Here is a 57,053-nt window from a genome sequence, read left to right on the forward strand (position 1 = left end):
TCCTCGATCCGCGCACGGCTCTCCGCGACGGCGACGATCACTCCGCCGTCGCGGGGCTCCTTGCGGCCGGACGCCAGGAAGACCCCTTGCTCGTACAGGCCGTCGAGCCAGGCCACGTGGTCCGCCAGTACGGCGTCCACGGCGTCGAGCGGGGCGGTGTAGGACAGTTCCAGTACGAACACGATCACGAGCCTACCCGCGAGGTCCCGTAGGCTGGCGGCCACCATGACGACCGTGACCGCGCAGACCCCCGCCGACTGGCCCGCGACCGAGGAACGGGCCTTGGCGGTCCAGGACGGACTCCGGGCGCGGGTGGTGCTCGACGAGCCGGGCCCGCCGCCCGGCACCGGCCGCGTGACGGGCGTGGACGTCGCCTACGACGACGAGCGGGACGTCGTCGCCGCGGCGGCCGTCGTCCTCGACGCGGCGACCCTCTCCGTGGTCGCCGAGGCCACCGCCGTCGGCCGGATCTCGTTCCCCTACGTGCCCGGTCTGCTCGCCTTCCGCGAGCTCCCCGCCGTCCTCGCCGCCCTGGAGGCGCTGCCCTGCCCGCCCGGCCTGGTCGTGTGCGACGGCTACGGCCTGGCCCACCCGCGCCGTTTCGGCCTCGCCGCCCACCTCGGCGTGCTCACCGGGCTGCCCACGATCGGCGTCGCCAAGAACCCGTTCACCTTCACCCACGCCGACCCGGCCGCGCCGCGCGGCAGCACGTCCCCGCTGCTCGACGGCGAGGAGGTGGTGGGACGCGCACTGCGCACGCGGGACGCGGTCAAGCCGGTCTTCGTCTCCGTCGGCCACCGCGTGAGCCTGGACAACGCCTGCGCCCACGCCCTGGCCCTGACACCGGCCTACCGCCTGCCGGAGACGACCCGCAGAGCGGACGGGCTGTGCCGCCGCGCCCTGCGGGACGCGACCTACCCCTCCTGACCCTCGACGCTCCAGCGGCCCACCTCCCGGTACTCCGAGTCGCAGACCACCGACGTGTCGCCGGGCCGGAGCGGGTAGTGCCGCAGGTTGCCGCCCCAGTACCGCAGAATCCGCTGGAGCTCACCGACGGGATCCGCCGCGACGGGGCCGTCGTCCATGGTGACTTCGAGAACGAACTTCGTCATGGCCTCAATGGTTTCATTGAACCGCCCTTTGAGGCTTGGCTGACAAGTCCGCCTCGTCTTCCTGGAGTTCGGGAGGCGTGCAGGCATGAAAGGTCTCAAAGGGCGGTCACGGCCGGGCGGACGGTCCGAGCAGCCGTGCGACGGTCTGTACGACGGTCTGAGTAGGCGTACGACGGTCTGAGTAGTCGTACGGATGGGTGAATGTCAGTGGGTGGCGGCAGGCTGAGCGCATGACGACCTACCGCGCATCCGAGTCCTCCGCCCGCCCCGGCCGGCCCGTCGGGCGGACGGTGATCGCCGGGCTGGCCCTCGCCGTGACGGCGGGGGTGGCCTGGGTCGGCGGGATGATCTACACCATCGCCGGCTGGACGGGATAGCCGAGGGCTCCCGCCCGGACGGCCCGGTGCCCTCCTCTCACCGCCTCGCGGCCACCCGGAAGGTGATCCCCGCCGAGCGCAGCCGCTCGGTCAGCGCGTCGCCCATCGCCACCGCCGTCGTGACCTGGCCCGCCGTCGGCGGGAGGTCGTCGAGGGCGAGGGACAGCGCCGCCTCGGCGAACATCTTCGCCGTCTCGTCGTAGCCCGGGTCGCCGCCCGAGACCTCGGTGAACACCCGGCGCCCGCCGCCCTCGCCCACGAAGCGGACCCTGAACCAGCTCCGGGCGCGCTTCTGCGGGCTCGGTCCCTCACCCGGCTTGATCAGGGCCGACAGCCCGCGCCGCACCGGCGGTACCTGGGCCGCGGCGACCAGCGCGCCCATCACCGCCGTCCCGCCGACCGCGACGGGCAGACGACGGACGGCCGCGTAGTGCCGGTAGCGGAAGTCGGGGCCGTAACGGTCCAGCGCCTCGGCGGAACGCCGCACGACCTGCGGGTCGAGGGTCGGCAGGGGCAGCGCCCAGGCGCCCACCTCCCCGGCGTACCGCGGGGCGCCCGCCGGGGCGACCGCCCGGCGGCCGACCGGCCGGGGCTCGTGCCGGCGCCGGTCCCGCGCCGCGGCGCGCATCTGCCGCCCGCGCGCGAACTGGCCCAGTGCGGAGGCGAACGTGCCGCCCGAGAAGGAGGCGCCGGCGGACACGAAACCGTCCACGGACAGCGGTACCCCCTCCGGCAGTTGCCGCACCGTGAAGTACACGCCCAGGTCGTGCGGCACGGAGTCGAAGCCGCAGGCGTGCACCAGCCGCGCGCCGGTCTCCCGGGCGCGTGCGTCGTACCGGACGTACATCAGGTCCACGAACTCGGGCTCGCCGGTCAGGTCGAGGTAGTCCGTGCCGGTGTCCGCGCAGGCGGCGACGAGTCCCTCGCCGTGGCGGACGTACGGCCCCACCGTCGAGGCCACCACCCGCGCCCGCTCGGCGAGCGTCCGCAGCGAGGCCGGGTCGGACACGTCCGCCCGCAGCACGCCCACGTCCCGCGCGCCCGGCAGGCGCCCGGCCAGCCGCCGCAGCTTCACCTCGTCGCGGCCCGCGAGCGCCCAGCGCAGGCCCCGCGGCGCGTGCGCCGCGAGGTACCGCGCGGTGAGCTCGCCGACGAAACCCGTCGCCCCGAAGAGCACGACGTCGTACGGCCGGTCAGTCCTGCTCGGCCTGCTCATGGCACCCCTTCCAGCCCGTTCGGGGGCCCCGGCGGCACCCCTCGGCGGCCTCGCGTCAGCCCCTGGGTCCGCAGCACGCGCCGTCGCCGGGGGCTGAGGCTAGCGTGAGGGGAGCCGGGCCGGGCGGCGACCTGGCCCATAATTGGCTAAGCGCTTGCTCGCCGGGCCTTGTGCCCCGTGGGACACGTTCCTAGCATCACTGGTGTTACATCAGTAGTGTCACAAAGCTGGGGGCTCGATGACGGAAGGCTCGATGACGCGGACGAGGACGTCGGGTGCCGGACCGCTCGCCGGGGTGCGCGTGGTCGAACTGGCCGGCATCGGCCCCGGGCCCTTCGCCGCCATGCTCCTCGCCGACCTGGGAGCCGACGTCGTCCGCGTCGACCGCCCCGGCGGCCCCGGCCTCGCGATCGACCCGGCGTACGACGTCACCAACCGCAACAAGCGCTCGGTCATCGTCGACCTGAAGGCGCCCGGCGGACCGGCGCGCGTTCTCGATCTCGCCGAACGCGCCGACGTCCTCGTCGAGGGCTACCGCCCCGGCGTCGCCGAGCGCCTCGGCGTCGGACCCGAGGCCTGTCACGCCCGCAACCCCCGTCTGGTCTACGGCCGCATGACCGGCTGGGGCCAGGACGGCCCCCTCGCCCAGCGCGCCGGCCACGACATCGGGTACATCGCGCTCACCGGCACCCTCGGCATGATCGGCGCCCACGACGGACCCCCGGCCGTGCCGGCCAACCTGCTCGGCGACTACGCGGGCGGCTCCCTCTACCTCGTCGTCGGCATCCTCGCCGCCCTGCACCACGCCCGCGCGACCGGCACCGGCCAGGTCGTCGACGCCGCCATCGTGGACGGCGCCGCCCACCTCTCCACGATGATCCACGGCATGCTCGCCGCCGGCTCCTGGCAGGACCGGCGCGGCTCCAACCTCCTCGACGGCGGCTGCCCGTTCTACGGCACCTACGAGACGGCCGACGGCGGACACATGGCGGTCGGCGCCCTGGAGCCGCGGTTCTACGCCGAGTTCACGGACCTGCTCGGCATCCCCGCCACGGCCCCGGCCCGCGACGACCCCGCCCGCTGGCCGGAACTGCGCGAGGCGATCGCCGCCCGCTTCAGGACCCGTACCCGCGACGAGTGGACGGCCGTCTTCGCGGACTCCGACGCCTGCGTCGCACCCGTCCTCTCGCTCCGCGAGGCTCCGCACCACCCGCACCTCGCCGCCCGCGCCACCTTCACCGGCCACGGCGGCATCACCCAGCCCGCACCCGCGCCCCGCTTCTCCGCGACCCCCACCGCCGTCCGCACCGGCCCCGCCCGGCCCGGCGCCGACGCGGACTCCGTCGCCCGCGACTGGGACCTGCCGGAGCCGCCCACGGACAGGCCGGGGCCGCCGGCGGTCGTACAGGAGACGCCCGCGGACGCCCCCGCGCCCACGACCCCCGCCCGAGAAAACCCTCAGTGAAAGGCCTGCCAGTGACCACCGAAGCGTACGTGTACGACGCGATCCGCACCCCGCGCGGACGCGGCAAGGCGAACGGCGCCCTGCACGGCACGAAGCCCGTCGACCTGGTCGTCGGCCTCATCCACGAGATCCGCGCCCGGTTCCCCGGCCTCGACCCGGCCGCCGTCGACGACATCGTGCTCGGCGTCGTCGGCCCGGTCGGCGACCAGGGCTCCGACATCGCCCGTATCGCCGCCATCGCCGCCGGACTCCCCGACACCGTGGCCGGCGTGCAGGAGAACCGCTTCTGCGCCTCGGGTCTGGAAGCCGTCAACCTGGCCGCCGCCAAGGTCCGTTCCGGCTGGGAGGACCTGGTCCTCGCGGGCGGCGTCGAGTCGATGTCCCGCGTGCCGATGGCCTCGGACGGCGGCGCCTGGTTCAACGACCCGATGACCAACCTCGCCGTCAACTTCGTGCCGCAGGGCATCGGCGCCGACCTGATCGCCACCATCGAGGGCTTCTCCCGCCGCGACGTCGACGAGTACGCGGCCCTCTCCCAGGAGCGGGCGGCCACCGCGTGGAAGGAGGGCCGCTTCGAGCGGTCCGTCGTGCCCGTGAAGGACCGCGCCGGCCTCACCGTCCTCGACCACGACGAGCACATGCGCCCCGGCACCACCGCCGACTCCCTCGCCGGGCTCAAGCCGTCCTTCGCCGACATCGGCGAACTCGGCGGCTTCGACGCCGTGGCCCTCCAGACGTACCACTGGGTCGAGAAGATCGACCACGTCCACCACGCGGGCAACTCCTCCGGCATCGTCGACGGCGCCTCCCTCGTCGCCATCGGCTCCAAGGAGGTCGGCGACCGCTACGGGCTCACCCCGCGCGCCCGCATCGTCTCCGCCGCCGTGTCCGGCTCCGAGCCGACCATCATGCTCACCGGGCCCGCCCCCGCCACCCGCAAGGCACTCGCCAAGGCCGGGCTGACCATCGAGGACATCGACCTCGTGGAGATCAACGAGGCGTTCGCGGCCGTCGTCCTGCGCTTCGTCAAGGACATGGGCCTGTCCCTGGACAAGGTCAACGTCAACGGCGGCGCCATCGCGCTCGGCCACCCCCTCGGCGCCACCGGCGCGATGATCCTCGGCACGCTCGTGGACGAACTGGAACGCCAGGACAAGCGCTACGGCCTCGCCACCCTGTGCGTGGGCGGCGGCATGGGCATCGCCACCGTCGTCGAGCGCATCTGACCCCCTCCCGACGGACCACCAGGAGCACCCCCTCATGACCACCGAGTCCACCACCATCCGCTGGGAGCAGGACGACACCGGCGTCGTCACCCTGGTCATCGACGACCCCGGCCAGTCCGCGAACACCATGAACCAGGCGTTCCGCGCGTCGCTGGCCGCGGTGACCGACCGCCTGGAGGCCGAGAAGGACGCGATCCGCGGCGTCATCGTCACCTCCGCCAAGAAGACCTTCTTCGCCGGCGGAGACCTGCGGGACCTCATCCGCGTCACCCCGGACACCGCCCAGGAGCTCTTCGACGGCGGCATGGCGATCAAGCGCGACCTGCGCCGCATCGAGACCCTCGGCAAGCCCGTCGTCGCCGCGATGAACGGCGCGGCCCTCGGCGGCGGCTACGAGATCGCCCTCGCCTGCCACCACCGCGTCGCCCTCGACGCGCCCGGCTCCAAGATCGGCTGCCCCGAGGTCACCCTCGGCCTGCTCCCCGGAGGGGGCGGCGTCGTCCGCACCGTGCGGATGCTCGGCATCACCGACGCGCTGCTGAAGGTCCTCCTCCAGGGCACCCAGTACAACCCGCGCCGCGCCCTGGAGAACGGCCTGGTCGACGAGGTCGCCGACAGCCGCGAGGACATGATCGCCAAGGCCCGCGCCTTCATCGACGCCCACCCCGAGTCCGCGCAGCCCTGGGACAGGCCGGGCTACCGCATCCCCGGCGGCACGCCCAGCAACCCGAAGTTCGCGGCCAACCTGCCCGCCTTCCCGGCCAACCTGCGCAAGCAGACGAACGGCGCCCCCTACCCGGCGCCGCGCAACATCATGGCCGCCGCGGTCGAGGGCGCCCAGGTCGACTTCGAGACCGCCCAGGTGATCGAGGCCCGCTACTTCGTGGAGCTGGCCGCCGGCCAGACCGCGAAGAACATGATCCAGGCGTTCTTCTTCGATCTGCAGGCCGTCAACTCCGGCGCCAACCGCCCCCAGGGCATCGAGCGGCGCCCGGTCCGCAAGGTCGCCGTCCTCGGCGCCGGCATGATGGGCGCCGGCATCGCCTACTCCTGCGCCCGCGCCGGCATCGACGTCGTCCTCAAGGACGTCTCCCTGGAGGCGGCGCTCAAGGGCAAGGGCTACTCCGAGAAGCTGTGCGCCAAGGCCGTCACCCGCGGCCGCACCACCCAGGAGAAGGCCGACGCCCTGCTCGCCCGGATCACGCCGACCGCCGAGGCGGCCGACCTCGCCGGGTGCGACGCGGTGATCGAGGCGGTCTTCGAGGACACCTCGCTCAAGCACAAGGTCTTCCAGGAGATCCAGGACGTCGTCGCCCCCGACGCCCTGCTGTGCTCCAACACCTCCACGCTGCCCATCACCGCCCTCGCCGAGGGCGTCGAGCGCCAGGCCGACTTCATCGGGCTGCACTTCTTCTCGCCCGTCGACAAGATGCCGCTCGTCGAGATCATCAAGGGCGAGCGGACGGGCGACGAGGCGCTGGCCCGCGCCTTCGACCTGGTCCGGCAGATCAAGAAGACCCCGATCGTCGTGAACGACTCGCGCGGCTTCTTCACCTCCCGCGTCATCGGCCACTTCATGAACGAGGGTGTCGCCATGGTCGGCGAGGGCGTCGAGCCCGCGTCGGTCGAGCAGGCGGCGGCACAGGCGGGCTACCCGGCCAAGGTGCTCTCCCTCATGGACGAGCTGACGCTGACCCTGCCGCGCAAGATCCGCAACGAGGCGAAGCGGGCCGTGGAGGAGGCGGGCGGCACCTGGCAGGCGCACCCCGCCGAGGCCGTCATCGACCGCATGGTGGACGAGTTCCGGCGCCCCGGCCGCAGCGGTGGCGCCGGGTTCTACGAGTACGGCGAGGACGGCGGGCGCGTCCGGCTGTGGCCGGGGCTGCGGGAGCACTTCACCCAGCCGGGCCACGAGATCCCGTTCCGCGACATGCAGGAGCGGATGCTGTTCTCCGAGGCCCTGGACACCGTCCGCCTCCTGGAGGAAGGCGTGCTGACCTCCGTCGCCGACGCCAACATCGGCTCGATCCTCGGCATCGGCTTCCCCGGCTGGACCGGCGGCGTCCTCCAGTACATCAACGGCTACGAGGGCGGTCTGCCCGGATTCGTCGCCCGCGCGCGCGAACTCGCCGAGCGCTACGGCGACCGGTTCACTCCGCCCGCCCTGCTGGTGGACAAGGCGGAGAAGGGGGAGGTCTTCACCGACGGCCGCTGACGGCGCCCGTACGACGGCGGGCGCCGGGGGAGGGGTCCCTCAGCGCTCGCCGTCCGCGTCGAGCCACTCCCGCAGCTCGTCCCGCAGCGACCGCTGGAACGTGGTCAGCAGCGCCTGCACGACGATCGGGTGCATATGCGCGGAGAGCGACCGCACGTCCCGCGCGTCACGTTCGGCGACCGCGTCGCGCAGCAGCCGCGACAGATCGCGTGCGGCGGCGCGGGAGTGCTCCAGGAGAGCCGTACGGGCCGCGAGGACCGTCTCCCGCGACAGGGGCACGTCCAGCAGCTCGACCCCGAGCCTGAGCAGCCCGGCGTCGACCCGGTAGACGTCACCGTCGGAGGCGTCCGCCTCCCGGACGACGATGTCCATCTCCGCCAGCCGCTCCACCTCCTCGTCGGTCAGCGGCCGGCCCGCCCGCCGGCCCAGCTCCTCGCGGGTGACCCGCTCCACCGTCTCCGGCGCCCAGGAGGCCACCACCGCGCGGTGCAGCGCGAGGTCGTGCGCGGTGAGACCGGGTGGCAGCCGCTTCAGGTACCGCTCGATGGCGGCCAGCGTCATGCCCTGGTGCCGCAGCTCCTCGATCAGCGCGAGGCGGGCCAGGTGCTCCCTGCCGTAGCGGCCCACCCGCCGCGGACCGATCACCGGTGGCGGCAGCAGCCCCTTGGTGCCGTAGAAGCGGACCGTGCGCACCGTGACGCCGCTCCGAGCGGCCAGCTCGTCGATCGTGAGGGTCGGCTCCTCGGCGTCGCTCGTCGTCATGTGGAGCAGTATCGCTGTCCCACCATTGCTGTGACACCTCATGGGCACCACGTGAACGCACCCGACGGGTCGTGTGAGAAGTCACGCTCTGTGACTTCAGCCACCGTGTGGGGGTGCGGGGTCGTGGGAAGGTGCTGCTCCGGTCTGTGCCGCGAAGGGTGGTGCGGGCCACGTCACTGCACGGACGACCCGGGCGCGACCCGCCCGGGGCACCAGAGAGTGGAACCACCCGTGAGCAAGGAAGCCGTCGACACGGCACAGGTCGCCGACCGCACGAAGGCGACCGGGGCGCCCGCGGACGCGGGCGACGCCGGCTACAGCAAGGACCTCAAGGCCCGCCACGTCAACATGATCGCCATCGGCGGCGCGATCGGCACCGGCCTCTTCCTCGGCGCCGGCGGACGCCTGCGCGACGCGGGCCCGGCGCTCGCCCTGGCCTACCTGGTCTGCGGCGTCTTCGCCTTCTTCGTCGTGCGGGCGCTCGGCGAGCTGGTCCTGTACCGGCCCTCCTCCGGATCCTTCGTGTCGTACGCGCGCGAGTTCCTGGGCGAGAAGGGTGCCTACGTCGCCGGCTGGATGTACTTCCTGAACTGGTCGACCACCGGCATCGCCGACATCACCGCGATCGCGCTCTACACGCACTACTGGAGTCTGTTCACGAGCATCCCGCAATGGGTGCTCGCCCTGGCGGCGCTCGCCGTGGTGCTGGCCGTGAACCTCATCTCGGTGAAGATCTTCGGCGAGATGGAGTTCTGGTTCGCGATCATCAAGGTCGCCACCCTCGTCGGCTTCATGCTGATCGGCATCTTCCTGCTGGCCACCCAGCACGACGTCGGCGGCTACACACCCGGCGTGAGCATGATCACCGACCACGGCGGAATCCTCCCGCACGGCGTGATGCCCGTGGTCCTCGTGATGCAGGGCGTGATCTTCGCGTACGCGGCCCTGGAGCTGGTCGGCGTCGCCGCCGGCGAGACCGCCGAGCCGGAGAAGGTCGTCCCGCGCGCGGTGAACTCCATCATGTGGCGCGTCGCCCTGTTCTACGTCGGCTCCGTCGTCCTGCTGGCCCTGCTGCTGCCCGGCTCGCTCTACTCCGGCGACGAGAGCCCCTTCGTCACCGTCCTGTCCAAGGTGGGCGTCCCCGCGGCCGGCGACGTGATGAACCTCGTCGTCCTCACCGCCGCGATGTCCTCCCTGAACTCCGGCCTGTACTCCACCGGCCGCATCCTGCGCTCCATGGCGATGGCGGGCTCCGCGCCCAAGTTCACCCGCGTGATGAGCCGCAGCCAGGTCCCCTACGGCGGCATCCTGCTGACCTGCGGCATCTGCGTGCTGGGCGTGGGCCTGAACTACCTGATGCCGAGCAAGGCCTTCGAGATCGTGCTGAACGTCGCCTCCCTCGGCATCATCAGCACCTGGGTGATCATCATGCTCTGCCACCTGATCTTCGTGCGCCGCGCCCGTGCCGGCCTGGTCACCCGCCCGCACTTCCGCCTGCCCGGCAGCCCGGTCACGGAGATCGTCACGATCGCCTTCCTGGTGGCCGTGCTGTGCCTGATGGGCAACGACCCGGACATCGGCCGCTGGACCGTGCTGCTGATCCCGGTGATCGCGCTCATGCTGGTCGCCGGCTGGTTCGGTGTCCGCCGCCGGGTGGCGCAGAACGCCGACCGCGAGCTCGGCGATCTGAACGGCTAGCGGGCGGGGGCCGCTGTCAGTGGCGGCCCCTACGGTGGCGTCATGCCGGAGATCGCATACGTCCGCGGTGACGCCACCGCCCCGTCCGTCAAGGGCGTCAAGGTCGTCGCCCATGTCTGCAACGACCTCGGCGGCTGGGGCAAGGGCTTCGTCCTGGCCGTCTCCCGCCGCTGGCCCGAGCCGGAGGCCGCCTACCGCGCCTGGCACCGCGACCGCGCGTCGAACGACTTCGGCCTGGGCGCCGTCCAGCTCGTGCGGGTCGAGCCGTACGTGTGGGTGGCCAACATGATCGGCCAGCGGGGCATCAGGACCGGCAGCAAGGGCGCCCCGGTGCGCTACGAGGCGATCGACACCGCCCTCGGCCGCCTCGCCGTCCGCGCCGCCGAACTGAACGCCTCCGTGCACATGCCCCGCATCGGCTGCGGCCTGGCCGGCGGCACCTGGTCCCGCGTCGGACCGCTCGTCGAACGCCGGCTCGCCCGGCAGGGCATACCCGTGACGGTGTACGACCACGGGGACGGCGCCTGAGACACCCGCCGTCCCCGTGCCCCTCAGTGCCGGTGCGCGTCGTTCGTCGCGGCGATCTTCTTCCACGACCTGGGCTGCGCGGGCGCCTGTGACGCCGGGGCCAGGGACGCGGCGCGGGCCGCCGGAGCGTCCGGCTTCGACGGCTGGAACAGCCAGGTGTCGAACAGCGCGGCGAGCGGCTTGCCGGACACCTCCTCGGCGTACCGCCGGAAGTCCGCGACCGACGCGTTGCCGTGCGCGTACCGCTGCGGCCAGCCCTCGAGGATCTCGAAGAACGCCTCGTCACCGATCTCGTTGCGCAGGGCCTGCACGGCCAGCGCGCCCCGGTCGTAGACCGCGATGTCGAACTGGTTCTCCGGCCCGGGGTCACCGGGCCGCACCGTCCAGAACGGGTCGTCGGCCGGGTGCGACGCGTACGTGTAGTCGGCGAGCTCCTGCGCCGTGCCCTCGCCCTCGTGCTCGGACCACAGCCACTGCGCGTACCGGGCGAAGCCCTCGTTGATCCAGATGTCCTTCCAGCCCCGCACGGACACCAGGTCGCCGTACCACTGGTGGGCCAGCTCGTGCACGACGACGGACACGTTCGACCCGTTCGCGAACTGCCGCGGGCTGTAGAACGGCCGGGTCTGCGTCTCCAGCGCGTACCCGGTCCTCGTGTTCGGCACGTATCCGCCGAGCGCGTTGTACGGGTACGGCCCGAAGTAGCCGCTCAGCCAGTCGGCGACCTCCCCGGTCCGCTCCACGCTGGCCCGCGCCGCGCCGTCGTTGGCGCCGAGGTCCTTGCTGTAGGCGTTGACGACGGGGATGCCGCTCTCGGTGGTGCCGGTGGTGATGTCGAACTTCCCGACGGCCAGCGTGGCGAGGTAGGTGGCCTGCGGCTTGTCGGACCGCCAGGCGAACCGGGTCCAGCCGAGCCGGGAGCTCGTCGACTGGAGGGTGCCGTTGGAGATGGCCTGGGTGCCGTCCGGGACCTGCACCGACACGTCGTAGGTGGCCTTGTCGAGCGGGTGGTCGTTGCTCGGGAACCACCACCAGGCCGCCTCGGGCTCGTTCGCGGCGACGCCGCCGTCCGGGGTGCGGTGCCAGCTCGTGAAGCCGTACGCCTGCTTCGAGGACGGCACCCCGCTGTAGCGGACCACGACGGTGACGGGCGTGCCCTTGCGCAGCGGGGTCTTCGGGGTGATCTCCAGCTCGTGCTCGCCCGAGGCCGTGAACGCTGCCTCGGCGCCGTTCACCCGCACCTCGCCGACGTCCAGCAGGAAGTCCAGGTTGAAGCGGGAGAGGTCCTGCGTGGTGCGGGCGACGATCGTCGCCGTCCCCTCCAGCCGGTCCGTGGCCGGCTGGTACTTCAGCCGCAGGTCGTAGTGGGAGACGTCGTATCCGCCGTTGCCGTAGGCCGGGTAGTAGGGGTCGCCGATGCCCGGGGCGCCGGGGGAGTGGGCCGCCGCCGACGCCGGGATCGCCAGCATGAGGGAGGCGGCGCCCAGTGCGCCCGGCACGAGGATTCTGCGGTGCACGAATGCTCCAAGTCGTAGGAGTACGAGGACGGTTCGGAGCCTATTCAGCCGCCGCGCGGCCGGCCATGTCCACGCCCACGGCGGACACATGATCGTCATTCGGCCGACATGGAGCGGCCGGATCCGACTCCCTCCGCCGAAGAGGTGAGTTCTGCGCCGCACGTGGTAAGGGCGTACCAGAGGATTGTTTTCGGCCTCGCCGACGCGAAAGGGGCCACCTGTGACGCAGGACCGACCAAGCGACGAGCAACACCATGAAAGAGGCACTCTCCCGGGTTCGGAAGCCGACCTCCCCGGGCAGGAGAAGCACCCCCGCACCGACCGGGTCGTCTTCGGCGTCACCGCCGTCCTGACCCTCGCCTTCGTCATCTGGGGCGCGGCCTTCACCGACTCGCTCGAGGACGTCTCCAGCAGCGCCCTCGGCGGCCTGATCCACAACGGCGGCTGGGCGTTCATGCTGGCCGCCTCCGCGTTCGTCGTCTTCGCCCTCTGGCTCGCGGCCAGCCGCTACGGCCGGATCCACCTCGGAGCCGAGGGCGAGGCACCGGAGTTCCGCACGGTCTCCTGGGTCGCGATGATGTTCAGCGCGGGCATGGGCATCGGCCTGATGTTCTACGGCGTCAGCGAGCCCTTGGCGCACTACACGACGCCCCCGCCGGGTACGTCCCCGGCCGACTCCGGCGAACGCATGGAGACGGCCATGGCCACCACGCTCTTCCACTGGACGCTCCACCCCTGGGCCATCTACGCGGTGGTCGGACTCGCCATCGCCTACAGCACCTTCCGCAGGCGCCGCCGGCAGACCATCAGCGCCGTGTTCACCCCGCTCATCGGCGAGAAGAACGCCAACGGGGTCGGCGGCCGGGTCATCGACATGCTCGCCATCATCGCGACCGTGTTCGGCTCCGCGGCCTCGCTCGGCCTCGGCGCCCTCCAGATCGGCTCCGGCGTGGAGAAGCTGGACTGGATGGACAAGGTCAGCACGGGACTTCTGGTGTCCATCATCGCGGTGCTGACCGTCGCGTTCGTGGCCTCCGCGGTCTCCGGTGTGGAGAAGGGCATCCAGTGGCTGTCCAACACCAACATGGTGCTGGCGCTGGTGCTCGCCGTGTTCGTGTTCGTCGCCGGTCCCACCATCGTCGTCCTCGACCTGGTGCCCACCTCGGTCTTCTCCTACCTCGGCGACCTGCCCCAGCTGGCCGGCCGCACCGAGGCCAGCGGCGGCGAGGGCGTCGCGTCCTGGCTGGGGAGCTGGACCGTCTTCTACTGGGCCTGGTGGATCTCCTGGACGCCCTTCGTCGGCATGTTCATCGCCCGCATCAGCCGGGGCCGGACGATCCGCCAGTTCATCGGCGGCGTCATCCTCGTGCCCAGCAGCGTCAGCCTGATCTGGTTCGCCGTCTTCGGCGGCTCGGCGATGAAGCTCCAGGAACAGGACCGGCTCGGCGGCGAGACGACTCCCGAGGGTCAGTTGTTCGCGGTCCTCCAGCAGTTCCCCGTCGCCACCGTGACCAGCCTGCTGGTGATGATCCTCGTCGGCATCTTCTTCGTCTCCGGTGCCGACGCCGCCTCGATCGTCATGGGCACCCTCTCGCAGAAGGGCGCGCTCGAACCCACCCGCTGGGTCGTCGTGTTCTGGGGCGTGGTCACCGGCGCCGTCGCCGCCATCATGCTGCTGGTCGGCAGCGGCCAGGGCGACGCCCTGACCGGACTTCAGAACCTCACGATCCTCGCGGCGGCGCCCTTCGTCGTCGTGATGGTCTTCATGTGCGTGGCCCTCATGCGCGACCTGCGCCGGGACCCGCTCATCGTGCGGGGCGAGATGGGCTCCGAGGCCGTCGAGATGGCCGTCATCGCGGGCCACGAGAAGTACGACGGCGAATTCGAGATCCGCATCGGCCCGGGCGCCGGCACGGAGGTCGAGGGCGACCCGATCGGCAAGCACGGGGACTGAGGGGCCCGTCCGGGGGCGGACACGGGCGCCGGCGAGACCGGCGGCGGCGTCCTCGCCCCGGCGCGCGGCCGGGGGGCCGACTCCGGCGGCGGAGGCGCGATCGGCGGGCCCCCGGCCGCCGGGCCTGCGCCGCCCGGGCCCCCGGGTTGCCGGGCCTCCGGGCTCCCGGGCCGCCCGCCGGGTTGCCGGGTCCCCGGGTCGCTGGGCCGCCGGGCCGGCAACCCGGTCGGGCCAGGCCGTTCCGTACCCGCCCGCCCGGCAACCGCACGGCCCGCACCCGGGCTGGGCATGTGCCCGACCGGCTGTTCCTCCTTCGGGGGCGGCCGACCGGCCGCGGCCCGGGCCTCCGCTCGGCCACTGTGCGGGGCGTGCGGGGCCGTTCGGTGTACCCGTCCGACCGGCGACCGCTCCGTGCGCGTCCGGGCCGGGCACGGGACCGGGCCGACCGGCCACGGCGTGCCGCGTACCGGCGCGATCGCCGCGTCGCGCAGCCGCCCGTGGCGCGCGTCCGGGCCCGGGGCCCGGCACGGGCCCGACCGGTCACCGGGCCCGGTACGGGGCCTGGCCGACCGGCCGGTGTGCGGCGCGTGCCGGTGCCGGGCACGGGCCCGGCTGACGGCGCGATCGCCGTGCCGCGCAGGCGCCGGGCGTCGCGCGAAGGCGCCGGGGCCGTGGCAACCGCCCGCAACGCCCGGCCGGGCGCCGTGGGGTCAGAGCGCGGCCAGGCGGGCCGCCTCGTGGGCGCAGCCCCAGGCGACCGTCACCCCCGCGCCGCCGTGGCCGTAGTTGTGCACGAGCAGCCGCCCGTCCGCGAGCCGCTCCCGCTCCAGCCGCACGGCGTCCCGCACCGGACGCAGCCCCACCCGGTGCTCCAGCACCCGCGCCCCGGCGATCTCGGGCCGCAGCGCCGCGCACCGCCGTACGATCGCCTCCGCGACGGCCGGGTCCGGCTCCGCCGACCACGCGTTCTCCTCGGCCGTGCCGCCCAGGACGAGCCGGCCGGCGTGCGGGAAGAAGTAGGCCATCTCCCCGGAGACCGGGTCGGTGGAGACCACCCAGGTGCGGATCCCCGGGTTCTCCACCACGACCAGCTGCCCCCGCACCGGACGCACGGACGCGTCCGGCACCAGCTCCCGGGCGCCCAGCCCCGTGCAGTTGACGACGACCGGGGAGTCGACCTCGGACAGGTCCGAGACCGCCCGGGACTCCACCGCGCCGCCCGCCGCCGTCAACCGCTCCCGCAGCCAGGGCAGATGCACCGACATGTCGATCAACGGCAGCGCGGCCCACAGCCCCGACCCGCCGTACTCCTCGGCCCGCACCGCGCGCAGCCCGGGCAGCCGCGCGGTCGCCCACCCGTCGACCTCGTCCAACTCCGTCTCGCCCAGTACCCCTTCGGCCACGCGGACGCCCGTCGCCGCGGACCGCGCCGCCAGCTCCTCGTACACGTCCAGCGAGCGCAGCGCCCACTCCCGCGCCAGCGCCATCGGCTCGATCCGGTACGGCCACCACAGCGCGCCCGCGACGGCCGAGGTGGTGCGCTCGACGGGCTCCCGTGTCCACACCCGCACCCGCCTGCCGCGTTCGGCGAGCACGACGGCCGTCGTCAGCCCGATCACGCCGCCGCCGACCACCACGACCTCGTCATCCAGTTCGGTTTCCACACCCGGGACGATAGGCCGTGCCCGCCCGGTACGTCAGCGTGCGCTCACATCGGCGGCGTCGGGGGAGGCGCGGGCCGGCGCGCACCGCATCCCCCTGCACGCCGAGTCGGTCGCAGAGCTGCCCGGTGGCGCGGACGCCGGGAAGCGTGCCGGTGGCGCCGTGATGCCGGAGAAGCCCGGCTGAGCGGCCCTCCGCACCGCGGCTAGGATCGACGGTCTGATGACTGCCACCCTCGTCGCCAAGAACCTCGCCGCCGGCCACGGCGACCGCTCCCTGTTCACCGGGCTCGACCTCGTCGTCGCCCCCGGCGACGTGATCGGACTCGTCGGGGCCAACGGCGCGGGCAAGTCCACCCTGCTGCGGATGCTCGCCGGCCTGACCGCCCCGGAACAGGGCGAGCTGCGGCTCTCCCCGCCGCACGCGACCGTCGGCCACCTCCCGCAGGAACCGGAACGCCGGCCCGGCGAGACCGTCCGCGCGTTCCTCGCCCGCCGCACCGGCGTCACCGAGGCCCAGCGGACGATGGACGAGGCCACCCAGGCCCTGGTCGACGGCGTCCCCGGCGCCGACGACGCCTACGCGACGAGCCTGGAGCGCTGGCTGGCCCTCGGCGGCGCCGACCTCGACGACCGCGCGGAGGAGACCGCCGCCGTCCTGGGCCTGACGGTCGACCTGGAGCAGCCGATGACGGCTCTGTCCGGCGGCCAGGCCGCGCGGGCCGGCCTCGCCTCCCTCCTCCTGTCCCGCTACGACGTCTTCCTGCTCGACGAGCCGACCAACGACCTCGACCTGGACGGTCTGGAACGCCTCGAACGCTTCGTGACCGGCCTGCGCGCCGGCACCGTCGTCGTCAGCCACGACCGGGAGTTCCTCACCCGCACGGTCACCAAGGTCCTCGAACTCGACCTCGCCCAGCGGCGGATCAACCTCTACGGCGGCGGCTACGAGGCCTACCTGGAGGAGCGCGAGGTCGCCCGCAGGCACGCCCGCGACGAGTACGAGGAGTACGCCGACAAGCGCGCCGCCCTCCAGGACCGGGCGCAGATGCAGCGCACCTGGATGGACAAGGGTGTCAAGAACGCCCGGCTCAAGGCGGGCAACGACAACGACAAGATCGGCCGCAAGTTCCGCAGCGAGGCCAGCGAGAAGCAGGCCGCCAAGGCCCGCCAGACCCAGCGCATGATCGAACGCCTGGAGGTCGTCGAGGAGCCGCGCAAGGAGTGGGACCTGCGCATGGAGATCGCGTCGGCGCCGCGTTCCGGCGCGGTCGTCGCCACCCTGCGCGACGCGGAGGTCCGGCGCGGCGGCTTCACGCTCGGCCCGGTCTCCCTCCAGATCGACTGGGCGGACCGCGTGGCGGTGACCGGGGCCAACGGCGCGGGCAAGTCCACGCTGCTCGGCGCCCTGCTGGGCCGCATCCCGCTCGACGCCGGGCACGCGGCGCTGGGCTCGGGCGTCCTGCTCGGCGAGGTGGACCAGGCCCGCGCCCTGTTCCACGGGCCCGAGTCGCTGCTCGACGCCTTCCGCACGGCCACACCGGACACCGAGCCGGCCGAGATCCGCACGCTGCTGGCCAAGTTCGGCCTCAAGGCGGACCACGTGACGCGCCCGGCCGCGACCCTCTCCCCGGGCGAACGCACCAGGGCCGCGCTCGCCCTGCTCCAGGGCAGAGGCGTCAACCTCCTGGTCCTGGACGAGCCGACCAACCACCTCGACCTGCCGGCGATCGAGCAACTGGAGTCCGCCCTCGACGCCTACGAGGGCACCCTCCTCCTGATCACCCACGACCGCCGCATGCTCGACGCGGTCCACCTCACCCGCCGCCTGGAAGTGACGGACGGCAAGGTGACGGAGCGCCCGTAGGCAGCGGCAGCCCCGGGCAGTCGTAGGCGCCGGGCGGCGCGGCCCACCCCCGCGCCCGCACCCGCGTCGGGCGACCGGCGAAGGCGGGGGGCACGCACCCCCGCCGACCCGGTCCCCGGCATCCGCGACCGGCGCCGCGCGCCTACGCCAGCCCGGCCCGCCGCAGCGCGTCGGCCATCGCCCCGTTGGCCGGAGCGGGCGCGGCCGACCGGCCCTTCCCCCCGGAGCCCTGCCGCTGCTGCTGCCGCTGCCGAGGCGGCCTGCCCCCGCGCTCCCGCTTCTGCTCACCCTGCGCGGCGGCCTCGTCGTCCAGCCGCAACGTCAACGAGATCCGCTTGCGCGGCACATCGACGTCCAGCACCTTCACCTTCACGATGTCCCCGGGCTTCACGACGTCGCGCGGGTCCTTCACGAACGTCTTCGACATCGCGGACACGTGCACCAGCCCGTCCTGGTGCACACCGACGTCCACGAACGCCCCGAACGCGGCCACGTTCGTGACGACGCCCTCCAGCACCATCCCGGACGCCAGGTCGGAGATCTTCTCCACGCCCTCCTTGAAGGTGGCCGTCTTGAAGGCCGGCCGCGGGTCCCGCCCCGGCTTCTCCAGCTCCTTGAGGATGTCGCTCACCGTCGGCAGACCGAACTTCTCGTCCACGAACTCCGCCGGCCTCAGCGACCGCAGCACCGCCGTGTTGCCGATCAGCCCGGCGACCTCCTGCCCGGTGTTCTTCACCATCCGGCGCACCACCGGATAGGCCTCGGGGTGCACGCTGGACGCGTCCAGCGGATCGTCCCCGCCCCGGATCCGCAGGAAGCCCGCGCACTGCTCGTACGCCTTCGGTCCGAGCCGCGGGACCTTCTTCAGCTCCGTCCGCGACCGGAACGGCCCGTTCGCGTCCCGGTGCGCCACGATGTTCTCCGCGAGCCCGGAGGTGATGCCGGAGACGCGGGCCAGCAGCGGCGCGGAGGCCGTGTTGACGTCCACGCCCACGCCGTTCACACAGTCCTCGACCACCGCGTCCAGGGAGCGCGACAGCTTCACCTCGGACAGGTCGTGCTGGTACTGGCCGACACCGATCGACTTCGGGTCGATCTTCACCAGTTCGGCCAGCGGATCCTGGAGCCGCCGGGCGATCGACACCGCGCCGCGCAGCGACACGTCCATGTCCGGCAGTTCCTGCGAGGCGAAGGCGGAGGCCGAGTACACCGAGGCGCCGGCCTCGGACACCATCACCTTGGTGAGCTTCAACTCCGGGTGCTTGGCGATGAGTTCACCCGCGAGCTTGTCGGTCTCCCGGGACGCCGTGCCGTTGCCGATCGCGACCAGCTCGACGGCGTGCTCCTTCGCCAGCCGGGCCAGCCTGGCGATCGCCTCGTCCCACCGGTTGGCCGGGACGTGCGGGTGGATCACGTCCGTGGCCACGACCTTGCCGGTCGCGTCGACCACGGCGACCTTCACGCCCGTACGGAAGCCCGGGTCCAGGCCGAGCGTCGCGCGCGTACCGGCCGGAGCGGCCAGCAGCAGGTCGCGCAGGTTCGCCGCGAAGACGTCGACCGCCTCGTCCTCGGCGGCCGTGCGCAGCCGCAGCCGCAGGTCGATGCCGAGGTGGACCAGCACGCGGGTGCGCCAGGCCCAGCGGACCGTGTCCGTGAGCCACTTGTCGCCGGGCCGGCCGCGGTCCGCGATCCCGAACCGGCTCGCCACGATCGCCTCGTACGACGAGGGTCCGTCGGTGGGCTCCTCGGGCTCCAGGACGAGGTCGAGGACGTCCTCCTTCTCGCCGCGCAGCATCGCCAGGATCCGGTGCGAGGGCAGCTCGGTGAACGGCTCGGTGAAGTCGAAGTAGTCGGCGAACTTGGCGCCGGCCTCCTCCTTGCCCTCCTTGACCTTGGCGGCGAGCCGCCCGCGCGCCCACATGCGCTCGCGCAGCTCGCCGATCAGGTCGGCGTCCTCCGAGAACTTCTCGGTGAGGATCGCCCGGGCGCCGTCCAGCGCCGCCTGCGCGTCGGCCACGCCCTTGTCCGCGTCGACGAACGCGGCGGCCGCGGCGAGGGGGTCCACGGACGGGTCGCCGAGCAGCCCCTCGGCCAGCGGCTCCAGACCGGCCTCCCGGGCGATCTGCGCCTTGGTGCGTCGCTTGGGCTTGAACGGCAGGTAGATGTCCTCCAGGCGGGCCTTGGTCTCGGCCGCGCGGATCCGGGCCTCCAGCTCGTCCGTGAGCTTGCCCTGCTCGCGCACCGAGTCGAGGATCGCCGTCCGCCGGTCCTCCAGTTCCCGCAGATAACGCAGCCGCTCCTCGAGCGCGCGGAGCTGCGCGTCGTCGAGCATCTCGGTCGCTTCCTTGCGGTAGCGGGCGATGAAGGGCACCGTCGAGCCGCCGTCGAGCAGCTCCACGGCGGCCTTCACCTGCCGCTCCCGTACGCCGAGCTCCTCGGCGATCCTGCTCTCGATGGACCTCGCGTCGATGGACGCGCTGGACCCGGGTGTCGTCACGATCCCGTACCGCCTTCTCACAGAGGTTGCGCGGCAATTGTGGCAGGTGGAGCCGACGATCGGGGATCAGGGCGCGACCCGGGCCCGTCGCGGCCGGACGACCTCCGGGCGGGCATCAGGCCCCGCGGCCGTGGGCGGAGGACGAGGCCCCGCCGAAGAGCCGGGCCAGAGCCCGGAAGGGAAGCGTGACGACGGTGGCGATGGCGCCGCCGATCTGGCGCAGGACGTCTGCGATGGCACGGAACACGGAAAACCCCTTTCTTCTCCCGGCCCCTGCGGCCGGGAGAAGACGGGTACCTCGGGATCGCCCCCGCATGCCCCACCCGCGCCCGTCCCGCCACTCGTGACGCGCCGGACGGTGCGTGCCGAGCGGTGTGCTGCGGACGGGCGTGTCGTTCACCGCCGCCGCTCAGCCCCGGCCGGACCGGGGCCGCGGCACGACCCGCCGCGCGCGTTCCGTAAGCCCGCTGCCGGACGACCGGAACGGCGCGCCGTCCGGCCCGTGCCGCACCGGACCGCTCACTTCTTGCCGATCAGATCCGCCGGGAAGGCGCCCGCGCCGAGTGCCGTACGGGAGAAGCCCGTTGCCAGTTCCGTCAGGCGCTCCACGCCCTCCGCGCCCAGGTGGGCGTAGGGGGCCGCGTCCATCCGGTCGGTGTCCCGCTCGACGCCGTCGCGCAGCGCCACGCCCCGCTCGGTCAGCTCGCCACGGGCGTCGAGCAGCCCCCGGCCGCGCAGCCGCTCGACGGCGGCGTCCCACTCCTGCGGCGTCCAGCCGCGGGTGGTGAAGACCCACTTGGGAGTCATGCCCCTGCCGGTCGCGGTGTGCGTCACCAGCGCCTCCAGCCCGTCGAGGCCCGCGGCCATCAGCGCGGCGAGGTGCCCGTCGCCGCGGTGCTCGCGCAGCAGGGTCGCCGCGTGCCACAGCGCCAGGTGCGGCTCGCCGGGCACGGGCAGGTCGGCGTGGGCCGAGTACAGCGGGCGGGCGGAGCGCGAGCAGGCCTCTGCGGCCCGCAGCGCCAGGCCGGCCGCCTCCGCCATCCGAGGGGAGGCCACCGCCTCCTCGCCCAGCAGGCGGCGCAGCGTCGCGTCGACGGCACGTACGCGTGCCTCGAGGACCTGCCCGGGCGCTGCCTTCTCCCACACCGCGGGCACGTGCCGGGCGACCAGGTCGTGCTTGTAGTTGTAGAACGCCGCGGTCACGACGCCGGCGCCGACCGGTCCGAGCGCGGCGGCGCGCACCGCGAAGTTGACGGCCGGGGCGTCGGTGATCCCGAGGGCGGCGAGTTCCCGGCCCAGGTCGGGCGAGAAGTAGTGCGTCGAGTGCAGCGAGTTCAGCGCGTTGTGGCAGCGGCGGCCGGCGCGTGCGTCCAGGGCGGCGGTTGTCATGAACGGCACGTTACCAACCGCTCAGTACGTCCTCCAGGTGTGCGAGGAGCATGGCCGAAAAGGTGGGGAGCCCGTCATTGCGGCCATCGCCGGAGGCCCGAAGAATCGGCGGCATGGCGCAGCGCACCGTTCTCGTCGTCCTCTTCGACGACGTCCAGAGTCTCGACGTCACCGGCCCCGTGGAGGTCTTCGCGGGCGCCGAGAAGCACACGCCCGGGACGTACCGCATCCGCACGGCGTCGCTGGACGGCGCCGCCGTGCGGACCTCCAGCGGCCTGGCCGTCGTACCGGACGAGGCGCTCACCGGGGCGCCCGTGCCGCACACCCTGCTCGTCCCCGGGGGCCACGGCACCCGGCACCCCGATCCGCGTCTGATCGAGTGGCTGCGCGCGCACGGGTCCCGGCCCCCGCGCCTGGTCTCCGTGTGCACCGGTGCCGCCCTGCTCGCGGCGGCCGGTCTGTTGGACGGCCGCCGCGCCACCACGCACTGGGCGTACTGCGACCGGCTCGCGCGCGAGCACCCGGCCGTCGAGGTCGACCCCGACCCGATCTACGTCCGCGACGGCCACGTGGCGACCTCCGCCGGTGTCACCTCCGGGATCGACCTCGCCCTCGCCCTGGTGGAGGACGACCTCGGCCGGGACGTCGCCCTCACCGTCGCCCGCCACCTGGTGGTCTTCCTGCGCCGGCCCGGGAACCAGGCCCAGTTCAGCGCCCAGCTCGCCGCCCAGACCGCGCGCCGCGAGCCGCTGCGCGAGGTTCAGCAGTGGATCACCGAGCACCCCGGTGCCGATCTGAGCGTCGAGGCCCTCGCCGCCCGCGCCGCCCTCTCCCCGCGCCACTTCGCCCGCGCCTTCCGGTCGGAGACCGGCACCACGCCGGGCCGGTACGTCGACCGCGTGCGCGTGGAGCACGCCCGGCGGCTGCTGGAGGAGACGGGCGACGGCGTCGAGGAGATCTCCCGGGCCAGCGGCTACGGCACACCCGAGGCCATGCGCCGCGCCTTCGTCAGGACCTTCGCGACGTCACCGGCCGAGTACCGCCGCCGGTTCCGGCCCGCGCACGCCGCCACCGACTGAAAACCCCGCCACCGACCGGAAGGAACCCGATGCAGATCGCCGTGGTCCTCTTCGACCGCTTCACCGCCCTCGACGCCGTGGGCCCGTACGAGGTCCTGAGCCGCGTCCCGGACGCGGAGACCGTCTTCGTCGCCGAGCGGACCGGCCCCGTCCGCAACGACACGGGAAGCCTTGCGCTGACGGCCGACCGCACCCTCGCTGACGTCCCGGCCCCGGACGTCGTCGTCGTGCCGGGCGGCCCCGGCCAGGACGCGCAGATGGACAACGGGACCCTGCTGGACTGGCTGCGCGCCGCCGACGCCCGCAGTACCTGGACGACCTCGGTGTGCACCGGCTCCCTGCTGCTCGCCGCGGCGGGTCTGCTCACCGGCCGCCGCGCCACCTCGCACTGGCTGGCCCTGGACCTGCTGAAGCGGTTCGGCGTCGAGCCGACGGGGGAGCGGGTCGTCACCGACGGCAAGTACGTCACCGCGGCCGGCGTCTCCTCCGGCATCGACATGGGCCTCACCCTGGTCGGCCGGATCGCCGGCGACGAACACGCCCAGGCCGTCCAGTTGCTCACGGAGTACGACCCGCAGCCGCCCTACGACGCCGGGTCCCCGCGGAAGGCCCCGGCGCGTCTCGTCGAGGAGTTCCGCGGGACCAGCCGGTTCACCCTGACGTAGGCACGCTCCAGCCGAAACGCGGCTGCCTGCGCTCCAGGAAGGCGGCGACACCCTCGGCGGTGTCGCCGCTGCCGCGTGCCTGCGCCGCCCAGTGGTCGTCCCGGTCCGTGCGCCCGTTCGCGAACTCCTTCGCCGCCGCCTGCGTGAGCTGCGAACGGGACACCAGTACGCGGGTGAACTCGGCCACCCGCTTGTCGAGTTCGTCCCCCGGGAGCACCTCGTCCACCAGACCCGTGCGCAGGGCCCGGTCCGTGTCGATCAACTCCCCGGAGAACAGCAGGTACTTGGCGGTGGCCGGTCCCACCAGCGACACCAGCCGCCGCGTCGCCGACGCCGGGTACACCACGCCGAGCCTGGCGGGGGTGACTCCGAACAGGGCACCCTCCTCGGCGAACCGCAGATCGCAGGCCGCCGCCAACTGGGCGCCGCCGCCGACGCAGTGCCCGCGGACCACCGCCAGCGTCGGCTTGGGGAAGGCCGCGAGGGCCTCCTCGGCGCGTACGGCGAGCCCCTGGGCCTCCTGCGGCGACTCGCGCAGCGTGGAGATGTCTGCCCCGGCGCAGAAAGTGGCCCCCTCGCCGGTGAGCACCAGCGCCCGCACCGCCGGGTCGCCCGCCAGGGAGTCCAGCACTCGCGGAAGCGCCCGCCACATCGCGGTCGTCATGGCGTTGCGCTTGGCCGGGTGGTGGACGACGACGGTGGCGACCGAGTCGGCGACCCGGTGCAGCAGCTTCGGCTCCATGGCCCGGATGCTATCCGGCCGTCCGAACGGGGCACGGAGCAGGTACGGGGCGGACAGGAACGGTCCCGCATCCGACCGGGTCATACGTCAACGATCAGAACCGTTCGATACCCGCTGACTTGTGTTCAGTCATCCGGTGCGGAGGGAGGCGTTACCAACACTCAGGGGTGTGGTGACAATCGAGCCCCAGGGTGGCGACCGGACGATGGACGAGACCGCGCCCGCGCAGCCGCTGCCGTACGAAGGCGTCTGGCGGTTCACCGCGCCCGCCGTCGACGCGTCGGTCCCGCAGGCGCGGCACGCCGTCCGGGAGCTGCTGCTGCGCCAGGGCGTGCCCGTCTCCGAGGACGTGGCCCAGGGCCTGCTGCTGATCGTCTCCGAGCTGGTCACGAACGCCGTGCGGCACGCGGCGGTCCTGTCGCCGATGCTCGCCGTCGAGGTCGCCGTCGGGCCCGAGTGGATCCGGCTGTCCGTCGAGGACGACCACCCCTACCGCCCGACCGCCCTGGAGACGGACCACGGGCGGACGGGCGGCAGGGGGCTGCTCCTGGTCCGGGAGATCACCCGGGAAGCGGGCGGGGCGTGCGACGTGGCCCACACGGCGGGCGGCGGCAAGGTGATCTGGGCCGCCCTGCCGCTCGGCCCCGCCCCGCGCTAGCCGGCTCTCACCAGCCGGCGGACGGGCCGGTCAGCTCGCGGACGGCGGGCCGGGCCGCGTCCAGCACCGTCATGAACCACGCGGAGAAGGTGTCCTTCGCGTGCCGTTCGGCCAGCTCGGCCGGGGTCACGAAGACCGTCTCGGCCACTTCCTGCGCGTCGGGCCGCAAAGGCGCCTGCACCAGGCCGACGAACAGGTGGTTGAACTCCTGCTCGACCAGCCCGGACGCCGGGTCCGGGTGGTTGTAGCGCACCGTGCCCGCCTCGGCGAGCAGCGACGGGGAGACGCCGAGCTCCTCGAACGTCCGCCGGGACGCGGCGGCGAACGGCGCCTCACCGGGGTAGGGATGGCCGCAGCACGTGTTGGACCACACGCCGGGGGAGTGGTACTTGCCCAGCGCCCGCTGCTGGAGCAGCAGCCGGCCGCGCTCGTCGAAGAGGAAGACGGAGAAGGCACGGTGCAGCCGCCCCGGCGGTTGGTGCGCGGAGAGCTTCTCCGCGGTACCGATCGTGACGCCGTTCTCGTCGACCAGTTCCAGCAAAATCGCGTCTGCGGTGCCGTTCGACGAACTGTGCGTCGCGGTGGCAGGAGTGATCGGCATACCCATCCTTCACATCGGTCCTCGCGCCCCAAGTGTGCCCCACGCGTCCGGCACTCCCGGCACTTACCGGCGTACCCGCATGTCCCGCGCGCTCGCGCGGGCGGCGGACACCGCCGTCGAACGCCGAGGGGGGCCCGAGGGAAGATCGTTCCCGGCGCCGCCCTCCGGGAACCGTCCGCGGCCCGGCGGCGGGACGGCCCCGGCGGACCGCCGGCGCGGGGGGTCCGCCGGCCTCAGTGGCACAACCGGGCCTCGTGCTCCGCGTGGCCGCTGGGTTCGAGCTGGAAGGTGCAGTGCTCCACGTCGAAGTGGTCGCCGAGGCAGCCCTGCAGCTCGTGCAGCATCTTCTCGTGCCCGAGCGCGCTCAGCACCTCGCCGCTCACCACCACGTGCGCCGACAGCACCGGCATCCCCGACGTGATCGTCCAGGCGTGCAGATCGTGGACGTCCTCGACACCGTCCAGCGCCAGTATGTGCGCGCGCACCTCGGCGATGTCCACGCCCTTCGGGGCCGCCTCCAGCAGCACGTCGAGCGTCTCGCGCAGCAGCCGCCAGGTGCGCGGCACGATCATCAGGCCGATCACCAGCGACGCGATCGGGTCGGCCGGCTGCCAGCCCGTGGCGAGGATGACCAGCGCCGAGACGATCACCGCGACCGACCCCAGCGCGTCCGCCGCCACCTCCAGGAAGGCGCCCCGCACGTTCAGGCTCTCCCGCTGCCCCCGCATCAGCAGCCCCAGCGACACCGTGTTCGCCACCAGACCGATCGCGCCGAAGACGACGGTCAACCCGCCCGCGGTGCCCGCCGGTGTGATGAACCGCTCGATCGCCTCGTACAGGACGTACCCGCCGACCCCGAGCAGCAGCAGACAGTTGGCCAGGGCCGCGAGGATCTCGGCGCGGGCGTAGCCGAAGGTGCGCCGGTCGCTCGGCGGCCGGTTCGAGAAGTGGATCGCGAGCAGCGCCATGCCCAGCCCGAGCGCGTCCGTCGCCATGTGCGCCGCGTCGGCGACCAGCGCGAGCGAGTCGGCGAGCACCCCGCCGACGATCTCGACGACCATGACGGTGAGGGTGATCGCCAGCGCCACCCTCAGCCTGCCGCGGTACGCGGCCGTCGCCGTGCCCCCGGTGTGCGCGCCGTGAGCGTGTCCGTGATCGTGCCCAGCCCCCATGAAAGCCGCCTCCCTGTTGCGTGCCCGGCTCACAGTCAACTACGGGAGGGGGGTATCCGGCAACGCGGCACTGAACACCGTTGTCATATCCCCTGACCTGCGCAAACGTTCCGCAGGTCAGGGCGCTGCGGGGTCCGGGGGCGGCGCTCCCGCCGTGCCGCCGGCCGCTCGCCCGCACGCCGGGTCCTGACCCTCCGCACATGCCCGCCGACCCTGCGCGACGCCCTTGATGTCCGTTTGGGGAGCGCGGTTTGTGGGGCGGGCCCCGCATCCACAATGATGATCGCGGCCAAGGCGGGTGCAAGCGGCGTCGACCGTCCGTGAAACGGGCGGTGAACACGGTGTTCCAGGCATCCGATAACCTCGGCCGACATGCCGCCCGGGTGCCCCAGGCACGGGCGCACCGCCATGTACAGGCCCGGCGCGCTGGCGCCGGCACCAGGGAGTGAGTTCGGTTTGTCGACCGCCATCCTCACCGGTCAGCCGGTTCCCGGTTCGTCCGTCGAGGGCGAGCTGCGGTCCCTCGGCTTCGACGTGCGGATCGCCTCCGGCACGGCCGACGCCGAGACGCTGCTGGCCCGGGTACCCGCCTCCGAGCGGGTCGCCGTGGTCGACGCCCGCTTCGTCGGCCATCTGCACGCGCTGCGTCTCGCCCTCACCGACCCGCGCTTCCCGCTCGCCGCGATCCCCGGCGCCGTGACCGCCCGGCCGGAGGGCCGCCAGGCCCTCACCCGCGCCATGGCCCGCGAGAACTCCGGGGGCGGCGGCACGGCGGGCTGCGGTGCCCAGGCCCGGGCGACCACGAGCGTGGGCGACGTCGACAGCCTCGCCGACCGGATCGCCACCGCCCTCGACGCCGACGGCGCCGACGTGCACCGGCCCGAGCTCGGCAGCCTCGTCGCCACGGTCCCCGCCGACCCGCAGGCCCGCAACGAGGCGCGGCAGGCCGTCGCGTCCGTCGACGACGAGGCCGTACGCCTGAAGTCGGCCGTCAAGGCCCGCGACGGCTTCGTCACCACCTTCCTCGTCAGCCCCTACTCCCGCTACATCGCCCGCTGGTGCGCGCGCCGGGGCCTGACCCCGAACCAGGTGACCACCGCCTCCCTGATCACCGCGCTCATAGCGGCGGGCTGCGCGGCCACCGGCACCCGCGGCGGCTTCGTCGCCGCCGGCGTCCTGCTGATCGCCTCGTTCGTCCTCGACTGCACCGACGGACAGCTCGCCCGCTACTCCCTCCAGTACTCCACGCTCGGCGCCTGGCTGGACGCCACCTTCGACCGGGCCAAGGAGTACGCCTACTACGCGGGCCTCGCCCTCGGAGCCGCCCGCGGCGGCGACGACGTGTGGGCCCTCGCCCTCGGCGCGATGGTCCTCCAGACCTGCCGGCACGTGGTGGACTTCTCGTTCAACGAGGCCAACCACGACGCCACCGCGAACACCAGCCCCACCGCGGCCCTCTCCGACCGGCTCGACAGCGTCGGCTGGACCGTCTGGGTGCGCCGCATGATCGTGCTGCCCATCGGCGAACGCTGGGCCATGATCGCGGTCCTGACCGCGGTCACCACTCCCCGGATCACCTTCTACGCGCTGCTGATCGGCTGCGCCTTCGCCGCGACGTACACCACGGCGGGCCGCGTGCTGCGCTCGCTGACCCGTCGCGCCACCCGCACCGACCGGGCGGCGAAGGCGCTGGCCGACCTCGCGGACTCCGGCCCGCTCGCCGAGGGCGTCGCCACGGCGCTGCGCGGGCCCGCCCGGCGGCTGCCCGGCTTCACCGCCCCCGTCGTCGCCCTGCTGGGCGGCCTCGCCGTCGTCGCCGCGTGCGCGTTCACCGACTTCGGCAGCCCCTGGCCGGCCGTCGCGGCCCTCGCCTACGTCCTGACCTCCGGCCTCGCCGTCGCCCGCCCCCTCAAGGGCGCCCTCGACTGGCTCGTCCCGCCCTTCCTGCGCGCCGCCGAGTACGGCACGGTCCTCGTGCTGGCGGCCCAAGCGGACGTGAACGGGGTGCTTCCGGCGGCTTTCGGGCTGGTGGCCGCGGTCGCCTACCATCACTACGACACGGTCTACCGCATCCGCGGCAACGCGGGTGCGCCCCCGCACTGGCTGGTGCGGGCGACCGGGGGGCACGAGGGACGCACGCTGCTGGTCACGGTGCTGGCCGTGCTGCTCACCGCCACCCACTTCAAGGTCGCGCTCACGGTCCTCGCCGTGGCCGTCGCCCTCGTGGTGCTCGTCGAGAGCATCCGCTTCTGGGTCGCCGCCCACAAGGTCGGCGCACCCGCCGTACACGACGAAGGAGAACCCGCATGATCGGCCTCGTGCTGGCGGCCGGCGCCGGACGCCGTCTGCGCCCCTACACCGACACCCTGCCCAAGGCGCTGGTCCCGGTCGGTCCCGAGGGCGCCGAGGACGACCTCACGGTGCTGGACCTGACGCTCGGCAACTTCGCCGAGGTCGGCCTGACCGAGGTCGGGGTGATCGTCGGGTACCGCAAGGAGGCCGTGTACGAGCGCAGGGAGGCGCTGGAGCGGAAGTACGGCGTCAAGCTCACGCTCATCGACAACGACAAGGCCGAGGAGTGGAACAACGCCTACTCCCTGTGGTGCGGCCGTGACGCCCTCAAGGACGGCGTGATCCTCGCCAACGGCGACACCGTGCACCCGGTCTCCGTCGAGAAGACCCTGCTCGCGGCCCGTGGCGACGGCAAGAAGATCATCCTCGCCCTGGACACCGTGAAGTCCCTCGCCGACGAGGAGATGAAGGTCGTCGTCGACCCCGACAAGGGCGTCCGGCGCATCACCAAGCTGATGGACCCGGCCGAGGCGACCGGCGAGTACATCGGCGTCACCCTCATCGAGGGCGAGGCCGCCGCCGAGCTGGCCGACGCGCTGAAGACCACCTTCGAGCGCGACCCGCAGCTCTACTACGAGGACGGCTACCAGGAGCTGGTGGACCGCGGCTTCAAGATCGACGTGGCGCCCATCGGCGACGTCAAGTGGGTCGAGATCGACAACCACGACGACCTCGCCAGGGGACGGGAGATCGCGTGCCAGTACTGACGAGGCTCATCCCGTCGCCGGTCGTCGTCGACATCCGCCCCGGTGCCCTCGACGACCTGGGATGTGTGCTCGCCGACGAGCGCATCTCCCACTCCGGCAAGCTCGCCGTGGCCGTGAGCAACGGCTCCGGCGCGCGGCTGCGCGAGCGCGTCGCCCCGTCCCTGCCCGGTGCCGACTGGTTCGAGGTCGGCGGCGGCACGCTGGACGACGCGATCAAGCTGGCCGGCGCCATGAAGGGCGGCCACTACGACGCGGTCGTCGGCCTCGGCGGGGGCAAGATCATCGACTGCGCCAAGTTCGCCGCGGCGCGGGTCGGTCTGCCGCTGGTCGCCGTGCCGACCAACCTCGCCCACGACGGCCTGTGCTCCCCGGTCGCCACCCTCGACAACGACGCGGGCCGCGGCTCCTACGGCGTCCCGAACCCCATCGCGGTCGTCATCGACCTGGACGTCATCCGCGCCGCCCCGGTGCGGTTCGTCCGGGCCGGCATCGGCGACGCCGTCTCCAACGTCTCCGCTATCGCGGACTGGGAGCTGGCCAACCGCGTCAAGGGCGAGCGGATCGACGGCCTCGCCGCCGCGATGGCCCGCCAGGCCGGCGAGGCCGTGCTGCGGCACCCCGGCGGCGTCGGGGACAACGAGTTCCTCCAAGTGCTGGCCGAGGCGCTGGTGCTCAGCGGCATCGCCATGTCCGTCTCCGGCGACTCGCGCCCGTCCTCGGGCGCCTGCCACGAGATCAACCACGCCTTCGACCTGCTCTACCCGCAGCGCGCGGCCGCCCACGGCGAGCAGTGCGGCCTGGGCGCGGCCTTCGCGATGTACCTGCGCGGCGCCCACGAGGAGTCGGTGTACATGGCGCAGGTGCTGCGCCGGCACGGGCTGCCGGTGCTGCCGGAGGAGATCGGCTTCACCCCGGCCGAGTTCTTCCGCGCCGTGGAGTTCGCCCCGCAGACTCGGCCCGGCCGCTACACGATCCTCGAACACCTCGACCTCAAGACCGACCAGATCAAGGACATGTACGCCGACTATGTCAAGGCCATCGGTAGCTGAACTACGCCCGGTCGTCCACCCCGCGGGGGTCAAGGACCGGCGCAGCGGTGAGCACTGGGCGGGACGCCTCTACATGCGCGAGGTCTCGCTGCGGATCGACCGCTACCTGGTGAACACCAGGGTCACGCCCAACCAGCTCACGTACCTGATGACCGTCTGCGGCGTCCTCGCGGCCCCGGCACTGCTGGTGCCGGGGATCACGGGCGCCGTGCTCGGTGTCGTCGCGGTCCAGCTCTACCTGCTGCTGGACTGCGTGGACGGCGAGGTCGCGCGCTGGAAGCAGCAGTACTCGCTCGGCGGCGTCTACCTCGACCGCGTCGGCGCGTACCTGACCGACGCCGCGGTCCTGGTCGGCCTCGGCCTGCGCGCCGCCGACATCTGGGGCACGGGGCGGATCGACTGGCTGTGGGCCTTCCTCGGCACCCTCGCCGCCCTCGGCGCCATCCTGATCAAGGCCGAGACCGACCTCGTGGGCGTCGCCCGGCACCAGGCCGGGATGCCGCCGGTCAAGGAGGCCGCGTCCGAGCCCCGCTCCTCCGGCATGGCCCTGGCCCGCCGGGCCGCCGGGGCGCTCAAGTTCCACCGCCTGATCCTCGGCATCGAGGCGTCCCTGCTGATCCTCGTCCTCGCCGTCGTGGACGCGAGCCGGGGAGACCTCTTCTTCACCCGCCTCGGCACCGCCGTCCTCGCCGGCATCGCGATGCTGCAGACGCTGCTGCACCTGGTGTCCGTCCTCGCCTCGAGCAGGCTGCGATGAGCGCGCCGATGAAGGTCGGCGCGGTCGTCATCACCATGGGCAACCGCCCCGAGGAGCTGCGCGCCCTGCTCGACTCGGTCGCGCGGCAGGACGGCGACCCGGTCGAGGTCGTCGTGGTCGGCAACGGCTCGCCCGTGCCGGAGGTCCCAGAGGGCGTGCGCACCGTCGAGCTGCCGGAGAACCTCGGCATCCCCGGCGGCCGCAATGTCGGCATCGAGGCCTTCGGCCCGGGCGGGCAGGACGTCGACATCCTGCTGTTCCTGGACGACGACGGCCTGCTCGCCCGCACCGACACCGCCGAGCTGTGCCGCCGGGCGTTCGCGGACGATCCGGAGCTCGGCATCATCAGCTTCCGCATCGCCGACCCGGACACCGGGCAGACCCAGCGCCGGCACGTGCCGCGGCTGCGCGCCTCCGACCCGATGCGCTCCTCGCGGGTCACCACGTTCCTCGGCGGCGCCAACGCCGTCCGCACCAGCGTCCTCGCGCAGGTCGGCGCCCTGCCGGCCGAGTTCTTCTACGCCCACGAGGAGACCGACCTGGCCTGGCGGGCCCTGGACGCGGGCTGGATGATCGACTACCGGTCCGACATGGTGCTGTACCACCCCACGACGGCGCCCTCGCGGCACGCGGTCTACCACCGCATGGTCGCCCGCAACCGGGTCTGGCTCGCCCGCCGCAACCTCCCCGCGCTCCTCGTCCCCGTCTACCTCGGGGTGTGGCTGCTGCTGACACTGCTGCGCCGCCCCTCGGGCCCGGCCCTCAAGGCCTGGTTCGGCGGATTCAAGGAGGGCTGGGCCACCGCGTGCGGTCCTCGCCGGCCCATGAAGTGGCGTACGGTGTGGCGGCTGACCTGGCTGGGCCGGCCCCCGGTGATCTGACAAGCTCGTACCCCGGGAGCGTCCCGGCCGTCCGGGGCCCGACAGGCACGTGCCAGGCTCGTACGGGCCGCGCATCGACGAAGACGAAAGTTTCCACTGTGAGTGAGACAACGCACGACGGCACGGTCGCCATGACCAGGCCCGTGTCGCCCGACGAGGGCCTCACGGCGGCAGAGCTCGCCGCCAAGTACGGGCTGGCCGTGAGCGGCGCCCGGCCGTCCCTCGTCGAGTACGTCCGCCAGCTCTGGGGACGGCGGCACTTCATCCTCGCTTTCTCGCAGGCGAAGCTGACCGCCCAGTACAGCCAGGCCAAGCTCGGCCAGCTCTGGCAGGTGGCCACACCGCTGCTGAACGCGCTCGTCTACTTCCTGATCTTCGGCCTGATCCTGGACGCCGGCCGCGGGATGCCGAAGGACGTCTACATCCCGTTCCTGGTCACGGGCGTGTTCGTCTTCACCTTCACGCAGTCCTCGGCGATGGCGGGCGTACGCGCGATCTCCGGCAACCTCGGCCTGGTGCGGGCGCTGCACTTCCCGCGCGCCTCGCTGCCGGTCTCCTTCGCGCTCCAGCAGCTCCAGCAGCTCCTCGCCTCGATGATCGTGATGTTCGCGGTCGTCGTGGGCTTCGGCAGCTACCCCTCCCTGTCCTGGCTGCTGGTCGTACCCGCGCTCGTCCTCCAGTTCCTCTTCAACATGGGGCTGGCGCTGATCGTGGCGCGGATGGGGGCGAAGACCCCCGACCTCGCCCAGCTCATGCCGTTCATCATGCGCACGTGGATGTACGCGTCGGGCGTCATGTTCTCCATCCCGATCATGCTGGAGGGCAAGCCTGCCTGGCTGGCCGACGTGCTCCAGTGGAACCCGGCCGCCGTCTACATGGACCTGATCCGCTTCGCGCTGATCGACGGGTACGGCTCCGAGAACCTGCCGCCGCACGTGTGGGCGGTCGCGCTCGGCTGGGCCGTGCTCCTCGCCGTGGGCGGCTTCGTGTACTTCTGGAAGGCGGAGGAGAGGTACGGCCGTGGCTGAGCAGCAGCAGGGCGAGCGGGTGCCGACGGTCATCGCGGACGACCTGCACATCGTCTACCGCGTCAACGGCGCCAAGACCGGCAAGGGCAGCGCCACCGCGGCCCTCAGCCGCATCGTGAAGCGGGGCCAGGAGCGCGGGGTGCGCAAGGTGCACGCCGTGCGGGGCGTCTCCTTCGTCGCCTACCGGGGCGAGGCCATCGGCCTGATCGGTTCCAACGGGTCGGGCAAGTCGACCCTGCTGCGGGCCATCGCCGGCCTGCTGCCCGCAGAGAAGGGCAAGGTCTACACCGACGGGCAGCCCTCGCTGCTCGGCGTGAACGCGGCCCTGATGAACGACCTGACCGGCGAGCGCAACGTCATCCTCGGCGGCCTCGCCATGGGCATGACCCGCGAGGAGATCAAGGCCCGCTACCAGGACATCGTCGACTTCTCCGGCATCAACGAGAAGGGCGACTTCATCACCTTGCCCATGCGCACCTACTCCTCCGGCATGGCCGCCCGCCTGCGCTTCTCCATCGCCGCCGCCAAGGACCACGACGTCCTCATGATCGACGAGGCGCTGGCCACCGGTGACCGCAAGTTCCAGACCCGCTCCGAGGAGCGCATCCGCGAGCTGCGCAAGGAGGCCGGAACGGTCTTCCTGGTCAGCCACAACAACAAGTCCATCCGCGACACCTGCAATCGCGTCCTGTGGCTGGAACGCGGTGAGCTGCGCATGGACGGACCGACCGACGAGGTGCTCAGGGAGTACGAGAAGTTCACGGGCAAGTGACCGACACGCCGAGGCCCCGCCGGAACTGTTCCGGCGGGGCCCGCGTCTGCAAAGGAAGCGTCAACTCCCGGCCCGTCCAGGAATCTTGGAGTCGACCGGTGCGTTCTCGTGTTGCGCGGAGCACCCCGGCAGAACCCGGTCAGTCGTACGACGTAAGCTGTAGCGGTCCCGAAACGCGGCACATGGGGCGATAATGCCCGTCACCCTCGAGCGGGCCTGCCGCGCGGGCGGCCGGGCGGCGTGTCCGAAATAGTGTGTATTGGGTCCGCAGTGTAGAACGGGAGATGTGACGGCAATGGCTACGGAAACTCCCCTGCTCCGCGAAGCGTGCGCCGTCCCCGTCCCGGGCAGCGGGCGATGACGGCGACCGACACGGCGCACGCCGTCGATCCGGAGCGCGGCACGCTCGACAAGGCCGCGGGTGAGAACTTCCCCGTGGCTCCTTTCTTCCTGCCCCGCGACTGGCGCGTCGACCTGATGGCGGTCTACGGCTTCGCCCGCCTGGTCGACGACATCGGCGACGGCGACCTGGCCCCCGGCGGCGCGGACGCCCGGCTCCTCGGCGTGGCACCCGAGCGGTCCGACGACCGCCTGCTGATGCTGGACGCCTTCGAGGCCGACCTGCGCCGGGTCTTCGACGGCACCCCCCGCCACCCCCTGCTGCGGCGCCTCCAGCCGACCGTGCGCCGGCGCGCGCTCACCCCCGGGCCGTTCCTCGGCCTGATCGCCGCCAACCGCCAGGACCAGCTCGTCGCGCGCTACGAGACCTACGACGACCTCCTCGCCTACTGCGAGCTGTCCGCCAACCCGGTCGGCCGCCTCGTCCTCGCCGTCACGGGCACCTCGACGCCCGAGCGCATCCGCCGCTCCGACGAGATCTGCACGGCCCTGCAGATCGTCGAGCACCTCCAGGATGTCGCCGAGGATTTCGGCCGCGACCGGATCTACCTGCCCGCCGAGGACATGAAGCGCTTCCACGTCGGCGAGGCCGACCTCGCCGCACCCACGGCCGGCGCCTCGGTGCGCGCCCTGATCGCCTTCGAGGCCGAGCGCGCCCGCGAGCTGCTGGACGCAGGCTCCCCCCTGGTGGGCAGCGTCCACGGAAGGCTGCGGCTGCTGCTCGCCGGATTCGTGGCGGGAGGACGGGCGGCCCTCGCGGCGATCGCCGCCGCCGGCCACGACGTACTTCCCGGCCCGCCCCAGCACGGAAAGATCCGGTTGCTGCGCGAGGTGGGCGTGACTCTGCGAGGAAAGGGGTGATCCGGACCGTGGAGACGTCAGCACACGTGTCCGCACCGGTACTCGCCGCCTACAGCTACTGCGAGACCGTCACCGGACAGCAGGCCAGGAACTTCGCGTACGGCATCCGGCTCCTGCCCACGCCCAAGCGCCGGGCGATGTCGGCGCTGTACGCGTTCTCGCGCCGCGTCGACGACATCGGCGACGGCGAGCTGGCCCCCGACGTCAAGGTCGCCCGGCTGGAGGAGACCCGGGCGCTGCTCGGCCGCGTCCACGAGGGCGAGGTCGACGAGGACGACACCGACCCGGTCGCCGTCGCCCTCTCCCACGCCGCCCGGCAGTTCCCGATCCCGCTGGGCGGACTGGACGAACTGATCGACGGCGTCCAGATGGACCTGCGCGGCGAGACGTACGAGACCTGGGACGACCTGAAGGTCTACTGCCGCTGCGTGGCCGGCGCCATCGGACGCCTCTCGCTCGGCGTCTTCGGCACCGAAGCGGGGGCGCGCGGCGCCGAACGCGCGCCCGAGTACGCCGACACGCTCGGACTCGCGCTCCAGCTCACCAACATCCTCCGCGACGTCCGCGAGGACGCGGAGGACGGCCGCACGTATCTGCCCGCCGACGACCTCGCCAAGTTCGGCTGCTCGGCCGGGTTCGCCGGGCCGACGCCGCCGGAGGGCTCCGACTTCGCGGGCCTCGTCCACTTCGAGGTCCGCCGGGCCCGCGCCCTGTTCGCCGAGGGCTACCGGCTGCTGCCCATGCTCGACCGGCGCAGCGGCGCCTGCGTGGCCGCCATGGCCGGCATCTACCGCCGTCTGCTGGACCGCATCGAGCGCGACCCCGAGGCCGTGCTGCGCGGCCGGGTCTCCCTGCCCGGCCGCGAGAAGGCGTACGTCGCCGTGCGCGGCCTGTCGGGGCTCGACACCCGGCACGTGACCCGGCGGGCCGGCAGGGGGCGCCCGTGAGCGGCACACCGGTCCGGGGCCACGCCGCCGCCGGCCTCTGGTGGGCAACCCTCCGGTGGCGGGCGGCGTCCCTGACTGAGACGGTCGGCCGTACAGCGTTCACACACCACGGCGACCGGGCAGGGAAAGGTGCACGATGACCCACGGCAACGGCACGCGTGACGACGGGCCGCTCACGGACGTCTCCGCCCTCCCGGCCGGCAGGCACGCCGTCGTGGTCGGCGGCGGGCTCGCCGGTGTCACCGCGGCCCTCGCCCTCGCCGACGCCGGGGTGCGCGTCACCCTTCTGGAGGGCAGGCCGCGCCTGGGCGGGCTCGCGTTCTCCTTCCGGCGCGGCGACCTGACCGTCGACAACGGCCAGCACGTGTACCTGCGCTGCTGCACCGCCTACCGCTGGTTCCTCGACCGCATCGGGGGAACCGCGCTCGCTCCCGTGCAGGAACGTCTCGACGTACCCGTCGTCGACCTCGACAAGCCCGAGGGGCGGCGGCTCGGCAGACTGCGGCGCGACGCCCTGCCCGTGCCCCTGCACCTGGGGCGCAGCCTCGCGGCGTACCCGCACCTCTCGCTCGCCGAGCGCGTCCGGGTCGGGCGTGCCGCGCTCGCGCTCCAGGCGCTCGACCCGGCCGACCCGGCGCTGGACACCCAGGACTTCGGGAGCTGGCTGACCGCGCACGGCCAGTCGGCGCGGGCCGTCGAGGCCCTGTGGGACCTGGTCGGCGTCGCCACCCTCAACGCGACCGCGGCCGACGCCTCCCTGGGGCTCGCCGCGATGGTGTTCAAGACCGGTCTGCTGTCCGACCCCGGCGCGGCCGACATCGGCTGGGCCCGCGTCCCGCTCGGTGAACTGCACGACGGGCTGGCCCGCAAGGCGCTCGAGGCCGCGGGCGTGCGCACCGAGGTCCGTGCGCGCGTCACCTCCGTCTCCGCCGACGAGCACGGCGGCTGGACCGTCCGGACCCTCGGCGAGACCGTCCGGGCGGACGCCGTCGTCCTCGCCGTACCGCAGCGCGAGGCGCACGACCTGCTGCCCCCGGGCGCCCTCGACGCACCCGGGGACCTGCTGGAGATCGGCACCGCCCCGATCCTCAACGTCCACGTGATCTACGACCGCAAGGTCCTCGCCGCGCCGTTCCTCACGGCCCTCGGCACCCCCGTCCAGTGGGTGTTCGACCGCACCGAGGCCTCCGGCCTGAAGGACGGTCAGTACCTGGCGCTGTCCCAGTCGACCGCGCAGGACGAGATCGACGCGCCCGTGGCCGTGCTGCGCGAGCGCTACCTGCCCGAACTGGAGCGGCTGCTGCCACGCGCCCGCGGCGCCGGGGTGAAGGACTTCTTCGTGACCCGGGAGCGCACCGCGACCTTCGCCCCCGCCCCCGGCGTCGGCCGGCTCAGGCCCGGCGCCCGCACCAAGGCACCCGGCCTGTACCTGGCCGGAGCGTGGACCGCCACCGGGTGGCCCGCGACCATGGAGAGTGCCGTCCGCAGCGGTGTCGGGGCGGCGGGAGCCGCGCTCGCCGCCCTGGGCCGGTCCCGCGACCGCCTTCCCGGCTTCCTCGAGGAGGCGGCATGAGAACCCGACCGCGTGGGACCGACTCCCGCACTCCCGGTACCGTAACTGGAGGAGAGACTGTGCCCACTGTGCCCCCGGCCCCCAAGGCCGATCGACGGACCACGGTGGACGTGACCGCGCTCCTGGAGCGCGGCCGGACCCTGACCACGCCGGTCCTGCGAGCGGCCGTCGACCGCCTGGCGCCTCCCATGGACACGGTCGCCGCCTACCACTTCGGCTGGATCGACGCCCAGGGCAAGCCCTCCCACGGCGACGGCGGCAAGGCCGTCCGCCCCGCCCTCGCCGTCCTGTCCGCCGAGGTCACCGGTGCCGCGCCCGAGGTCGGCGTGCCCGGCGCGGTCGCGGTCGAGCTGGTGCACAACTTCTCCCTCCTGCACGACGACCTGATGGACGGCGACGAACAGCGCCGCCACCGCGACACCGTCTGGAAGGTGCACGGCCCCGCCCAGGCCATCCTGGTCGGCGACGCCCTGTTCGCCCTCGCCAACGAGGTGCTGCTGGAAATCGGCACGGTCGAGGCCGGCCGCGCCACCCGCCGGCTGACCAAGGCCAGCCGCGCCCTGATCGACGGTCAGGCCCAGGACATCTCCTACGAGCACCGCGACCGCGTCAGCGTCGAGGAGTGCCTGGAGATGGAGGGCAACAAGACCGGTGCCCTGCTCGCCACCGCCAGCTCCATCGGCGCGGTCCTCGGCGGCGCCGACGAACGCACCGCCGACACGCTGGAGCGGTACGGCTACCACCTCGGCCTGGCCTTCCAGGCCGTCGACGACCTCCTCGGCATCTGGGGCGACCCGGACGCCACCGGCAAGCAGACGTGGAGCGACCTGCGCCAGCGCAAGAAGTCCCTGCCGGTGGTGGCCGCGCTCGCCGCGGGCGGCGCCGCCTCCGAGCGGCTCGGCGACATCCTCGCGGCCGACGCCAAGAGCAGTGACTTCGCGAACTTCTCCGAGGAGGAGTTCGCGGCCCGTGCCGCCCTCATCGAGGAGGCGGGCGGACGGGAGTGGACCGCCGAGGAGGCGCGTCGCCAGCACACCATCGCCATCGAAGCCCTCGACTCCGTCGACATGCCCGACCAGGTGCGGGACCGTTTCGCGGCGCTCGCGGACTTCGTCGTCGTACGAAAGAGATGATCACTATCGGTCGAATAGCCCTCGCGTAGTCGCCGGCCGGTGTCGCGGGTAGACGAGCACCGGCCGACGGCGGACCCACAGCAGACGCACCACTTGCACACTGCACGAAGGGGAAGCCATGACAGCGACGACCGACGGAAGCACCGGGGCGGCCCTCCCGTCCCGCGCAGCCGCGGCCAGCGAAGAAGCCGACATCACGAGCCCCGCCGCGGCGGCCGGGGTACACGAAGCCGCCGCCCGCGCCACCCGGCGCGCCACCGACTTCCTGCTCTCCCGGCAGGACGCCCAGGGCTGGTGGAAGGGCGACCTCGAGACCAACGTCACGATGGACGCCGAGGACCTGCTCCTGCGTCAGTTCCTCGGCATCCGGGACGAGGCGACCACCCGCGCCGCCGCGCTGTTCATCCGCGGCGAGCAGCGCGAGGACGGCACCTGGGCCACCTTCTACGGCGGCCCCGGCGAACTCTCCACCACCATCGAGGCCTACGTCGCCCTCCGCCTGGCCGGCGACGCCCCCGACGCCCCGCACATGGCGAAGGCCGCGGAGTGGATCCGGGCCCGGGGCGGCATCGCCGCCTCCCGCGTCTTCACCCGGATCTGGCTCGCCCTGTTCGGCTGGTGGAAATGGGAGGACCTGCCCGAACTCCCGCCCGAGCTGATCTGGTTCCCGCCCTGGGTACCGCTGAACATCTACGACTTCGGCTGCTGGGCCCGGCAGACCATCGTGCCGCTGACCATCGTCTCGGCGAAGCGGCCGGTGCGCCCCGCCCCGTTCCCGCTCGACGAACTGCACACCGACCCGCACCGGCCCAGCCCTCCCCGCCCCCTGGCCCCGGCGGCGAGCTGGGACGGCCTCTTCCAGCGCCTCGACAAGGCGCTGCACGCCTACCGCAAGGTGGCGCCGAAGCGGCTGCGCCGGGCCGCCGTGAACACCGCCGCCCGCTGGATCGTCGAACGGCAGGAGAACGACGGCTGCTGGGGCGGCATCCAGCCTCCGGCCGTGTACTCGGTCATCGCCCTGCACCTGCTCGGCTACGACCTCGAACACCCCGTGATGCGCGCCGGCCTGGAGTCGCTGGACCGCTTCGCGGTGTGGCGCGAGGACGGCGCCCGGATGATCGAGGCCTGCCAGTCGCCGGTGTGGGACACCTGCCTCGCCACCATCGCGCTGGCCGACGCCGGAGTGCCCGCCGACCACCCCCAGTTGGTCAAGGCCGCCGACTGGATGCTGGGCGAGCAGATCGTGCGCCCCGGCGACTGGTCGGTGAAGCGGCCCGGACTCCCGCCCGGCGGCTGGGCGTTCGAGTTCCACAACGACAACTACCCCGACATCGACGACACCGCCGAGGTCGTCCTCGCCCTGCGCCGCGTCCGGCACCACGACGCGGAGCGCGTGGAGAAGGCCATCGGGCGCGGGGTGCGCTGGAACCTCGGCATGCAGTCGAAGAACGGCGCCTGGGGGGCCTTCGACGTCGACAACACCAGCCCCTTCCCCAACCGGCTGCCGTTCTGCGACTTCGGCGAGGTGATCGACCCGCCGTCCGCCGACGTCACCGCGCACGTCGTGGAGATGCTCGCCGTCGAGGGACTCGCCCACGATCCGCGCACCCGGCGCGGCATCCAGTGGCTGCTCGGCCAGCAGGAGGCGGACGGCTCCTGGTTCGGCCGCTGGGGTGTCAACTACCTCTACGGCACCGGCTCCGTGGTCCCCGCGCTGACCGCCGCGGGCATCCCGGCCTCGCACCAGGCGATCCGCCGCGCGGTGCGCTGGCTGGAGTCCGTGCAGAACGACGACGGCGGCTGGGGCGAGGACCTGCGCTCCTACCGTTACGTGCGGGAGTGGAGCGGCAAGGGCGCCTCGACCGCCTCGCAGACGGCCTGGGCGCTGATGGCCCTGCTGGCGGCGGGGGAGAGGGAGTCCCGGGCCGTCGAGCGCGGCGTCCAGTGGCTCGCCGCCACCCAGCGGGAGGACGGCTCCTGGGACGAGCCGTACTTCACCGGCACCGGCTTCCCCTGGGACTTCTCGATCAACTACCACCTGTACCGGCAGGTCTTCCCGCTGACCGCGCTCGGCCGGTACGTCAACGGCGAACCCTTCGCCAAGGCGCCCCGCACGGTGCAGGCGCTCGCCGAGTCGCTGACCGAGGCGAAGGGAAGCTGATGAGGGAGCAGCCCGGGCCGGCCCCGCTGCTGATCGCCTGCGCGCTCGGCATCGAGCACCTCGCCCTGCGCGCAGGCGACCGCGGCGGGGCCGCCGGGCCCGTCACCGTCCTGCGCACCGGCATGGGACCGAGGGCGGCCGAACGCTCCGTCGCCCGGATCCTGGCCGGTCCCGCGCTCGGCGACGCCGCCGTGCTGGCCACCGGCTTCTGCGCCGGCCTCGCCCCCGGCATGCACCCCGGCGACCTGGTCGTCGCCGAACAGACCCGCGATCCGCGGGGCACGGTCGGCTGCGTGGGCACCGACCGGCTCGTCAAGGAACTCGTCCGGGCCGTCCCCGGGCGCACCGTCCACACCGGGCCGCTGACCGGCTCGGACCACGTCGTCCGCGGCGCCGAACGCGCCGCACTGCTCACGACCGGCGCGATCGCCGTCGACATGGAGTCCGCCGCCACCCTCCTGAGCGCCGTCCGCACGGGCCCGCGCCCCGTTGCGGCCGTCCGGGTGGTCGTGGACGCCCCCGAACACGAACTCGTCCGGATCGGCACCCTGCGCGGTGGAATATCGGCTTTCCGCGTTCTTCGGTCCGTGCTCCCCGCTTTCTTCGAATGGCACCGTTCTTTGCCGCTCCCCAGGAGGTGAGCCCAGATGGCCATGCCGCTGCGCCAGTCCATCAAGGTCGCTACATACTTGGCCGAACAGAAGCTCCGCCGGCGGGACAAGTTCCCGCTCATCGTGGAGCTGGAGCCGCTCTTCGCCTGCAACCTGAAGTGCGAGGGATGCGGCAAGATCCAGCATCCGGCCGGAGTGCTCAAGCAGCGCATGCCGGTCGCGCAGGCCGTCGGTGCGGTGCTCGAATCCGGTGCGCCGATGGTCTCCATCGCGGGCGGCGAACCGCTGATGCACCCGCAGATCGACGAGATCGTGCGCCAGCTCGTGGCCAAGCGGAAGTACGTCTTCCTGTGCACCAACGCGCTGCTCATGCGCAAGAAGATGGACAAGTTCACCCCGTCCCCCTACTTCGCCTTCGCCGTGCACATCGACGGGCTGCGCGAGCGGCACGACGAGTCCGTGGCCAAGGAGGGCGTGTTCGACGAGGCGGTCGAGGCCATCAAGGAGGCCAAGCGGCGCGGCTTCCGGGTGACCACCAACTCCACCTTCTTCAACACCGACACCCCGCAGACCATCGTCGAGGTCCTCAACTACCTCAACGACGACCTCCAGGTCGACGAGATGATGATCTCGCCCGCCTACGCCTACGAGAAGGCGCCCGACCAGGAGCACTTCCTGGGCGTCGAGCAGACCCGCGAGCTGTTCAAGAAGGCCTTCGCGGGCGGCAACCGGGCCCGCTGGCGGCTCAACCACTCCCCGCTGTTCCTCGACTTCCTCGAGGGCAAGGTCGACTTCCCCTGCACCGCCTGGGCCATCCCGAACTACTCCCTCTTCGGCTGGCAGCGCCCCTGCTACCTGATGAGCGACGGATACGTCCCGACGTACCGGGAGCTGATCGAGGAGACCGACTGGGACAAGTACGGCCGCGGCAAGGACCCGCGCTGCGCCAACTGCATGGCGCACTGCGGCTACGAGCCCACCGCCGTCCTCGCCACCATGGGCTCCCTCAAGGAGTCCCTGCGCGCCATGCGCGAGACGGTCTCCGGGAACCGGGAGTGACGGGATGACCGCCGTCCCCCTGGGCGTCCCCGGGGTACCGGTCCGGCCGATCGCCGAGCGGCGCGTGTCGCGGCGGATCCAGGTCGGGCCGGTGGCCGTCGGCGGCGGGGCCCCGGTGTCCGTGCAGTCGATGACGACGACCCGCACCTCCGACATCGGGGCGACGCTCCAGCAGATCGCCGAGCTGACGGCGTCCGGCTGCCAGATCGTGCGGGTGGCCTGTCCCACCCAGGACGACGCCGACGCCCTCCCCGTGATCGCCAAGAAGTCGCAGATCCCGGTGATCGCCGACATCCACTTCCAGCCCAAGTACGTCTTCGCCGCCATCGAGGCGGGCTGCGCCGCGGTCCGGGTGAACCCGGGCAACATCAAGCAGTTCGACGACAAGGTCAAGGAGATCGCCCAGGCGGCCAAGGACCACGGCACCCCGATCCGCATCGGGGTCAACGCGGGCTCCCTGGACCGGCGCCTGCTGGAGAAGTACGGCAGGGCCACCCCGGAGGCGCTGGTGGAGAGCGCGCTGTGGGAGGCGTCGCTCTTCGAGGAGCACGGCTTCCGGGACATCAAGATCTCCGTGAAGCACAACGACCCGGTCGTGATGGTCGAGGCCTACCGGCAGCTCGCCGCCCGGTGCGACTACCCGCTGCACCTCGGGGTGACCGAGGCGGGGCCCGCCTTCCAGGGCACCGTGAAGTCGGCCGTCGCCTTCGGGGCGCTGCTCTCGCAGGGCATCGGGGACACCATCCGGGTGTCGCTGAGCGCCCCGCCCGCCGAGGAGGTCAAGGTCGGCATCCAGATCCTCCAGGCCCTCGGGCTCAGGGAGCGCCGGCTGGAGATCGTCTCGTGTCCGTCCTGCGGCCGTGCGCAGGTCGACGTCTACAAGCTCGCCGACGAGGTCACGGCCGGCCTGGAGGGCATGGAGGTCCCGCTGCGCGTCGCCGTCATGGGATGTGTGGTCAACGGGCCCGGCGAGGCCCGCGAGGCCGACCTCGGCGTCGCCTCCGGCAACGGCAAGGGCCAGATCTTCGTCAAGGGCGAGGTCGTCAGGACCGTGCCCGAGTCCAAGATCGTGGAGACCCTCATCGAGGAGGCCATGAAGATCGCCGAGCAGATGGAGAAGGACGGCGCGGCGGGGGAGCCGGCCGTCACCGTGAGCTGAAGAGCACGGACCGAAGGGGGCACGAGCGTGACGATTCTGGAGACCGTCCGGGGACCACGCGACCTGAAGGCGCTGTCCGGGGCACAACTCGCCGAACTCTCCCACGAGATACGTGAATTCCTGGTGCACGCGGTGGCCCGCACCGGCGGTCACCTCGGACCCAATCTGGGGGTGGTGGAACTCACCGTCGCCCTGCACCGGGTCTTCGAGTCACCGGCCGACCGCATCCTGTGGGACACCGGCCACCAGAGCTATGTGCACAAGCTGCTGACGGACCGTCAGGACTTTTCCAAGCTGCGCGGAAAGGGCGGACTGTCCGGCTACCCCTCGCGCGAGGAGTCCGAGCACGACGTCATCGAGAACAGCCACGCCTCCACCGCGCTCGGCTGGGCAGACGGCCTCGCCAAGGCCCGCCAGGTGCGGGGGGAGCGGGGCCACGTCGTCGCGGTCGTCGGCGACGGCGCGCTCACCGGCGGCATGGCCTGGGAGGCGCTCAACAACATCGCGGCGGCCCGGGACCGGCCGCTGATCATCGTCGTCAACGACAACGAGCGCTCCTACGCGCCGACCACCGGCGGCCTCGCCAACCACCTCGCGGCGCTGCGCACCACCGACGGCTACGAGCGGGTGCTCGCCTGGGGCAAGGACGTGCTCCAGCGCACGCCCGTCGTCGGCAACACCGTCTACGAGGCCCTGCACGGCGCCAAGAAGGGCTTCAAGGACGCCTTCGCCCCGCAGGGCCTCTTCGAGGACCTCGGCCTGAAGTACGTCGGCCCCGTCGACGGACACGACATCGGCGCCGTCGAGTCGGCGCTGCGACGCGCCAAGCGCTTCCACGGGCCGGTGCTGGTGCACTGCCTCACCGAGAAGGGCCGGGGCTACGAACCGGCCCTGCGCGACGAGGCCGACCACTTCCACACCGTCGGCGCGATGGACCCGCTGACCTGTGCTCCGCTCACCCCGTCCGACGGACCGTCCTGGACGTCCGTGTTCGGCGAGGAGATGGTGCGCGTCGGCGAGGAGCGCGCCGACGTGGTGGCCGTCACCGCGGCGATGCTGCACCCGGTCGGCCTCGGCCCGTTCGCCGAGCGGTTCCCCGGCCGGGTCTGGGACGTCGGCATCGCCGAGCAGCACGCGGCCGTCTGCGCGGCCGGCCTCGCCACCGGCGGCCTTCATCCCGTGGTCGCCGTCTACGCCACCTTCCTCAACCGGGCCTTCGACCAGCTCCTGATGGACGTCGCCCTGCACCGCTGCGGTGTCACCTTCGTCCTGGACCGGGCGGGCGTCACCGGCGTCGACGGGCCCTCGCACAACGGCATGTGGGACATGTCCGTCCTCCAGGTCGTCCCCGGACTGCGCATCGCCGCCCCGCGCGACGCCGACCAGCTCCGCGCCCAGCTGCGCGAGGCGGTCGCCGTGGACGACGCGCCGACGTTGCTGCGCTTCCCGAAGGAGTCCGTCGGACCGGCCGTGCCCGCCGTGGACCGGGTCGGCGGCGTGGACGTCCTGCACACGGCCGAGCGGCCCGAGGTGCTGCTCGTCGCGGTGGGCGTGATGGCGCCGGTCTGCCTCGCGGCCGCCGAGCTGCTGGAGGCCCGCGGCATCGGGTGCACCGTCGTGGACCCGCGCTGGGTCAAGCCCGTGGATCCCGCGCTGCCGCCCCTGGCCGCCCGGCACCGCCTGGTGGCCGTCGTCGAGGACAACAGCCGCGCCGCCGGGGTCGGCTCCGCGGTGGCGCTGGCCCTCGGCGACGCCGGAGTCGACGTACCCGTACGGAGGTTCGGCATCCCGGAGCAGTTCCTCGCGCACGCCAAGCGCTCCGAGGTGCTCGCCGACATCGGTCTCACCCCGGTCGAGATCGCCGGCCGGATCAGCGCCGCCCTCGCCGTGCGGGAAGCGGCCGGCGAGGAGGCGACCGTCATGCCTGGGCAAGGAGAGAACTGAATGACCAAGGAGTTCGACCTCGGCTCGCTGCTGGCCGAGCGTGGCGCCGAGCGGTACGAGCTGCACGCCAAGCACCTCAACCACCAACTGCCGCGCATGCTGCGCACCATCGGCTTCGACAAGGTCTACGAGCGGGCCGAGGGCGCGCACTTCTGGGACGCGGACGGCAACGACTACCTGGACATGCTCGCCGGGTTCGCGGTGATGGGCCTGGGCCGCCACCACCCCGTCGTCCGCAAGGCACTGCACGACGTCCTCGACGCCTCCCTGGCCGACCTGACCCGGTTCGACTGCCCGCCGCTGCCCGGACTGCTCGCCGAGCGGCTGCTGTCGTACAGCCCTCACCTGAGCCGGGTCTTCTTCGGCAACAGCGGCACGGAGGCGGTCGAGACGGCGCTGAAGTTCGCCCGGTACGCGACCGGCCGACCGAGGATCCTGTACTGCGTGCACGCCTTCCACGGGCTGACCACCGGCTCGCTGTCCGTCAACGGAGAGAGGGGGTTCCGGGACGGCTTCGCCCCGCTGCTGCCCGACACCGCCGTCCCGCTCGGCGACCTGGACGCCCTCGCCCGCGAGCTGGGCAAGGGGGACGTGGCGGCGCTGATCGTGGAGCCGATCCAGGGCAAGGGCGTCCACGAGGCCCCGCCGGGCTATCTGCGGGCCGCGCAGGAGCTGCTGCACCGGCACAAGGCCCTGCTGATCGCCGACGAGGTGCAGACGGGCCTCGGCCGGACCGGGAAGTTCTACGCCTACCAGCACGAGGACGGCGTCGAACCGGACCTGGTGTGCGTGGCCAAGGCACTGTCCGGCGGATATGTCCCGGTGGGGGCCACGCTCGGCAAGGAGTGGATCTTCCAGAAGGTGTACTCCTCGATGGACCGCGTGCTGGTCCACTCGGCGAGCTTCGGGTCCAACGCGCAGGCCATGGCCGCCGGGCTCGCGGTGCTCTCCGTGATGGAGAACGAGGAGATCGTCGCCAACGCGGCCGCCGTGGGCGAGCGGCTCATGTCCCGGCTGTCCGGGCTGATGGACCGCTACGAACTGCTCGCCGACGTCCGGGGCCGGGGACTGATGATCGGCATCGAGTTCGGCCGGCCGCGGTCGCTGAGGCTGCGCAGCCGCTGGACGATGCTGCAGGCCGCGCGCAAGGGGCTCTTCGCGCAGATGGTGGTCGTGCCGCTGCTGCAACGGCACCGGATCCTGACGCAGGTGTCCGGCGACCACCTGGAGGTGATCAAGCTCATCCCGCCGCTGATCATCGACACGGCGGACGCCGACCGGTTCGTCGATGCGTTCACCGAGGTGATGGACGACGCGCACAACGGCGGCGGCCTGATCTGGGACTTCGGAAAGACGCTGGTCAAACAGGCGGTGGCGCAGCACTAGCGGCGGCCTTTGCCTGTGAGGCAACAGAATTGCCTTAGGGGCAAACTTCCGGCTGAATGGAGGTATGACCTCCTCGAACGAGCCACCGGAGGGACCGGCCGAGGCCGTGCCCTCCGTGGTCGCGCCGCAGCTCCGCGCCCTGCGGCGCCGGGCGGGCCTCACCCTGGAGGCCGCGGCCCGCGCCGCCGGACTGTCGCCCGCCCATCTCTCCCGTCTGGAGACCGGGCAGCGCCAGCCCTCCCTGCCGATGCTGCTCGCGCTCGCGCGCGTCTATGGTACGACCGTGTCCGCCCTGCTCGGCGAGACGGCCGTGGACCGGGACGCCGTCGTACGGGCCGCCGACATGGAGCCGACGGTCGCGGGCGGCTGGACGTACTGGCAGGCCGGCGGGTCCGGCCGCGGTATGCAGGCCCTGCGCGTCCGGGTGCCGCACGGTACCCAGGGCGACATCGTGCGCGTGCATCCCGGCGAGGAGTGGCTCCACGTCCTGCGGGGCCGGCTGCGGCTGCGCCTCGGGGACGCCGTCCATGTGCTCGGTCCCGGCGACGGTGCCCACTTCGACTCCCTGACCCCGCACCGGATCGCGGCCCAGGACGCCGACGGGCTCGAGATCCTCTTCGTCCACACTCTGCTGCAGAGCCCCACGGCGACGCTGTGCCTGGGGCCCGCCACCACCCTCCCTCACACCGCCGGAGAGATGCCATGAGCACGATCCAGGACAAGTTCCCGCGCGCCCTGTGGGTGCGGCTCTTCATCTACATCGCCCTCGGGCACGTCTTCGGCGGCTTCCTCTACCTGCTGTTCGAGGTGGGAGCCAGTAAGTAGAGGTGGGAGCCAGTAAGTAGCGGACCGCGGGCGGACGGCTCAGGCCAGCATCCGCTCGCGCAGCCGCTCACGGGTCGCCGGTGTGAGTCCGAGGCCCTGCTCCAGGTACGTCTCCACGCCGCCCCAGGTCTCGTCGACGGTCTCGAACGCCGCCGCCAGGTACTCGGCGCGCGCGTCGAACAGGGGGCTGAGCAGCTCCATGACCTCGGGGGAGTAGGCCGAGGCGGCCGAGCCGCTGCGGCGCACCTTGTAGCGGCGGTGCTTGGCGTTCGACTTCAGGTAGTCCTCGACGATGGCGTCGCGCTCCACGCCGAGGGCGAGCAGGGTGATCGCGATCGACAGGCCCGCGCGGTCCTTGCCGGCCGCGCAGTGCATCAGCGCGGGGACGCTGTCCTCCGCGAGCGAGTGCAGCACGCGCGAGTGCTCCGCCGTGCGCTCCTTGATGATCGAGCGGTAGGAGGCGATCATCCGGTTCGCGGCCCGGTCGTCCGCCAGGATCTCGCGGAGCTGGTCGAGGTCGCCGTCGCGGACCATCGTCCAGAACTCCGCGCCGTCGGCCGGGTCGCTCAGCGGCAGATTCACGTTGCGCACGCCCGGCAGCTCGACGTCCGGGCCCTCGAGCCTCTGGTCGGCCGCGTTGCGGAAGTCGAAGATCGTGTGCAGGCCCAGTGAGGCGAGGAACGCCGCGTCCTCCGCGGTGGCGTGCGCGAGGTGCCCGCTGCGGAACAGCACGCCCGGGCGCACCCGCCGTCCGTCCACGGTCGGCAGTCCGCCCACGTCCCGGAAGTTGCGCACACCGGTCAGCTCGGGTTCGGTCGACGGGACCTGCTGCGTCACGGGGGCTCCTCACGTTCCATCCCGCCGGCGCTGCTCGCCGACGGGCGCCCAGCCGACGATACGGCATTCCTTGCCTGCGGCAATGAGTTGCCCGCAGGGCACAAGGAGGCCCGAATGCAGCCCATCTGAGCCTTCTGTCCGAATTGGCGCCTTAGTTCCAACTCGCTGGGAAATAAGGGGAGCTGGAATGTGGCCGCGTGAGCAGCGTCATAAAGGTGACCGTGCGTTGCCCGTCATGTTCACGTAATTCAGGTGTTTCTCAAGCGGGTTCACGGAAAGGCGCGCCGCCGGAATCGACGGAGTGTGACCGCCCATTCCCTTGTTGGATCAAGGGAAACACCTGTCCGTGGTACCCCTCGCTTGTCCATTCGTGTCCCGGTCCCTTACGTTCACCACCGATCCGGACGGACGCCTAATCCTGCCGCCGACCGGAGCCCGCATTCATCCACCACCCGTACACGGCAGGAGCGGGGGACCCACAGGTAATACCGCCTGTTCCGGTTCCCGGAACGGCTCGGGGTAAAGCCGCGTCATGACGCGGCCGGGCATCTCCAGTCCGCACCCGACAGCTCACCTCGCAGGCGCCGGAGAGGAATTCGCCATGCCCGCGAAGGGTAAGCACCGCCGTACCAAGGCCCAGCGCCTCGCCCGTACCATCGCCGTCGCCGGAACCGGTGGCGCCGCGATCGCCCTCCCGCTGCTGGGTGCCGCCGGCGCCCACGCCGCCCCCGCGCACTCCGTCGCCGGCCAGTCCGTGCAGTCCACCCCGGCCGGCGCGCAGAAGTCCGCCGACAAGGGCTCGGCCTCGCACGTCTACACCGTCAAGAGCGGTGACTACCTCTCGAAGATCGCCGCCGAGCAGCACGTCGACGGCGGCTGGAAGAAGCTCTACGCGGACAACCGCGAGGCCGTCGGCTCCGACCCGTCGCTGATCCACCCGGGCCTCAAGCTGTCGATCGGCGCGAAGGCCGCGGACACCGCCAAGTCGTCCTCGTCCGCGCCGAAGACGGCCGAGAAGCCCGCCGAGAAGCCCGCCGAGGCGAAGAAGTCCGCCGAGAAGCCCGCCGAGAAGGCGTCGGAGGCGAAGACCGCCTCCTCGCAGTCCTCGAACACCAGCACCCAGTCCGCCGGCACCACCAGCGGCTACACCGCTCCCGTGGCCGGTGCCCTCGGCACCCCGTACCACCAGTCCGGCAGCATGTGGTCCAGCGGCTACCACACCGGCACCGACTTCGTCGTCCCGACCGGCACCTCCCTGAAGGCCGTCGCCGCGGGCACCGTCGTCTCCGCCGGCCCCGGCGGCGCCTACGGCAACCAGGTCGTCATCAAGCTCGCCGACGGCTACTACGCCCAGTACGCCCACCTGTCCTCGATCTCCGTCTCCGCCGGCCAGTCCGTGACCGCGGGACAGCAGATCGGCCTCTCCGGTGCCACCGGCAACGTGACCGGACCGCACCTGCACTTCGAGATCCGGACCACGCCGAACTACGGCTCCGACGTGGACCCGATCGCCTACCTGCGCTCGCACGGCGTCTCCGTCTGACGACGGTTTCCGCGCAGACCCCGCGCCACCGAAGGCCGGACCCCGATCCCCGGGTCCGGCCTTCGGTGCTCCCGCCATCCCCGGGCGCTTATTCCTGAGTTGGCGAACACTTTAGGAGTGGCCTTTCTCACCGCCCGTCAACCCCTTCCTACGGTCGCGTAGGTCACATTCCACGGTGAATCATGAGCCGATGTGGCAGACGATTCGAAGAGTGACAGCAGAGCAGTGATCGGGTCGTACGTGGCGGTGGGGGACAGCTTCACCGAGGGCGTCGGCGACCCCGGCCCCGACGGGGCGTTCGTCGGCTGGGCCGACCGGTTCGCCGTCCTGCTCGCCGACCGGCGCCCCGAGGGCGACTTCACGTACACGAACCTCGCCGTACGCGGCAGGCTGCTCGACCAGATCGTGGCGGAGCAGGTCCCCCGGGCGGTGGAACTCGCGCCGGACCTCGTCTCCTTCTGCGCGGGCGGCAACGACATCATCCGGCCCGGCACCGACCCGGACGAGGTGGCCGAGCGCTTCGAGCGGGCGGTGGCCGCGCTGGCCGCCACCGCGAACACGGTCCTCGTGACGACCGGCTTCGACACCCGCGGAGTGCCCGTCCTCAAGCATCTGCGCGGCAAGATCGCCACGTACAACGGGCACGTCCGCGCCGTCGCCGACCGCTACGGCTGCCCGGTGCTCGACCTGTGGTCGCTGCGCAGCGTCCAGGACCGCAGGGCGTGGGACGCCGACCGGCTGCACCTGTCGGCCGAGGGACACACCCGCGTGGCGCTGCGCGCCGGCCAGGCCCTCGGCCTGCCCGTCCCGGCCGATCCGGAGCAGCCCTGGCCCCCGCTGCCGCCGCGCGGCACCCTCGACGGCCGGCGGGACGACGTGCAGTGGGCCCGCGAGTACCTGGTGCCGTGGATCGGACGCCGGCTGCGCGGGGTCTCCTCGGGGGACCACGTCACCGCCAAGGGGACGCTGTCGCCGGACGACATCAAGATGCGGATCGCGGCGGTGGCCTGACCGCGGGCGAGGCGGGCCCCGGGCCGCCCGGACGGGGAGGTGCCCACGGCACGGATCACCGAGGGCACCTCCCGGCCACCCTCCTCAGTCCGCCGAGGTGGTCTCCCGCGTGCGGCCCGGCGCGGGCAGGTCGCAGGACTCCTTGAAGCCCTGGCTGGTGAGGCCGAGGGCCGCGTTCATACGGGACCGCAGGTTCTCCACCGCGACCATGGCCGTCAGCTCCACGAACGCCGGCTCGCCCAGCTCGGTCCGCAGCCGCTCGGCGAGATCGTCGTCGACCGTGGGAGGGGTCGCCGTGGCCGCCTCGGCGTACTCCATGACGTCCCGCTCCAGCGGCGTGTAGGCGTCGCTGTCGCGCCACACCGGAACGTCGTGGAGCTTGCGCCGGTCCATGCCGCGCCCGGCGCTCACCCAGTAGCCGAAGTCCATGCACCAGGAGCAGCCGATCGACGCGGCCGTGGCCATCACCGCGAGCGCCTTCAGATCGGCGTCCAGCTTGTTCCACCTGGCCACGGACTGCTCGAACCGCAGGTCGCCCCAGAGCACGCGCGGGTTGTGCGCGAGCGCCTTGGCGGGATCGAGGGTCTTGCCGTAGGCGCGCCGGGAGTACCACTCCGCGGCGCGCAGCAGGAGCGTCCGGGGCGGGGTGAGGGATACGCGGGCCATGGCGGCCACCTTCCTGTCCGTCGTGCCGTTCTCTTCCGGGCCCCCTCTCCGGGTGCCCACACCGGTACGACGGACGGAGGGAACACGGATGTGACATCCGTCGTTCGAGGTGTTGTCGGAAGATCCGACGACGATCACCTGACCCACTCCACCTGGAGGTTCCGTGGCCGGTCCCCGATCCCCGCGCACCGGGTTCCGTGTGCCGCGTCCCGCGGCCTTCGGAGCGGACCCGGGCGGTGAGCGCATGGCGCGTATCCGCAGGTCGCCGCATTTCCGCGACGGCGTCTTCCAGAACCCCGGGGGCGCCGCCAGGACCCGCCCCTCGGGATCGGCCCGTGAGTTCGCCAAGGTCTACTTCGACCGGGCGTCCCGGCTGGGCCGCGCCCCGCTCGGCACGGTCCCGGTGCACGCCACCACGCTCGCCGACCTGACCCGGCCGCCCGCCTCCGGCCTGCGGATCACCTGGGCGGGGCACTCCAGCGTGCTCACCGAGATCGACGGGCAGCGGGTGTTGTTCGATCCCGTGTGGGGCGAGCGCTGCTCCCCCTTCCCCTTCGCCGGCCCCAAGCGGCTGCATCCGGTGCCGCTGCCCCTCGCCTCCCTCGGGCCGGTCGACGTCGTCGTCATCTCCCACGACCACTACGACCACCTGGACATGCCCACGATCAAGGCGCTGGCCGGCACGGACACCCTGTTCGCCGTGCCGCTCGGCGTCGGCGCCCACCTGGAGCACTGGGGCGTGTCCCCCGCGCGGCTGCGCGAACTCGACTGGCACGAGTCGACGCGCGTCGGCGGTCTCACCCTGACCGCCACCCCGGCCCGCCACTTCTGCGGACGCGGGCTGCGCAACACCCAGCACACCCTCTGGGCGTCCTGGGTCGTCGCCGGTGAGCGGCACCGCGTGTACCACAGCGGGGACACGGGCTACTTCGACGGCTTCCGGGAGATCGGCGCCGCGCACGGCCCGTTCGACGCCACGATGATCCAGCTCGGCGCGTACTCCGACTTCTGGCCGGACATCCACATGACCCCGGAGGAGGGTGTGCGGGCCCACCTCGATCTCCAGGGCGGGCGGCCGGGGGGTGTCCTGCTGCCGATCCACTGGGGGACGTTCAACCTGGCGCCGCACGCGTGGGCGGAGCCGGCGGAGTGGACGAAGGACTCCGCCGTGGAGGCCGGCCAGGCGGTCGCGTTCCCGCGGCCGGGGGAGCCGTTCGAACCGGCGGGGAGGCTGCCCAAGGAGCCCTGGTGGCGGGCGGTGTCCCAGCCGTTGGCCCACCCGTGGCGCCGAGCCCGGCGTGCCGAGGGCGCGGCCGAGGCGAGCCGGGGTGATCTCGACCTCGCGGGCGAGAGGTGACGTCTGCCGGAGGCCGGGCATCGGGCGGGGCGAGCCGGGGAGGAGCCGGGCGGCGTCAGGCGGACGTGGACGACTCCTGTTCGAGGCCGAGTTCCCGGAGCAACTCGACCGCGCGGGGCCAAGGGCCGTAACCGGCGGCGGGGTTGACGTGTCCCGCCGGGCCGAGGCCGACCAGGCGGCTGTCCCAGTCGCGAGCCAGTTCGGCGACGCGCGCGAACCGTGCCAAGGGGTCGTTCCTGCCGGCCGCGACGATGCTGGGGAAGGGCAGCCGCAGCCGTGGCACGGGCGACCAGCCGTGCTCTCTGAGCTCGTGCGGGGACGGGTAACCGTCCGGCAGGGCCGTGTCGAAGTCCGGCGGGGCGACCAGGAGCGCGCCGTCGATCCCCAGGCCGCCGTGCTGACGTGCCCAGTGGACGGTGGTGAGGACCCCCGCGCTGTGCGCTGCCAGCAGCACCCGACCGGACAGGCCGCTCAACGCCTCCTGCAGCGCCGCCACTTGCGCCCACCGGCTGAGCCTGTCCTGTTCCAGCGGAGGGACGGTCCGGGTACGGGGGAGCTGCTGGGCGAGATGGGTCTGCCAGTGATCACTCACGTGGTCGCGCAGACCGGGGACGATCACGACGGTTGCGCGGTCGCCTTCGGTCATCGTTGTGCCTCCGGGGTCTCGGGCGCCGGGGCGGACGGACCGCCGAGCCGGCGCAGGTCCTTCTCGTATGTCGTCCTGCCGATGGCGAAGGCCGCGGCGCCCAGGAGCGCGACGAGCGGGATCACCTGGAACGTGGCGCGCAGGCCCAGGTGGTCGGCGAGGAAGCCCGTCACCGCGGGGCCCGGCGCCAGGCCGAGCAGGCTGTTGGCGAGGGTGAGCGTGGCGAACGCCGTCGCGGCGATGGCGGCGGGGGTCAGGCTCGCCACCATCGCCGTGGCCGGCCCCGCGGTGCCGGCCGCCACCAGCGTGCCGGCGCCGACGAGGACGAGCTGCGCCGGCCCGGCCGGCATCAGGAAGCCCGAGGTGAGCAGCACGAGGGAGCAGAGGCTGCAGGCGATCGCCACGGTCCACTTGCGGATCACGGCCGTTCGGCCGACACGGTCGGACACGGCGCCGCAGAGAATCATGCCGGTGCCCCCGATCAGGGCGAACACCCCGGCCGCCAGTCCCGCCTCGGCCGTCGGCAGGCCGTAGTACCGGTCGAGATAGCTGGGCATCCAGGTCAGCAGGGCCATCGCCAGGAACATCTGCATGCCGCTGCCGACGTAGGCGCAGATCACCGAGACCGAGGAGAACAGTTTCGGCAACTGCGGCCGGACGGGCGGACGTTCGACGGGAAGCGCGGGACCCGCGCCGATCCGGCGTTCCTTGACCACGAGCGCGTACAGGAAGGCCAGCGCGAGCCCGTACAGGCCCATCACCCCGAACGCCCAACGCCAGCCGTGCGCCTGCGCGACGACGCCGCCGATCGAGACACCGAGGACGGAGCCGAAGGACCCGCCCGCCATGAAGGCCCCGGCCAGCGTGGCCCGCAGGGCGACGGGGAACACGCTGAGGACGACGGCGATGCCCACACTGCCGTACGCCGCTTCCCCGATGCCGACGACGAACCGGCCCACGAACATCTGGCCGTAGCCCGCCGAGACGGCGCAGCCCAGGGTGGCCACGCTCCAGACGGTGGCCGCCACCACCAGTGTCCGTACCCGGCCCCAGCGGTCGGCGAGCAGCGACAGGGGGAACGTCAGCACACCGACCATCAGGGCGACGACGCCGCTCAAGGAGCCCAACTGACCGTCGGAGAGCAGCCACTGTGCCTTGAGCATCGGGAAGACGGCGTTGAGGACCTGCCGCGACATGTAGTCGGACAGCAGCAGGGCGAAACTCAGGGTGAACACCAGCCAGGCGTAGCGACGTGACACGGCCGGCGGGGTGGGAGACGTCTTGAGTACCGTGGTGCCGGCAGCGAGCTGCCCCATGGGCGCCACCTCTTCGTGTCCGGTGGGAGGTCAGGACGGATGACGGCCGCCGCGGCCGCGAGGTCAGAAGGGCCGGTCGCCCGATATGCCGGCGCGTTCCATCTTGCGGACCGCGGGCCAGTAGTCCTGGACGGCGTAGTGCTGGGTGGAGCGGTTGTCCCACACGGCGACGCTGTTCCGGGTCCAGCGCCAGCGCACCTGGTATTCGGGGACCGCCGCCTGGCTGATCAGATACGTCAGGAGGTTGGCGGCGCCGGGCGCGTAGTCCTGTCCGAAGCGGACGTTCTCGGGCCGGTGGTAGTTCACGAAGTGCGTGGTGAAGGCGTTGACGAAGAGGATCTTCTCGCCGGTCTCCGGGTGGGTGCGGACCACCGGGTGCTCCGGGTCCGGGTAGCGCTCCTTCAGACGACGGCGCTGCTCGGCCGGCATGACGGCCCCGAAGGTCGCCTCGATGCTGTGCCGGGCGCGCAGCCCGTCGATCCGCGCCTTCACCCGCTCGGGCAGACGCCGGTACGCCTCGGCCATGTCGACCCAGATGGTGTCGCCGCCCACCGGCGGGGTCTCCACACAGCGCAGCACCGCCCCCATGGGCGGGCTCTCCCGCCAGGTCGCGTCGCAGTGCAGGGCGTTCTCGTAGTGCTCCGGCTTGCTGTCCAGGTCCTTGTAGATGCGGACGAGGCCGGGGTGCTCGGGGTCGCTGCCGGCCACCGGGTGGTCCTCCAGGGGGCCGAACCGGCGGGCGAAGGCGACGTGTTCGGCCCGCGTGATGTCCTGGTCGCGGACGAACAGGACCTTGTACTGGAGCAGCAGTTGCCTGATCTGCGCGAACAGGTCGTCGTCGCGGGCCACGTCACCGAGGTGCACGCCGCCGAGTTCGGCGCCGAGGGTGCAGGTCAGTGGCTCGACGGTGATCGAGGTACGGAGGACTTCCGGGCGGACCAGCGCCGGGGTGGCACGCCGTGTCCGGGCACTCTGGGGCATGGGTTCACTCCTGGGGTTCAGAGGGCGAAGACGGACGACCCTGTCGTGCGGCCGGCCTCGAGGGCACGGTGGGCCCGGGCCGCCTCGTCGAGCGCGAAGCGCTGATTGACCTCGATCCTGATGCGGCCCGCCGCCACGTGCCCGAACAGCTCCTGGGACAGCGCAGCCCGCTCGGCGGGCTCGGCGATGTAGTCCGCCAGCGCCGGCCGCGTGACGAACAGCGAGCCGTGGAGGACCAGCTGCATGGCGTCGAGGGGCGGTACCCCCGAGGACGTGCCGAAGCACACCAGCAGTCCGCGGCGGCGCAGGGAGGCCATCGATCCCTCCACGGTGTCCTTGCCGACACTGTCGAAGACCACGGCGACACCCTCGCCACCGGTCAGCTCACGGACGCGCTCGGCGACGTCCTCGCGCCGGTAGTGGATGACGTGATCGCACCCGTGGCTACGGGCCACGGCCGCCTTCTCCTCGGTGGAGACCGTGCCGATGACGGTGATGCCGAGGAGCTTCGCCCACTGGGTGAGGATCAGCCCCACACCACCGGCGGCGGCGTGCAGCAGCACGGCGTCGCCGGCCCGCAGCGGATGGATGCGGCGCAGCAGGTACGCCGAGGTCAGGCCCCGCATCGTCATCGCCGCGGCGGTTTCGAAGCCGATCGCGTCCGGCAGCTTGAGCAGGGAGCCGACGGGCA

General features: G+C 72.6%; 53 protein-coding genes and 1 riboswitch (2 of these 54 only partly in view). Of the genes, 35 read left to right on the plus strand and 18 right to left on the minus strand.

Features of this window, described 5'->3' with window-relative positions:
• Window positions 1-182 carry the 5' portion of a YciI family protein gene (locus tag ACH499_RS09340; protein ID WP_365594560.1) on the minus strand. 115 nt of this gene lie to the left of the window's left edge, so only the first 182 of its 297 coding nucleotides appear in the window; it begins with the start codon at window positions 180-182; the stop codon falls past the left edge of the window.
• 43 nt (window positions 183-225) lie between these two features.
• Here ACH499_RS09340 and ACH499_RS09345 point away from each other — a divergent pair, with 43 nt between their 5' ends.
• Window positions 226-927, plus strand: a complete 702-nt coding sequence (locus ACH499_RS09345; protein ID WP_399014477.1) for an endonuclease V — start codon at window positions 226-228, stop codon at window positions 925-927.
• Here the strand turns inward: ACH499_RS09345 and ACH499_RS09350 are convergent.
• On the minus strand, window positions 915-1,112 hold the full coding sequence (locus ACH499_RS09350; protein WP_356201115.1) for a hypothetical protein: 198 nt from the start codon (window positions 1,110-1,112) through the stop codon (window positions 915-917). The two genes, ACH499_RS09345 and ACH499_RS09350, sit on opposite strands and share 13 nt — an antisense overlap.
• Window positions 1,113-1,342: 230 nt before the next feature.
• Between ACH499_RS09350 and mmpA the strand changes: the two genes are divergently transcribed.
• Window positions 1,343-1,489, plus strand: coding sequence for a morphogenic membrane protein MmpA (gene mmpA / locus ACH499_RS09355; RefSeq protein ID WP_356201113.1), 147 nt, complete (start codon window positions 1,343-1,345; stop codon window positions 1,487-1,489).
• A gap of 37 nt (window positions 1,490-1,526) precedes the next feature.
• Here mmpA and ACH499_RS09360 read toward each other — a convergent pair whose 3' ends face one another.
• Window positions 1,527-2,705, minus strand: a complete 1,179-nt coding sequence (locus ACH499_RS09360) for a saccharopine dehydrogenase family protein (protein WP_399014481.1) — start codon at window positions 2,703-2,705, stop codon at window positions 1,527-1,529.
• A gap of 253 nt (window positions 2,706-2,958) precedes the next feature.
• On the opposite strand from ACH499_RS09360, the gene ACH499_RS09365 reads away from it, so the two are divergent.
• From ACH499_RS09365 to ACH499_RS09375, 3 genes are read left to right on the plus strand one after another with little or no spacing between them, the layout of a single operon-like run.
• Window positions 2,959-4,170: a CaiB/BaiF CoA transferase family protein gene (locus ACH499_RS09365; protein ID WP_399014483.1), complete on the plus strand. Its 1,212-nt coding sequence runs from the start codon at window positions 2,959-2,961 to the stop codon at window positions 4,168-4,170.
• Between the two features lie 11 nt (window positions 4,171-4,181).
• The gene (locus ACH499_RS09370; protein ID WP_399014484.1) at window positions 4,182-5,396 is read left to right on the plus strand and encodes an acetyl-CoA C-acetyltransferase; all 1,215 of its coding nucleotides are present in this window, start codon (window positions 4,182-4,184) and stop codon (window positions 5,394-5,396) included.
• A gap of 34 nt (window positions 5,397-5,430) precedes the next feature.
• A complete protein-coding gene (locus ACH499_RS09375; RefSeq protein ID WP_399014486.1) occupies window positions 5,431-7,611 on the plus strand; it encodes a 3-hydroxyacyl-CoA dehydrogenase NAD-binding domain-containing protein in 2,181 nt (726 codons plus the stop codon).
• A 39-nt stretch (window positions 7,612-7,650) separates the two neighbouring features.
• Here ACH499_RS09375 and ACH499_RS09380 read toward each other — a convergent pair whose 3' ends face one another.
• The gene (locus tag ACH499_RS09380; RefSeq protein WP_356201104.1) at window positions 7,651-8,373 is read right to left on the minus strand and encodes a MerR family transcriptional regulator; all 723 of its coding nucleotides are present in this window, start codon (window positions 8,371-8,373) and stop codon (window positions 7,651-7,653) included.
• 231 nt (window positions 8,374-8,604) lie between these two features.
• Here ACH499_RS09380 and ACH499_RS09385 point away from each other — a divergent pair, with 231 nt between their 5' ends.
• Window positions 8,605-10,071, plus strand: coding sequence for an amino acid permease (locus tag ACH499_RS09385; RefSeq protein ID WP_399014489.1), 1,467 nt, complete (start codon window positions 8,605-8,607; stop codon window positions 10,069-10,071).
• A 42-nt stretch (window positions 10,072-10,113) separates the two neighbouring features.
• Window positions 10,114-10,599: a macro domain-containing protein gene (locus ACH499_RS09390; RefSeq protein ID WP_356201100.1), complete on the plus strand. Its 486-nt coding sequence runs from the start codon at window positions 10,114-10,116 to the stop codon at window positions 10,597-10,599.
• A gap of 23 nt (window positions 10,600-10,622) precedes the next feature.
• On the opposite strand, the gene ACH499_RS09395 is transcribed toward ACH499_RS09390, so the two are convergent.
• Window positions 10,623-12,116, minus strand: coding sequence for a M1 family metallopeptidase (locus ACH499_RS09395; protein ID WP_399014491.1), 1,494 nt, complete (start codon window positions 12,114-12,116; stop codon window positions 10,623-10,625).
• A 220-nt stretch (window positions 12,117-12,336) separates the two neighbouring features.
• Between ACH499_RS09395 and ACH499_RS09400 the strand changes: the two genes are divergently transcribed.
• Window positions 12,337-14,070: a BCCT family transporter gene (locus ACH499_RS09400; RefSeq protein ID WP_356201096.1), complete on the plus strand. Its 1,734-nt coding sequence runs from the start codon at window positions 12,337-12,339 to the stop codon at window positions 14,068-14,070.
• Window positions 14,071-14,780: 710 nt separating this feature from the next.
• Here ACH499_RS09400 and ACH499_RS09405 read toward each other — a convergent pair.
• Window positions 14,781-15,734 carry an FAD-dependent oxidoreductase gene (locus ACH499_RS09405; RefSeq protein WP_399014493.1) on the minus strand — a complete coding sequence of 318 codons (954 nt, stop codon included), beginning with the start codon at window positions 15,732-15,734 and terminating at the stop codon, window positions 14,781-14,783.
• 220 nt (window positions 15,735-15,954) lie between these two features.
• On the opposite strand from ACH499_RS09405, the gene ACH499_RS09410 reads away from it, so the two are divergent.
• On the plus strand, window positions 15,955-17,598 hold the full coding sequence (locus tag ACH499_RS09410; RefSeq protein WP_399014495.1) for an ABC-F family ATP-binding cassette domain-containing protein: 1,644 nt from the start codon (window positions 15,955-15,957) through the stop codon (window positions 17,596-17,598).
• 142 nt (window positions 17,599-17,740) lie between these two features.
• Here the strand turns inward: ACH499_RS09410 and ACH499_RS09415 are convergent, their stop codons facing one another.
• From ACH499_RS09415 to ACH499_RS09425, 3 genes are all read right to left on the minus strand, one after another.
• Window positions 17,741-20,095: a Tex family protein gene (locus ACH499_RS09415; protein ID WP_399014497.1), complete on the minus strand. Its 2,355-nt coding sequence runs from the start codon at window positions 20,093-20,095 to the stop codon at window positions 17,741-17,743.
• A 115-nt stretch (window positions 20,096-20,210) separates the two neighbouring features.
• A complete protein-coding gene (locus tag ACH499_RS09420) occupies window positions 20,211-20,342 on the minus strand; it encodes an LPFR motif small protein (protein WP_356201090.1) in 132 nt (43 codons plus the stop codon).
• Between the two features lie 272 nt (window positions 20,343-20,614).
• Window positions 20,615-21,484 (minus strand): hypothetical protein, encoded by an 870-nt coding sequence (locus tag ACH499_RS09425; protein ID WP_356201089.1) that lies wholly within the window; start codon window positions 21,482-21,484, stop codon window positions 20,615-20,617.
• A 113-nt stretch (window positions 21,485-21,597) separates the two neighbouring features.
• Between ACH499_RS09425 and ACH499_RS09430 the strand changes: the two genes are divergently transcribed.
• Window positions 21,598-22,563 carry a GlxA family transcriptional regulator gene (locus ACH499_RS09430; protein ID WP_356201087.1) on the plus strand — a complete coding sequence of 322 codons (966 nt, stop codon included), beginning with the start codon at window positions 21,598-21,600 and terminating at the stop codon, window positions 22,561-22,563.
• A 29-nt stretch (window positions 22,564-22,592) separates the two neighbouring features.
• Window positions 22,593-23,228, plus strand: coding sequence for a DJ-1/PfpI family protein (locus ACH499_RS09435; protein ID WP_399014501.1), 636 nt, complete (start codon window positions 22,593-22,595; stop codon window positions 23,226-23,228).
• Here the strand turns inward: ACH499_RS09435 and ACH499_RS09440 are convergent.
• Window positions 23,215-23,970: an enoyl-CoA hydratase-related protein gene (locus tag ACH499_RS09440; protein ID WP_356201084.1), complete on the minus strand. Its 756-nt coding sequence runs from the start codon at window positions 23,968-23,970 to the stop codon at window positions 23,215-23,217. The genes ACH499_RS09435 and ACH499_RS09440 overlap by 14 nt on opposite strands.
• Window positions 23,971-24,175: 205 nt before the next feature.
• Between ACH499_RS09440 and ACH499_RS09445 the strand changes: the two genes are divergently transcribed.
• Window positions 24,176-24,628 carry an ATP-binding protein gene (locus ACH499_RS09445; protein ID WP_356201235.1) on the plus strand — a complete coding sequence of 151 codons (453 nt, stop codon included), beginning with the start codon at window positions 24,176-24,178 and terminating at the stop codon, window positions 24,626-24,628.
• 7 nt (window positions 24,629-24,635) lie between these two features.
• On the opposite strand, the gene idi is transcribed toward ACH499_RS09445, so the two are convergent.
• Window positions 24,636-25,229 (minus strand): isopentenyl-diphosphate Delta-isomerase, encoded by a 594-nt coding sequence (gene idi, locus ACH499_RS09450; protein WP_356201083.1) that lies wholly within the window; start codon window positions 25,227-25,229, stop codon window positions 24,636-24,638.
• 233 nt (window positions 25,230-25,462) lie between these two features.
• Window positions 25,463-26,401 carry a cation diffusion facilitator family transporter gene (locus ACH499_RS09455; RefSeq protein WP_399014504.1) on the minus strand — a complete coding sequence of 313 codons (939 nt, stop codon included), beginning with the start codon at window positions 26,399-26,401 and terminating at the stop codon, window positions 25,463-25,465.
• Between the two features lie 456 nt (window positions 26,402-26,857).
• On the opposite strand from ACH499_RS09455, the gene ACH499_RS09460 reads away from it, so the two are divergent.
• The 20 genes from ACH499_RS09460 to ACH499_RS09555 all read left to right on the plus strand — a co-directional run bounded on the left by ACH499_RS09460 (window position 26,858) and on the right by ACH499_RS09555 (window position 48,005).
• The gene (locus ACH499_RS09460) at window positions 26,858-28,711 is read left to right on the plus strand and encodes a DUF5941 domain-containing protein (RefSeq protein ID WP_399014506.1); all 1,854 of its coding nucleotides are present in this window, start codon (window positions 26,858-26,860) and stop codon (window positions 28,709-28,711) included.
• On the plus strand, window positions 28,708-29,460 hold the full coding sequence (locus ACH499_RS09465) for a phosphocholine cytidylyltransferase family protein (RefSeq protein WP_356201078.1): 753 nt from the start codon (window positions 28,708-28,710) through the stop codon (window positions 29,458-29,460). Before ACH499_RS09460 ends, ACH499_RS09465 begins: the two co-directional genes overlap by 4 nt.
• Entirely contained in the window at window positions 29,448-30,509 is a 1,062-nt protein-coding gene (locus ACH499_RS09470; protein WP_356201076.1) for an iron-containing alcohol dehydrogenase family protein, read from the plus strand. Before ACH499_RS09465 ends, ACH499_RS09470 begins: the two co-directional genes overlap by 13 nt.
• Window positions 30,487-31,266 (plus strand): CDP-alcohol phosphatidyltransferase family protein, encoded by a 780-nt coding sequence (locus tag ACH499_RS09475; RefSeq protein WP_356201074.1) that lies wholly within the window; start codon window positions 30,487-30,489, stop codon window positions 31,264-31,266. Before ACH499_RS09470 ends, ACH499_RS09475 begins: the two co-directional genes overlap by 23 nt.
• An 8-nt stretch (window positions 31,267-31,274) precedes the next feature.
• Entirely contained in the window at window positions 31,275-32,147 is an 873-nt protein-coding gene (locus ACH499_RS09480) for a glycosyltransferase family 2 protein (RefSeq protein WP_399014754.1), read from the plus strand.
• 98 nt (window positions 32,148-32,245) lie between these two features.
• Entirely contained in the window at window positions 32,246-33,175 is a 930-nt protein-coding gene (locus ACH499_RS09485; RefSeq protein WP_356201072.1) for an ABC transporter permease, read from the plus strand.
• Window positions 33,168-33,947 carry an ABC transporter ATP-binding protein gene (locus ACH499_RS09490; protein ID WP_356201070.1) on the plus strand — a complete coding sequence of 260 codons (780 nt, stop codon included), beginning with the start codon at window positions 33,168-33,170 and terminating at the stop codon, window positions 33,945-33,947. The genes ACH499_RS09485 and ACH499_RS09490 overlap by 8 nt, the downstream gene beginning before the upstream one ends.
• A 357-nt stretch (window positions 33,948-34,304) precedes the next feature.
• Window positions 34,305-35,207: a squalene synthase HpnC gene (gene hpnC / locus ACH499_RS09495; RefSeq protein WP_399014511.1), complete on the plus strand. Its 903-nt coding sequence runs from the start codon at window positions 34,305-34,307 to the stop codon at window positions 35,205-35,207.
• On the plus strand, window positions 35,204-36,154 hold the full coding sequence (hpnD, locus tag ACH499_RS09500; RefSeq protein ID WP_356201066.1) for a presqualene diphosphate synthase HpnD: 951 nt from the start codon (window positions 35,204-35,206) through the stop codon (window positions 36,152-36,154). Before hpnC ends, hpnD begins: the two co-directional genes overlap by 4 nt.
• Window positions 36,151-36,294: a DUF6380 family protein gene (locus ACH499_RS09505; protein WP_399014513.1), complete on the plus strand. Its 144-nt coding sequence runs from the start codon at window positions 36,151-36,153 to the stop codon at window positions 36,292-36,294. Before hpnD ends, ACH499_RS09505 begins: the two co-directional genes overlap by 4 nt.
• The gene (gene hpnE / locus ACH499_RS09510; protein ID WP_399014515.1) at window positions 36,291-37,727 is read left to right on the plus strand and encodes a hydroxysqualene dehydroxylase HpnE; all 1,437 of its coding nucleotides are present in this window, start codon (window positions 36,291-36,293) and stop codon (window positions 37,725-37,727) included. Before ACH499_RS09505 ends, hpnE begins: the two co-directional genes overlap by 4 nt.
• Before the next feature lie 68 nt (window positions 37,728-37,795).
• Entirely contained in the window at window positions 37,796-38,860 is a 1,065-nt protein-coding gene (locus tag ACH499_RS09515; RefSeq protein ID WP_399014756.1) for a polyprenyl synthetase family protein, read from the plus strand.
• Between the two features lie 118 nt (window positions 38,861-38,978).
• Window positions 38,979-41,021, plus strand: a complete 2,043-nt coding sequence (shc, locus tag ACH499_RS09520) for a squalene--hopene cyclase (RefSeq protein WP_399014518.1) — start codon at window positions 38,979-38,981, stop codon at window positions 41,019-41,021.
• Window positions 41,021-41,662: a 1-hydroxy-2-methyl-2-butenyl 4-diphosphate reductase gene (locus tag ACH499_RS09525; RefSeq protein ID WP_356201058.1), complete on the plus strand. Its 642-nt coding sequence runs from the start codon at window positions 41,021-41,023 to the stop codon at window positions 41,660-41,662. The genes shc and ACH499_RS09525 overlap by 1 nt, the downstream gene beginning before the upstream one ends.
• A gap of 6 nt (window positions 41,663-41,668) precedes the next feature.
• Window positions 41,669-42,691 (plus strand): adenosyl-hopene transferase HpnH, encoded by a 1,023-nt coding sequence (gene hpnH / locus ACH499_RS09530; protein WP_356201057.1) that lies wholly within the window; start codon window positions 41,669-41,671, stop codon window positions 42,689-42,691.
• Between the two features lie 4 nt (window positions 42,692-42,695).
• A complete protein-coding gene (gene ispG / locus ACH499_RS09535) occupies window positions 42,696-43,850 on the plus strand; it encodes a flavodoxin-dependent (E)-4-hydroxy-3-methylbut-2-enyl-diphosphate synthase (protein WP_356201056.1) in 1,155 nt (384 codons plus the stop codon).
• A 27-nt stretch (window positions 43,851-43,877) separates the two neighbouring features.
• Window positions 43,878-45,794: a 1-deoxy-D-xylulose-5-phosphate synthase gene (gene dxs / locus ACH499_RS09540; protein ID WP_399014521.1), complete on the plus strand. Its 1,917-nt coding sequence runs from the start codon at window positions 43,878-43,880 to the stop codon at window positions 45,792-45,794.
• Window positions 45,795-47,180, plus strand: coding sequence for an aspartate aminotransferase family protein (locus ACH499_RS09545; protein WP_399014524.1), 1,386 nt, complete (start codon window positions 45,795-45,797; stop codon window positions 47,178-47,180). It abuts the gene before it with no gap.
• Between the two features lie 64 nt (window positions 47,181-47,244).
• A complete protein-coding gene (locus tag ACH499_RS09550) occupies window positions 47,245-47,886 on the plus strand; it encodes an XRE family transcriptional regulator (protein WP_356201053.1) in 642 nt (213 codons plus the stop codon).
• Window positions 47,883-48,005, plus strand: coding sequence for a DUF6126 family protein (locus ACH499_RS09555; protein ID WP_356201051.1), 123 nt, complete (start codon window positions 47,883-47,885; stop codon window positions 48,003-48,005). The genes ACH499_RS09550 and ACH499_RS09555 overlap by 4 nt, the downstream gene beginning before the upstream one ends.
• A 39-nt stretch (window positions 48,006-48,044) precedes the next feature.
• On the opposite strand, the gene ACH499_RS09560 is transcribed toward ACH499_RS09555, so the two are convergent.
• Window positions 48,045-48,842, minus strand: coding sequence for a tyrosine-protein phosphatase (locus tag ACH499_RS09560; RefSeq protein ID WP_356201050.1), 798 nt, complete (start codon window positions 48,840-48,842; stop codon window positions 48,045-48,047).
• A 439-nt stretch (window positions 48,843-49,281) separates the two neighbouring features.
• Window positions 49,282-49,439: riboswitch (cyclic di-AMP (ydaO/yuaA leader) on the plus strand.
• Window positions 49,440-49,443: 4 nt separating this feature from the next.
• Here ACH499_RS09560 and ACH499_RS09565 point away from each other — a divergent pair.
• Entirely contained in the window at window positions 49,444-50,385 is a 942-nt protein-coding gene (locus ACH499_RS09565; RefSeq protein WP_399014526.1) for a peptidoglycan DD-metalloendopeptidase family protein, read from the plus strand.
• Window positions 50,386-50,610: 225 nt separating this feature from the next.
• Window positions 50,611-51,396 (plus strand): SGNH/GDSL hydrolase family protein, encoded by a 786-nt coding sequence (locus ACH499_RS09570; protein WP_399014758.1) that lies wholly within the window; start codon window positions 50,611-50,613, stop codon window positions 51,394-51,396.
• A gap of 84 nt (window positions 51,397-51,480) precedes the next feature.
• Here ACH499_RS09570 and ACH499_RS09575 read toward each other — a convergent pair whose 3' ends face one another.
• Window positions 51,481-52,062: a carboxymuconolactone decarboxylase family protein gene (locus tag ACH499_RS09575; RefSeq protein ID WP_356201046.1), complete on the minus strand. Its 582-nt coding sequence runs from the start codon at window positions 52,060-52,062 to the stop codon at window positions 51,481-51,483.
• A gap of 163 nt (window positions 52,063-52,225) precedes the next feature.
• Here ACH499_RS09575 and ACH499_RS09580 point away from each other — a divergent pair, with 163 nt between their 5' ends.
• Window positions 52,226-53,419, plus strand: coding sequence for an MBL fold metallo-hydrolase (locus ACH499_RS09580; protein ID WP_399014528.1), 1,194 nt, complete (start codon window positions 52,226-52,228; stop codon window positions 53,417-53,419).
• Window positions 53,420-53,474: 55 nt separating this feature from the next.
• Here ACH499_RS09580 and ACH499_RS09585 read toward each other — a convergent pair whose 3' ends face one another.
• The 4 genes from ACH499_RS09585 to ACH499_RS09600 all read right to left on the minus strand — a co-directional run.
• A complete protein-coding gene (locus tag ACH499_RS09585) occupies window positions 53,475-54,065 on the minus strand; it encodes an RBBP9/YdeN family alpha/beta hydrolase (protein WP_399014530.1) in 591 nt (196 codons plus the stop codon).
• Window positions 54,062-55,381 (minus strand): MFS transporter, encoded by a 1,320-nt coding sequence (locus ACH499_RS09590; RefSeq protein WP_399014532.1) that lies wholly within the window; start codon window positions 55,379-55,381, stop codon window positions 54,062-54,064. The genes ACH499_RS09585 and ACH499_RS09590 overlap by 4 nt, the downstream gene beginning before the upstream one ends.
• Before the next feature lie 63 nt (window positions 55,382-55,444).
• The gene (locus ACH499_RS09595) at window positions 55,445-56,362 is read right to left on the minus strand and encodes a TauD/TfdA family dioxygenase (protein WP_356201037.1); all 918 of its coding nucleotides are present in this window, start codon (window positions 56,360-56,362) and stop codon (window positions 55,445-55,447) included.
• 17 nt (window positions 56,363-56,379) lie between these two features.
• Window positions 56,380-57,053, minus strand: the 3' portion of a protein-coding gene (locus ACH499_RS09600) for a quinone oxidoreductase (protein WP_356201035.1). The gene runs 298 nt beyond the window's last position; the window shows 674 of its 972 coding nt (coding positions 299-972); its start codon lies off the right edge, out of view; its stop codon occupies window positions 56,380-56,382.

The organism is Streptomyces sp. NPDC018947 (genome assembly GCF_044390505.1).
Taxonomy (GTDB): domain Bacteria; phylum Actinomycetota; class Actinomycetes; order Streptomycetales; family Streptomycetaceae; genus Streptomyces.

Coding starts and splice junctions, on each gene's coding strand:
- ACH499_RS09585 (WP_399014530.1), bottom strand. CDS start 54,065: ATGACCGAAGGCGACCGCGCAACCGTCGTGATCGTCCCCGGTCTGCGC.
- ACH499_RS09425 (WP_356201089.1), bottom strand. CDS start 21,484: ATGACAACCGCCGCCCTGGACGCACGCGCCGGCCGCCGCTGCCACAAC.
- ACH499_RS09410 (WP_399014495.1), top strand. CDS start 15,955: ATGACTGCCACCCTCGTCGCCAAGAACCTCGCCGCCGGCCACGGCGAC.
- ispG (WP_356201056.1), top strand. CDS start 42,696: ATGACCGCCGTCCCCCTGGGCGTCCCCGGGGTACCGGTCCGGCCGATC.
- ACH499_RS09430 (WP_356201087.1), top strand. CDS start 21,598: ATGGCGCAGCGCACCGTTCTCGTCGTCCTCTTCGACGACGTCCAGAGT.
- ACH499_RS09550 (WP_356201053.1), top strand. CDS start 47,245: ATGACCTCCTCGAACGAGCCACCGGAGGGACCGGCCGAGGCCGTGCCC.
- ACH499_RS09475 (WP_356201074.1), top strand. CDS start 30,487: ATGTCAAGGCCATCGGTAGCTGAACTACGCCCGGTCGTCCACCCCGCG.
- ACH499_RS09350 (WP_356201115.1), bottom strand. CDS start 1,112: ATGACGAAGTTCGTTCTCGAAGTCACCATGGACGACGGCCCCGTCGCG.
- ACH499_RS09345 (WP_399014477.1), top strand. CDS start 226: ATGACGACCGTGACCGCGCAGACCCCCGCCGACTGGCCCGCGACCGAG.
- hpnC (WP_399014511.1), top strand. CDS start 34,305: ATGACGGCGACCGACACGGCGCACGCCGTCGATCCGGAGCGCGGCACG.
- ACH499_RS09375 (WP_399014486.1), top strand. CDS start 5,431: ATGACCACCGAGTCCACCACCATCCGCTGGGAGCAGGACGACACCGGC.
- ACH499_RS09445 (WP_356201235.1), top strand. CDS start 24,176: ATGGACGAGACCGCGCCCGCGCAGCCGCTGCCGTACGAAGGCGTCTGG.
- ACH499_RS09455 (WP_399014504.1), bottom strand. CDS start 26,401: ATGGGGGCTGGGCACGATCACGGACACGCTCACGGCGCGCACACCGGG.
- ACH499_RS09565 (WP_399014526.1), top strand. CDS start 49,444: ATGCCCGCGAAGGGTAAGCACCGCCGTACCAAGGCCCAGCGCCTCGCC.
- ACH499_RS09440 (WP_356201084.1), bottom strand. CDS start 23,970: ATGGAGCCGAAGCTGCTGCACCGGGTCGCCGACTCGGTCGCCACCGTC.
- ACH499_RS09435 (WP_399014501.1), top strand. CDS start 22,593: ATGCAGATCGCCGTGGTCCTCTTCGACCGCTTCACCGCCCTCGACGCC.
- ACH499_RS09555 (WP_356201051.1), top strand. CDS start 47,883: ATGAGCACGATCCAGGACAAGTTCCCGCGCGCCCTGTGGGTGCGGCTC.
- ACH499_RS09390 (WP_356201100.1), top strand. CDS start 10,114: ATGCCGGAGATCGCATACGTCCGCGGTGACGCCACCGCCCCGTCCGTC.
- ACH499_RS09595 (WP_356201037.1), bottom strand. CDS start 56,362: ATGCCCCAGAGTGCCCGGACACGGCGTGCCACCCCGGCGCTGGTCCGC.
- hpnH (WP_356201057.1), top strand. CDS start 41,669: ATGGCCATGCCGCTGCGCCAGTCCATCAAGGTCGCTACATACTTGGCC.
- hpnE (WP_399014515.1), top strand. CDS start 36,291: ATGACCCACGGCAACGGCACGCGTGACGACGGGCCGCTCACGGACGTC.
- ACH499_RS09465 (WP_356201078.1), top strand. CDS start 28,708: ATGATCGGCCTCGTGCTGGCGGCCGGCGCCGGACGCCGTCTGCGCCCC.
- mmpA (WP_356201113.1), top strand. CDS start 1,343: ATGACGACCTACCGCGCATCCGAGTCCTCCGCCCGCCCCGGCCGGCCC.
- ACH499_RS09360 (WP_399014481.1), bottom strand. CDS start 2,705: ATGAGCAGGCCGAGCAGGACTGACCGGCCGTACGACGTCGTGCTCTTC.
- ACH499_RS09590 (WP_399014532.1), bottom strand. CDS start 55,381: ATGGGGCAGCTCGCTGCCGGCACCACGGTACTCAAGACGTCTCCCACC.
- ACH499_RS09575 (WP_356201046.1), bottom strand. CDS start 52,062: ATGGCCCGCGTATCCCTCACCCCGCCCCGGACGCTCCTGCTGCGCGCC.
- ACH499_RS09480 (WP_399014754.1), top strand. CDS start 31,275: ATGAAGGTCGGCGCGGTCGTCATCACCATGGGCAACCGCCCCGAGGAG.
- idi (WP_356201083.1), bottom strand. CDS start 25,229: ATGCCGATCACTCCTGCCACCGCGACGCACAGTTCGTCGAACGGCACC.
- ACH499_RS09365 (WP_399014483.1), top strand. CDS start 2,959: ATGACGCGGACGAGGACGTCGGGTGCCGGACCGCTCGCCGGGGTGCGC.
- ACH499_RS09545 (WP_399014524.1), top strand. CDS start 45,795: ATGACCAAGGAGTTCGACCTCGGCTCGCTGCTGGCCGAGCGTGGCGCC.
- ACH499_RS09525 (WP_356201058.1), top strand. CDS start 41,021: ATGAGGGAGCAGCCCGGGCCGGCCCCGCTGCTGATCGCCTGCGCGCTC.
- shc (WP_399014518.1), top strand. CDS start 38,979: ATGACAGCGACGACCGACGGAAGCACCGGGGCGGCCCTCCCGTCCCGC.
- ACH499_RS09380 (WP_356201104.1), bottom strand. CDS start 8,373: ATGACGACGAGCGACGCCGAGGAGCCGACCCTCACGATCGACGAGCTG.